Origin of the sequence: Pseudomonas frederiksbergensis (assembly GCF_003732705.1) — a bacterium.
Classification (GTDB): domain Bacteria; phylum Pseudomonadota; class Gammaproteobacteria; order Pseudomonadales; family Pseudomonadaceae; genus Aquipseudomonas; species Aquipseudomonas frederiksbergensis_F.
This window is the reverse complement of sequence record NZ_MOBR01000001.1, coordinates 57,222-114,892: the sequence shown is the minus strand read 5'-3', so window position 1 is coordinate 114,892 and position 57,671 is coordinate 57,222. Positions and strand designations below refer to the sequence as shown.

Genomic DNA, 57,671 nt, shown 5'->3' with positions numbered 1-57,671 from the left:
TCAATCAGCGGCATCACGCCAAGATCGACGACTACCCTGCCCTGCACCAATGGTCCATCGACCAGCGGGAAGCGTTCTGGCAAGCGATTGTCGATTTCTTCGATATCCGCTTCCACGACCAACCCGACGCGGTGCTGCGTGAAGGCCCGCAGATGCCCAGCGCCGAGTGGTTTCCCGGTGCGACCCTGAACTTCGCCGAACACCTGCTGCGGCGACGCGACGATGCCGTGGCGGTGGTCGCGGTGGCTGAAAACGGTCAGCGCGAGCAATTGACCTGGGCCGAACTGGCCAGCCACGTCGCCGGGTTTCAGAACAGTCTGAAAGCCGCTGGCGTCGGCCTCGGTGACCGGGTGGCGGCGTGCATGCCCAACACCTGGCAAACCCTGGTGGCGATGCTGGCCACCACCAGCCTGGGCGCGATCTGGTCCTGTTCTTCGCCGGACTTCGGCACCCAAGGGGTGATCGACCGTTTCGGCCAGATCGAGCCGAAAGTGCTGATCACGTGCGCCGGTTATCGCTATGCCGGCAAGGAGATCGACCAGCGCGCCAAGGTCAATGAAATCCTCGAACGGCTGCCCACCTTGCAGCAGTTGATCGTCGTGCCTTACGCACGGCCAAACACGCATATCGACGAGTTTCACACCCAGGCCAACGTCACGCTCTGGGACGACTTTTATGACATCGGTGGCGAGCCGGATTTCGTTGCTGTGCCGTTCGCCCATCCGCTGTACATCCTCTATTCCAGCGGCACCACGGGCGTGCCGAAATGCATCATCCACAGCACCGGCGGCGTGCTGCTGCAACACGTCAAGGAACACGGTTTGCATTGCGACTTGGGCCCCGGCAGTCGTTTGTTCTACTACACCACGTGCGGCTGGATGATGTGGAACTGGCTGGTGTCGGCTCTGGCGGTCGGCAGCGCCGTGGTGTTGTACGACGGCTCGCCGTTTCATCCCGGCCCGGAGCGCTTGATTGACCTGATCGATGACGAGCGCATCAACGTCTTCGGCACCAGCCCCAAGTTTCTCGCGACCCTTGAAAGCAGCGGCCTGAAACCTCGGCAAAGCCACGACCTGAGCAGCCTCAAAACCCTGCTGTGCACCGGTTCGGCGCTGTCACCGCAGAGTTACGATTTTGTCTACCGCGACTTCAAGACAGACGTATGTCTGGCCTCGATGTCCGGCGGCACCGACATCGTGTCGTGCTTCGTCAATGGCAATCCGCTGTCGCCGGTTCGGCGCAGCGAGATGATGGGCAAGAGCCTGGGCATGGCGGTCGAGGTGTGGAACGACGCCGGCCAGCCAGTAATCGGCGAGAAAGGTGAGCTGGTCTGCACTCGGCACTTTCCCGCGATCCCCATCGGTTTCTGGAACGATCCGGCCGGGGACAAACTCCGCGCGTCGTATTTCAGCCAGTTCCCCGGCGTCTGGGCCCAGGGCGACTACGCCGAACAACTGCCCCACGGCGGCATGCTGATCCACGGCCGTTCCGACGCCGTGCTCAACCCCGGCGGCGTGCGCATTGGCACGGCGGAGATTTACCGTCAGGTCGAGAAAGTGCCGCAAGTGCTGGACAGCGTGGCGATTGGTCAGCAGTGGCAGGATGATGTGCGGGTGGTGCTGTTTGTGCGTCTCAAGGATGGCGTCACGCTCGATGAACCACTGCAACAGCAGATTCGCCAGGTCATCCGCGCCAACACCACGCCGCGTCATGTGCCGGCGAAAATCCTCGCGGTCACCGACATACCGCGCACCATCAGCGGCAAGGTCGTCGAATTGGCGGTCAGGAATGTGGTGCATGGGCAACCGGTAAAAAATACCGATGCCCTGGCCAACCCCGAAGCCCTCGAACAATTCCGCAACCGCCCCGAACTCAAAGACTAAAACACAGACTCATTGTGGGAGCGAGCCTGCTCGCGAAAGCGTCAGCCCATTCAACATCAATGCAGGCTGACAAACCGCTTTCGCGAGCAGGCTCGCTCCCACATTTTGATGGCGCGTCAGTCCATGAGTCCCCATTCACCGGGCGATGGCTGGATGCTCGGTGAGGTTTCGGTGTGAAGCTTCAACCGCAACCGCAAATTATTCACCGAGTCCGCATGCTTCAACGCCTCATCCTCGCTGATCGCCCCTTCCACCACCAACCCGTAAAGCGCCCCATCAAACGTCTGCATCCCCAGTTCCACCGACTTTTCCATAATCCCCTTCAGCTCATCAAACTCGTTACGCCGGATCAGGTCGGCAATGGTCGGTGTGCCCAGCATCACTTCCACCGCCGCCCGGCGCTGGCCGTCGAGGGTGCGCACCAGACGCTGAGACACGAAGGCCTTGAGGTTGTTGGCCAAGTCGTGCAGCAGTTGCTCCCGGCGCTCCTGCGGGAAGAAGTTGATGATACGGTCCAGCGCCTGGTTGGCGTTGTGGGCATGCAGGGTGGAGATCACCAAGTGGCCGGTATCGGCAAACGTCAGCGCATGTTCCATGGTCTCGCGGTCGCGAATTTCGCCGATCAGCACCACATCCGGCGCCTGACGCAGGGTATTTTTCAACGCGGCATGAAAACTGCGGGTGTCGACGCCGACCTCCCGCTGGTTGATGATCGATTTTTTGTGCCGATGGATATACTCCACCGGGTCTTCGATGGTGATGATATGGCCGCTGCTGTGGCGGTTGCGGTAGTCGATCAGGGCCGCCAGGGACGTGGATTTGCCCGAATCGGTCGCGCCGACGAACAGCATCAGCCCTTGCTTGAGCATCACGGTTTCCAGCAGCACTGGCGGCAGATTGAGGTCTTCGAAGCGCGGGATGTCGAGCTTGATGTTGCGCGCCACGATCGATACGTCGTTGCGCTGCTTGAACAGGTTGATCCGAAAACGTCCGACCCCGGCCAGGGAGATGGCCAGGTTCATTTCCAGTTCGCGATCGAACTCCAGACGCTGTTCGGCGTCCATGATGGACTCGGCGATGGCCGCGATTTCCCCCGGTTTGAACCGCTGATCGGACAAGGGTTTGAGCACACCGTCGAACCGTGCGCTGGGTGGCGCACCCGTGGAGAGGTAAAGATCGGAGCCCTCCTGGCTGGCCAGTTGCCGCAACAATAAATCGATTTCCATGGCAAAAAGCACCCGCGAAGCATTCAATGAGCAAATATGACCCGACAGCAAGACGCCTCGGGTCATCCAGCGACTACCGCCCTGTGAGGATAGTAGACGTAGCCACACCGACTGACGTGCAGGACATCTTGATGAACGCATCACCGACCGGCAGCGATGCCCAGGCCCTGATCGCCCGACTGGACTGGAGCCGCAGCCCCTTGGGCGCCGCCAGCACCTGGCCGCAGAGCCTGCGTACCGCGGTGGACATCGTGATTCATTCGCCGATGCCCATGCTCTTGCTGTGGGGGCCGCAGCTCACGCAGATCTATAACGATGGCTTCGCCCTGCTGTGTGGCAGCAAGCATCCACACGCTTTCGGACAGCCTACGCACCAAATCTGGCCCGAATTAACAGACTTTACCGACCCGATCTACAGCGCCGTCCTACAAGGCCAGGTGCGCACCTACAGCGAACAGCGCTTTTCCTTACAACGCGACGGGCAAGATTCCGACTTCTGGCTGGATTTGACCTACAGCCCGATTCGCGATGAAAGCGCCGAGGTTGCCGGAATCCTGGTCACCGCCATCGAAACCAACGAACGACGGCGCATCGCCCTCGAGCTCGAACAGCGCTCCGCCGCCAGCCTCAAAGCCCAGCACGAAACCGAGCAGCGCCTGCAACTGGCCCTGGCCGCCACCGACGCGGTCGGCACCTGGGACTGGAACATTGGCGAAGACCGCTTTATCGCCGACGCCCACTTCGCGCAACTGCACGGCATTGATCCGGCGATGGCCAGCCAGTTGCCGATCAGCGAATACTTGCAAGGCGTGCACCCGGAAGACCGTGGCATGGTGGCGCGCAGCATCAAGCACTGCATCACCCACGGCACCGAGTACGCCGAGGAATATCGCCTGATGCAACCCGACGGCGAGCTGCGCTGGGTGTTTGCCAGGGGCCGTTGCTACAAGGACCACCATGGTCGGCCGGTGCGTTTCCTCGGCGCCGCCCTGGACCTGACAGAACGCAAACACACCGAACAGGCCCTGCGCCAGAGCCAGACCGAGTTGCAGCTGATCATCAACGCGATGCCGATCCTGATCAGCTATGTCGACCGCGAGGAACGTTTTCGCCTGAACAACGCCGCGTATCTGGACTGGTATGGCCTGACGCCCCAAGAGCTGTTCGGCCGGACCATCCATGAAGTGCTCGGCGACGAAGCCTACGCCCTGCGCGCCGAATACATCGCCGAGGCGCTGGCGGGCAAGCCCTGCTCGTTCAGCATCGATGCGGCGCACCGTGACGGCAGCATTCGCAGCGCCCTGATGAATTACCTGCCGCGCCATGGCTCGGATGGTGCGGTCAACGGTTTCTACATCTTTGTGATCGATGAAACCGAGCGTAAACAGACCGAAGAAGCCCTGCGCAACCTCAATGAAACCCTTGAGGAACGGGTGATCGCCCGTACCCAGCAATTGGCCGAAGCCAATCAGCGCCTGCAAAACGAGATGTTCGAGCGCGAGCGCGCTGAAGATGCGTTGCGCCATGCGCAAAAAATGGAAGCGGTCGGCCAGCTCACCGGCGGCATCGCCCATGACTTCAACAACATGCTGACCGGGATCATCGGCAGCCTCGACCTGATGCAGCGCTATATCGCCGACGGGCGCACCGCCGAGATCGGCCGGTTCACCGAAGCCGCGGTGTCCTCGGCCAACCGGGCGGCGGCCCTGACTCATCGGCTGCTGGCGTTCTCCCGGCGTCAGTCGCTGGACCGCAAGCCGCTGAACGCCAATGACCTGATTCATTCCCTGGAAGACCTGCTCAGCCGCACCAAGGGCGACCATATCAAACTGGTGCTGCAACTGGTCGATGAGGTGTGGCCGGTCAGCACCGACGTCAGCCAATTGGAAAACGCCCTGCTCAACCTGGTGATCAACGCCCGGGACGCGATGCCCGATGGCGGCCGGTTGCTGATCGAAACCGCCAACGTCTACCTCGACGGCAGCGACCTCACCGGCCTGGAGTCGGTGAAGGCCGGGGACTATCTGATGATCGCCGTCAGCGACAACGGCACCGGCATGTCCGCGTCGGTGCTGGCCAAGGCGTTCGATCCGTTCTTCACCACCAAACCGATCGGCCAGGGCACAGGCCTGGGATTATCGATGATTTACGGTTTTGCCCAACAGTCTGGCGGCCACGTCAGCCTCGACAGCGTGCCGGGCCAGGGCACTTGCGTACGCCTGTATTTACCGCGCCTGCACCTTGGCGCGCCGCAAGACACCCTGCTGCCCGTCACAGGCGAAGCGCCGTCGGCGATTGCCGGTGAAACCGTGGTGCTGGTGGAAGACGACCCGGCGGTGCGTATGCTGGTGCTGGATTTGCTGAATGAGCTGGGTTATCACGCCCACGAAGCTGAAGACGCCAGGGCCGCCCTGCCCTTGCTCGAATCCGACCTGCGAGTGGATTTGCTGGTGACCGATGTCGGGCTGCCGGGGATGAACGGCCGGCAACTGGCGGAAATCGCCCGCCAGCACCGCCCGGACCTCAAAGTGCTGTTCATGACCGGTTACGCGGAGAAAGCCGCCGAGCGCCAGGGCTTCCTGGAGGAAGGCATGGACATGGTGGCCAAACCGTTTTCCATCGACCTGCTGGCCAACAAGATTCGCACGATGATCGGCCAACCGGAGTGAGTTCAGGCATAATCCCGCGCCCCCGCTGGCCCCAGCATAGCCACCACCGTTACAAGGTCTGCCTCAATGAAAGCTCAAGCCCGCCATATTCTGGTGAAAACCTCGGAAGAAGCCGAGCAGCTCAAACAACGCATCGCCAAGGGCGAAGCCTTCGATGTGCTGGCCAAAAAGTACTCCACCTGCCCGTCCGGCAAACGCGGCGGCGATTTGGGTGAAGTGTGGCCGGGGCAGATGGTCGGGGTGATCGATGCGGTGATCTTCAAGAAACCGCTGCGGGTGGTGCATGGGCCGATCAAGAGCAAGTTTGGCTATCACTTGGTGCAGGTGTTTTATCGGGATTGAGCTGTTGGCTTGAGGGCCCCCTCGCCACAAAAGCTCCCTCGCCACAGAACTGCATTTCAAGTTTTGGGAATGAGTGCGCCCGGCACTTGGATGACTTTGCTCGCCAACCGATGCCCCGCCTCTGCCGCCTCTGCCGGGCTCCCGCCCTTGAGGCGACTGGCCAGATACGCCGCACTGAACGAATCCCCCGCCGCCGTGGTGTCCACCACCCGCTCGACTTTCTGCGCCGGCACTTCGAATGACTCTTCACCACAGCGAATCAAACACGCCTCAGCGCCACGCTTGAGCACCACTTCCGGCGTGCCGATCTGCGCGTACGCCTCAAACACTGCATCGCAATCGGAAAAATGGAACAACGCCTGTTCGTCATCGACGGTCAGCAACGCCAGGTCAACGTACGGCAACACACTGCGATACGCCGCCCGAGCTTCTTCCAGCGAGGCCCACAAACGTGGTCGGTAATTGTTGTCGAAGACAATCCGCGCATCCCGCTGCCGGGCTTCGATCAGGGTTTCCAGTAATTTTTCCCGACCTTGCTCGCCCAGCACTGCCAGGGTGATGCCGCTGAAATACAGCACATCGTAATCCGGCAATGCCGCCAGAATCGGCGCGGCCGCCGGGGTGGTGAAGCAACTGCGCACCGCCGCTTCGTTGCGCCAGTAGAGAAAACGTCGCTCGCCAGCGGCGTCGGTCTGGATGCAATACAAACCCGGCAAGCGACCGGGCAAGCGCTGGACCATGTCCAGGCCAATGCTCTCGGCGGCCCAGCTCTGGCACATGGCATCGCTGAAGCTGTCATCGCCCAAGGCCGTGACGTAATCCACCGTGCCACCAACTCCCAGTTCCCGGGACAGGTAGACCGCAGTGTTCAAGGTGTCGCCGCCGAAGCTTTGTTGCAGGCTGCCGTCGGGCCGCTGCTGGAGCTCGATCATGCACTCGCCGATCAGGGCGATGCGCGGGGTGTTGGGGCCGAGGGTGTTGATGGTGTTCATGGGGGGAATCTCGCGGTTCGGTGGTGTTGATCGTTCCCACGCTCTGCGTGGGAATGCAGCCCGTGACGCTCCGCGTCACATGCCGAAGCGGACGCAGAGCGTCCAGTGAGGCATTCCCACGCAGAGCGTGGGAACGATCACTTACCTCGGTTTCAGGGTTTAGAAACAGGTGTCCATGGTTTCAATCACCTGCAACTGCTCATCCACCAGACACCCCGTACGCCACTTATCAAACGTCAGGCACGGGTGCGATGTGCCGAACGAAATGATGTCCCCGACCCGCAATTCAACGCCGGGCGCCACAGTCATGAACGCGTGTTGGTCCATCACCGCCGTCACTTTGCACGCGCTCACATCGTCGCCAACCGCTGGAATCACACCCGCCTTGTAGCGCAACAATGGCACCGGCAAACCGGCGTCATACGCCACGTCGCGTTTACCGAGGGCGATCACCGCAAAGCCTGGTTCCGGCAACGATTGCACATGCGCCCAGACTTCCAGCGCCGGGCGCAGGCCTTCGTGCAAATCGCTGCGACGGTCGAGCACGCAGCATTGCGCTTCTTTATAGATACCGTGGTCATGGGCCACGTAACTGCCGGGACGCAGCACGCTGAGGAAGCGTCCGCCGGCGTTCTGGGCTTCGAAGGATTCGGCAATCAGGTCGTACCAGGCCGAACCGGACGCGGTGATGATCGGCTTGGGAATCGCGAACGCCCCGCTGTCCTGCAACTGCACCGCCAGGCGCACCAGAGAAGAGGCGAATTCACGGATGCCGCTGACCGCATGATCACCATGGATGACGCCTTCGTAACCTTCGATCCCGGTCAACGCCAGTGCCGGTTGCGCCGCGATGGCCTGGGCCAGGGCCACCACTTCGGCTTCAGTGCGGCAACCGCAACGGCCGCCGACCACGCCGTACTCGATCATCACGTTCAAACGCACGCCACGGGAAGCGAAGTACGCCCCCAGGTCGGCGACGTTGTCCGGGTGATCGACCATGCAATGAAAGTCGAACGTCGGGTCCGCCAGCAGATCGGCGATCAGCGCCATGTTCGGCGTGCCGACCAATTGGTTGGCCATCAACACGCGGCGTACGCCATGGGCATAGGCCGCGCGGGTCTGGGTGGCACTGGCCAGGGTGATGCCCCAGGCGCCGGCATCCAGTTGGCGGCGAAACAGCGCCGGGGTCATGCTGGTTTTGCCGTGGGGCGCCAGCTCTGCGCCGCTGTTGCTGACGAACGCCTGCATCCAGCGGATGTTGTGTTCCAGCGCTTCACGGTGCAACACCAGCGCCGGCAGGCTGACGTCACGCACCAAGTGCGCGCCGGTGTGCGCAAAGCCTTTATCTACGGCGGCAGTCGTTTCGGCAGAAGACATGTTCGAACTCCTTACATTCGCGGCCGCAGGCAGCCGCTGTTATTCGTTGATACGCCGGGCCAGGTTGTTGGCGCTGTCGATCAGCACCCGGCGATAGTCGTTGTAGTTGTTCTTGGCATCGGCCCGTGGAGCGACGATGCACAGGGTGGCAATGGCCACGCCGTTGGGGTCTTTGACCGGGGCGGCGAAGCAATGGGTGAAGGTATCGGCGACGCTATCGAACGAGAAGAAACCGTCGATACCGGCCTGGCGGATTTCCTGGAGAAACTGTTCCAGCGGCAGACGTTCGCCGTTGGGCAGGATGAAGTCGTCGTGGTCGATCAGGTCGATGATGGCCTGGTCGCTCAAATGCGACAGCAACAGACGCCCGGAGGCGGTCCAGGGGATGGGTGCGTTTTCGCCGATGTCCGAGGAAATGCGGAAATGCCGCTCGCCCTCTTTCATCAGCGCCACGGTGTACTTGCGCCCGTTGAGCAGGCACATCTGCGCGGTTTCATGGGTCTGGCTGACGATTTCCTGCAAGGCGTGATCGGCCTCGCGGGTCAGGTCGAAATGGCGCAAGTGCGCTTGCCCGAGGAAGTACAGCTGACGGCCGAGGTAGACATGACCGTCCTTGCCCACGGGTTCGAGGATGCGCCGTTCCAGCAGCGAGGCCACCAGTTCGTAGACCGTGGATTTCGGGCTGCCGATGCCGCTGGCGATTTCGTTCGGGCGCAGGGGCTGGCCGATTTCCTTGAGGAAATCGAGAATATCGAACGCCCGGTCCAGACCACGTGCCCGGCGCTTGATGGTGTCTTCGGTCATGTTTCAGGTTCCCATTCAAAGTGCCGGGAGTTTACCGCTAATGATCGTTCCCACGCTCTGCGTGGGAATGCATCCCGTGACGCTCTGCGTCACATCAAAGCGGAACGCGGAGCGTCCCAGGCGGCATTACCACGCGGAGCGTGGGAACGATCACATACCCTGTAGGAGCGAGGCTTGCCCGCGAAGCAGTCACCGCCAATCTCAAGCCTTTTTCTTGTACGCAATGCAGTCAATCTCAACCTTGCAATCGACCATCATGTTTGCCTGCACGCAGGCCCGGGCCGGGGCGTGTTCGCTTTTGAAGTACTCGGAAAAGACCTTGTTGAAGCTCCAGAAATCCCGCGGGTCTTCCAGCCACACGCCAGCACGCACCACGTCTTCGAGGCCGTAACCGGCTTCTTCGAGGATCGCGATCAGGTTCTTCATGGTCTGGTGAGTCTGCTCGACGATGCCGCCCACGATGATTTCACCATCCAGTGCCGGCACCTGGCCGGACACGTGCAGCCAGCCATCGGCTTCAACAGCGCGAGCGAAAGGACGAGGTTGACCGCCACCGGCAGTGGCGCCGGTGCCGTAACGAGTAATGCTCATGAGTGTGTCTCCTGCTTAAAAATTCTTCTGAAAAAATCAGAAACGAGTGTTCTTGAGAAATTCTGCCAAACGTGGCGATTTCGGGTGTTCAAACAGTTCTTTTGGCGGCCCCTGCTCTTCGATCCGGCCCTGATTCATAAACACGATCTTGTCCGAGACTTCGAAGGCGAAACGCATTTCGTGGGTCACCAGCAGCATGGTCATGCCTTCATCGGCCAGGCCTTTGATCACGTTCAGCACTTCGCCGACCAGTTCCGGGTCGAGGGCCGAGGTGACTTCGTCGAACAGCATCAGGCTCGGGTTCATCGCAATCGCTCGGGCAATCGCCACGCGCTGTTGCTGACCGCCGGACAACTGGCCCGGATAGTGATCGCGGCGTTCATACAGGCCCACGCGCTCCAGCCATTTTTCGGCCAGCGCCACGGCTTCGTCCTTGTGCAGCTTTTTCACCTTGAGCAAACCGAGGGTCACGTTTTGCAGTGCCGTCAGGTGCGGAAACAGGTTGAACTGCTGGAACGCCATGCCGGTCATCGCACGATGGCGGGCGATGACTTTTTCCGCGTGGCGCACGCGTTTGCCGTTGACCTCGTCATAGCCGATGGACTCGCCGTCGAGCAGGATCTGCCCGCCCTGGAATTCTTCGAGCATGTTCACACAACGCAACAGCGTGGTTTTGCCGGATCCGCTGGAGCCGATCAGCGTGACCACGTTGCCGCGTTGCATGGTCAGGTCGACGCCCTTGAGCACTTCGAGCTTGCCGTATTGTTTGTGCAGGCCGCGAATGTCCAGCAGGGCCTGGCCGTTTGGTGCAGTAGAAGTCTGAGTCATGGCAATGCCACCCGCTTTTCAATGTGCCGGCCGAGTAATTCGATGGCGTAGTTGATGACGAAAAAGAGGAAACCGGCGAACAGATAGAACTCGAGAGTCATGAAGGTCCGGGCGATGATCTGTTGCGTGCTGAGCAGTAACTCGGCGACGCCGATCACCGAGAGCAAGGTCGAGGCCTTGACGATTTCAGTGGACGAGTTGACCCAGGTCGGCAGGATTTGCCGCAGTGCCTGAGGCAACAACACGTAACCCAGGGACTGATAAAACGTCAGGCCAATCGCCTTGCTCGCTTCCATCTGCCCACGTGGCAGGGCTTGCAGCGCACCGCGCACAATCTCGGCGACGTGGGAGCCACAGAACAGCGTCAGCCCCAACGCACCGGCCTGAAACGCACTGATCTGCCAACCCAGCGCCGGTGCCATATAAAAGCAGGCCAACACCAGCACAAACACCGGCGTGCCACGGATCAGATCGACGTAGAAACGAAACGGTGCGCGCATCCAGACATTGCCGTAAGTCAGCACCAGGCCGGCGACGATGCCGATCAGCGTACCGAGCAAAATCGCCAGGGCCGAGCACTGCACCGTGACCAGAAAGCCTTGCCAGAGCACTTCCCGCGCCACCCACAATTCATGCAACCAACTAGGGGATTCGTACATGGGAGGCTCCTATCGGCGGATCGCCAGACGCTGCTCGAGGTAACGCAGGATCATGGCAATGAGGTAACAAGCCGCAACATAGAGCGCTGTGGTCACCATCCAGGTTTCAATCACCCGGTAGCTTTCGACATTGATCTTGCGCGCGTAATAGGTCAGCTCCGGCACCGCAATCGCGGCCGCCAGGGAGGTGTCCTTGAACAGCGAAATGAAGTTATTCGACAGCGCCGGCAGCACGTTGCGCAGCATTACCGGCACGGTGACATAGGCTTTCACCTGCCACTCGCCAAGACCGATGGCCAGCCCGGCTTCGCGTTGCCCTTTGGGAATGCTCAGCAGCCCGCCACGGAACACTTCGGTCAGGTACGCCCCGGCATACAGCGACAGAGTGACGATGAACGAGGGGATCTTGTCCAGACGAATACCCAGGCTCGGCAAGGCGAAGTAGATCAACAGAATCAACACCAGAATCGGCGTGTTACGGATCACCGTCACGTACACCGACGCCAGCACCCGCAACGCGCGGTGCTTTGAAAGCAAAGCAAACGCCATCAGCAGGCCGATCACGCAGCCGATGGCGATCGACACCAGCGCCAGCTCAAGACCCAGACCGAGCCCCGCCAGCAAGGTGTCGAAATCGCGCCACACGGCGGCAAAGTTCAACTGATAGTTCATGGTCAGCAGTACCTTGAACGGGGCGCGTTATCGCCGCCCCGCTCTCACGGGATCATTTGAATTCGACGGGAAAACCAATGGCAGGGGTCGGCAGATCAACACCGAACCATTGTTTGAACGACGCTGCGTAGGTCGGGAACTCGACGCCGGTCATGGCTTCATGCAACACCGTGTTGACGAAGTTCAGCCAATCCTGATCGCCACGTTTAACTGCACAGGCGTAGGTTTGCGGGCTCCAGGCGTAAGTCGGGCTGCGATAGCGGCCAGGGTTCTGCACCATCAGGTATTTGACCGAAGACTGATCGGTGGCGGCGGTATCGGCACGGCCCGAGTTCACGGCCTGGTACATCAAATCCACACTGTCGTACTGATCGACCTTGGCTTTGGGCAGCGCCTGATGCACCAGTTCTTCGGCGTACACGTTCTGCAGCACAGCCACAGTCACGCTATCGCCGGCGGCTTTCAGATCTTCGATTTCCTTGTACTTGCTGTTCGCCGGCAGCAACAGACCGACACCTTCGCGGTAGTACGGCAGGGTGAACGCAACCTGCTGCGCACGGCTGGCGGTGACGGTGATGAACTGGCAACTGATGTCGACCTTGTCCGTCAACAGGTTCGGAATCCGCGCATCGGACGACTGCACCACGTACTCGACCTTGCTCGGGTCGTTGAACAAACCCTTGGCGATCATGTGCCCGATATCAATATCAAACCCCTGCAACTTGCCGTCCGCTCCCTGGAAATGCCACGGCGCGTTAGTACTGCCCGTCCCCACGATCAACTTGCCACGGGCCAACACGCTATCGAGCTTACTGTCCGCCGCCTGGGCAACACCCATGGCAGCGGCCGAAGCCGCGAGGATAAAAACACACGCTTTGAACAAGGAAGGTCGGCGATGCATGGCAAGCACTCCAGAGTGTTGTGTATTCCGTTATACCGGATATTGGTGTGTAACAACGGAATAGACAGCAGAAAGTGTGCCATAGGATGTGGGGGTGATGTTGGGGAGATTGAAAGGTGTTTTGAATCAAAGGGATGCGGTTTTGCGCGGGAAAAGCGTTACCGAACGCATGGGCGGGAGAGCGCTACCGGGGGACACACGTGGGCGGGTACTTGCACCACATTCGGCGGGTGGCGATTCAAAATGTGGCACCGTGCCGTTTGCGGGCCCACCTGTAATTTCTGACAGTAGACCCGCCCGACACCCTCCTTTACCGTCAACAAGCCTTCGATGATTGTTGTGAAAAGGAGACTTCAATGACTTCGACTACCGCGCAAACGGCATTGGCCCCGACCTACCGCAAGGCCCTGAAAACCTGGCGTCCGGTGATTCTGTACTTCGGCAATCAGCACTGCCCTGCCTGTGAAGAGGCCGAGCCGGTTTTTCGGGGGATTGCCGAGGCGTATCGGCATCGGGCGGATGTTTATATGTTGAATACCAGTGAATCGCCCCGGCATCCGAACGTTACGGGGACGCCGACGGTGTTGTTTTACAAGGATGGGAAACTGGTTAAAAAGCTTAAGGGGATTGGTAGTCCACAATCGCTGGCGGAGGATTTTGTGGCGCATGTCGGGAAGGTGAAGCCCCGGCAGGTGGCTCGGAAACCGGGGCATGATTTGGTTTGGTTGCGGCGGACTTTTCGGGGCCTGTGCACGGTGGCTCGGGCACGTTACTTGGTCAGGGCTTGAGATTTTTGTCGTTGGGAAGATCGCTATCGCGAGCAAGCTCGCTCCCACATGAACGGTGTACACACATCCATTGTGGGAGCGAGCCTGCTCGCGAAGAGGCCCTAAGTCTCGACGCAAAATTACCCGCCGCTGCGGACCAACAACACCCGCACCACCCGCCGTTCTTCAACCGCCATTACCGTCATGGTCCAGCCTTCCCGTTCATGGCTGTCACCGATCATCGGCAACCGATCCAGCACACTCATCACCAACCCGGCCAGTGTCTGGTAATCCTCGGTCGGTTCAGCGCTAAAACCGGTCAACTGTCGCACCCGAGCCAGGTTCAACGCGCCGCTGACCATGAACCCGCCCTGCTCCTCAAGCACATCCGGGCCTTCGATTTCGCTGGCATCCGGCAGTTCGCCGGCAATCGACTCGAGAATATCGGTCATGGTCAGCACGCCAACGAAGTCGCCGAATTCATTGACCACGAAGGCAATGTGGGTCGAGGCTTTGCGCATCTGCTCCAGGGCATTGAGGATCGAGTAGCTGTCGAGCAGATTGATGGTCGTGCGCGCCAGGTCTTCAAGGTCCGGGTCATTGCCGCCCAGGTACTCTTTCAACAACTCCTTTTTGTGCACGAAGCCCAGGGGTTCATCCACCGCGCCATCGCGGATCAGCGGCAGGCGCGAGTAGGACGAGTGCATCAGGCGTGTACGAATAGTCTCGGCATCGTCGGCCAAATCGATGTGATCGACGTCAGCCCGCACCGTCATCAGGGTACGAATCGGCCGTTCGGCCAGTTGCAGCACACCACTGATCATCACCCGTTCACGGCGATCGAACAGCACCTCACTTGGGGCTTCACCGTTATCCAGCAGGTCGGCAATCTCCTCGCCGACCTCTTCCACCGCCAACCGGCGACCGCCAAGCAAGCGCATCACCGCATGGGCTGTACGCTCGCGCATCGGTCGCAAGCCTTGCATGGAGCGCTTGCGCCGGGCGCGGGCGATCTGGTTGAACACTTCGATCAGGATCGAGAAGCCAATGGCCGCGTACAGGTAACCCTTGGGAATGTGGAACCCCAGGCCCTCGGCCGTCAGGGCGAAACCGATCATCATCAAAAAGCCCAGGCACAGCATGATCACCGTCGGGTGTTCGTTGACAAAGCGAGTCAGCGGCTTGCTGGCGACGATCATCAGGCCGATGGAAATGATCACCGCGATCATCATCACCGCCAGTTCATCGACCATGCCCACGGCGGTAATTACCGCGTCGAGGGAAAACACCGCATCGAGCACCACGATCTGCGCCACGATCGGCCAGAACATCGCATACGCCGCATTGCCGGCACGCTGGCCAACATGGCCTTCGAGCCGCTCGTGCAACTCCATGGTGGCCTTGAACAACAGGAATACACCGCCGAACAGCATGATCAAGTCACGCCCGGAGAAGCTCTTGTCGAACACCTCGAACAATGGCTGCGTCAGGGTTACCAGCCAGGAAATACTCGCCAGCAGGCCCAGGCGCATCAGCAGCGCCAGGGACAAACCGATGATCCGCGCGCGGTCGCGCTGATGTGGCGGCAACTTGTCCGCCAGGATCGCGATAAACACCAGATTGTCGATGCCCAGCACCAGCTCCAGCACGATCAACGTCAACAAGCCCAGCCATGCGGTGGGGTCAGCTATCCATTCCATAAAAATGTCTCGATCTCTTCAGCGAATTCAGAATGCCGGGCACGGCGAAGTGCAGCCCGAGGGCCGTGAGGGCGTAGATGCAAAAAGAGAGAGAGGTCGGAAGACCGGGTGTTTGACGTGCGTCAGGGTTGCGCGGATGCGCGAGATGGAAGGCTGACTGGGAGGCTCCGAGAGGGTGTTCATGCAGGTCCTGAATGGAAAAAAGGACTTGGAGCGTACAGGTGAAGGTCACAATTCCCACAGTGGGAAATCATTACAAGATCTGTATCAGCGTCGTTTGGGCGGACGCCTTCGCGAGCAGGCTCGCTCCCACAGAGGATCTTCAGCGCTCACAAGTCCAGTGTGGGAGCGAGCCTGCTCGCGAAGCTTCTAGCGGTTTCGAACTTGCTCGATATACCGAGCCACCGCCGCCGACTTCTCAAACCGCCGATAAACCATCGACAACCACGAACGCGCCTCCCCGCCCTCGATCCCCCGATATACCACCCCCGGCAACCCGACATGCCCGACCACCGATTCCGGCACCACCGCCACGCCCTGCCCCAGCGACACCAAGGCAATCACCGCCACCAACCCACCCGGCTGCGGCCCCAGCTTCGGCGCGAACCCGCCCTGGGCCGCGACTTGCAAAGTGCCGTTGATTTGCTCGGGCAGGATGAAGGTTTCGTTTTGCAAATGCGCCGGGCTGATCTGCGGCAGGCGGCACAGCCAGGATTCGCTCGACACGGCCAAGACAAAGCCTTCCGCATCGAGCCGGATCGCCTCCAACCCGTCGGGCAAGGTCATGGGCGAGCGCACGTAACCGATATCGAACCGGCCCTCGATCACCAGGCCCGGCAACGCCGCCATCGGGCTTTCCCGCACATTCAGGCTGACGTCCGGGCACTTGCGGCTGAAGGCTTGCACCTGTTTTTGCAACAGCCCCGAGTACACCGCCGACGCCACGTAACCCAGCTCGATATGCCCGATATCACCGCGCCCGGCCCGTTGGGCACTGCGTTGGGCGAATTCGAATTGGCGCACCGTGGCTTCGGCCTCGATCACCAGCGCAGCGCCGGCCTCGGTCAGGCTGACTTCCCGTTGCTGACGCAGGAACAACCGGGTGCCCAGTTCGGTTTCCATGTCCTGGATCTGTCGACTCAAGGTCGGCGGGGCAATCCCCAGTTGTTCAGCGGCGCGGGTGAAGTTGCGCTGCCGGGCAACGGCCAGAAAGTAGCGGAAATGGCGTATGTCCATCGGTGGATTAGCTCAAAGGTAATGAAGTCCCGACTGTCAGCTAACAACGCTTGATATCGACCGGGATAAGCTTTCGGTGCATCCACAGTAGAGAGCCGAAGCCATGACCGTCAAACACCTTACTCAAAAGGCAATCACCTCATGAACCGGGTCAGCCCGCGCCTGACGCTGCTGACCGCCTCCGGGGTGTGTTCGCTGATTGTCCTCGACACCAACATTGTCGCCGTTACATTGCCAACCATCGCCCGGGAGCTGGGCGCCAATTTCGCCGATATCGAGTGGGTGGTCAGCGCCTACATGCTGGCCTTCGCTGCATTGTTGCTGCCAGCGGGCAGCATTGCCGATCGCTTTGGCCGACAGAAAACCCTGCTCTGGGGCCTGGGGATCTTCATCCTCGCGTCCCTCGGTTGCGGCGCCGCGCCGAATGCGGTGTTCCTCGATATTGCCCGGGCGATCAAGGGTGTCGGCGCAGCGTTGCTGTTGACCTCGGCGCTGGCCTCGATTGGCCATACCTTTCACGATGAGGTCGAGCGGGCCAAGGCCTGGGCGTTCTGGGGTGCGTGCATGGGCGTGGCGATGACTGCGGCGCCTACCCTGGGCGGGTTGATCACTGAGTACATCGGCTGGCGCTGGATTTTTTACCTCAATCTGCCGGTGGGTCTGCTGCTGATGGCGATGGTCTGGCGCAACGTGCCGGAATCCCGCGACACGCAATCCGCGCGCCTCGACCCGTGGGGCAGCCTGGCGTTCAGTGCGAGTCTGTTATGCCTGATCTGGGGCCTGATCGAAGCCAACCGCATCGGCTGGAGCAATCCACTGACCTACGCCCGACTGATCGGCGGCGCCTTGTTGTTGGGGCTGTTTGTGCTGATCGAACGGATGCAGCAGCGGCCCATGGTTGACCTGCAATTGTTCAAGCATCCGCGTTTTATCGGCGCGCTACTGGGGATGTTCGCCTACGCCGGTTGTGCCCAGGTGATGATGACGTTGCTGCCGTTTTATCTGCAGAACGGCTTGGGGTTCTCGGCCATTGCCTCCGGGTTGGGGATGTTGCCGTTTGCCCTGACGATGCTGATTTGCCCGCGCATTGGTGCGCGACTGGCAAATCGGTTTGCCCCCGCGACCTTGATGGCGGCCGGTCTTGCGTTGGTCGGCTGCGGCAACTTGCTCAGCGCCTGGGCGGTCAATAGCGGCGGCTATCTGCCCTTCGCCCTTGCGATTGCGGTGACCGGTGCCGGGGCTGGGTTGCTCAATGGTGACACCCAGAAAAACATCATGGTTTGTGTGCCACGGGATCGCGCCGGCATGGCCTCGGGCATGAGCACCACCATGCGCTTCAGCGCGATCATGCTGGCCATCGGCGTGTACGGCGCCTTGCTGGCCAGTCACACCGAATTGTTGCTGCGTAACAGCTTGTCGGGGCAATGGCTGGATCAGACCCAAGGCATCGCCTCGCGAGTGGTGGCCGGTGACATGACCGCAGCGCTGGGCCTGCTGCCGGACACCGCGCGTGGCGTTGTCGAACCCTTGGCCCGGCAAGCGTTCGTTGGCGGTTTCAGTTTGTTGCTGTTGGTCGCGGGGTTATTGGCGCTGCTGGGGGCGTTGGTGGTGGGTACGTTGATGCGTAATCCAATACCGAGTCCTTCAAACCACTTATCGGGAACCGTTGCTCGCCAGTGATGACATTGCGTTGACTATCAGGGCCTCTTCGCGGGCAAGCCTCGCTCCTACAGGGGGTCGGTGGTGAACACAGATTTGGGGGGCAACGATACACCCAGTAGGAGCGAAGCTTGCTCGCGAAGGCGGTTTCACATTCAACAGGGATGTTGGCTGGCCCACCGCGTTCGCGAGCAAGCTTTGCTCCTACAAGTGATCAGCGCGGCTGTTTGAACGAAGCCAGCACCCGCTCGGCATTGGCATCGCAGCCCATGCCTTCGGGCTTCGCCTGGATATCTTCGATCACCGCCAACAGCTTCGCCTTGCTCTGGGCCAGATGCTGCTGCATTTCTTCGATCTGCTCGACTTTGCGCGTCAGCCCCGCCAGCAGTTCGTCGTGCTTGAACTCACCGGTCGCGGTGTCCGGCATCAACTGCTTCAACTCTTCCAGGCTGAACCCGGCCTGTTGGGCGCACTGGATCAGGTACAGCGTCTGCAACACCTGCTCGGGGTAATGCCGATAACCGTTGGCCCGGCGCTCGACTTTCTGGATCAGCCCCTGGGCCTCGTAAAACCGAATGCGCGACGGGTTGAAGCCACTTAACTCTGCCAATTCACCAATCTTCATCCCAACCTCATTTGCCTGCTTGACATTAAAGTTAACTTTAAGCTTAGCCTCCACCCATCACTGATGAGGAGTCAAGCATGTCGCCCTTTCAAACGCTGAATTTGCCCAACGGCCAGACCATCGGCAATCGCATCGCCAAAGCCGCGATGGAAGAAAACCTCGCGGACAGGCAGCAGGCCCCTTCGGATGCGCTGTTGCGTTTGTATCAGGCCTGGGCCGAGGGTGAAGCCGGGTTGTTGCTGACCGGTAACGTGATGATCGACCGCCGCGCGATGACCGGCCCCGGCGGCGTGGTGTTGGAAGACGAGCGGCATCTTGAACGCTTCCGCCAGTGGGCAACGATTGGCCGGGCCGGTGGCGCGCAGTTCTGGGTGCAACTCAACCATCCGGGGCGTCAGACCATGGCCAATCTCGGCCAGCAAGCCTTGGCGCCGTCGGCGGTGGCGCTGGACATGGGCTCGTTCTCGAAGATGTTTGCTGAACCCAAGCCGATGTCGCAAAGCGATATCGATGAAGTGATCCAACGCTTCGCCACCAGCGCCGCGTTGGCGGAAAAGGCCGGATTCACCGGCGTGCAAATTCACGCGGCCCACGGTTATCTGCTCAGCCAGTTTTTGTCGCCGCTGACCAATCGCCGCACCGATCAATGGGGTGGTTCACTGGAGAACCGCGCACGCTTGCTCCTTGAAGTGGTGAGCGCGGTGCGCAAAGCGGTGTCGCCGCAATTCTGCGTGGCGGTAAAACTCAACTCTGCCGACTTCCAGCGCGGTGGCTTCGATGCCGACGATGCCAAGCAAGTGATCCAGTGGCTCAACGAGCAGCCACTCGACTTACTGGAATTGTCCGGCGGCAGTTACGAAGCCCCGGCCATGCAAGGCGAAGCCCGGGACGGCCGCACTTTGGCGCGCGAAGCGTACTTCCTGGAGATGGCCGGCGAACTGGCCAGCGTGGCGCGCATGCCGGTGATGGTCACCGGCGGCATCCGTCGCCTGGCCATCGTCGAACAAGTACTCGACAGCGGCATCGCCATGGCCGGGATCGGCACCGCGATGGCCGTTGAGCCGCACCTGGTCAAGCACTGGCGCGAAGGCAAGAACAGCCATCCGCAACTGCCGCCGATCCTCTGGAAGCGCAAACCCTTGGCGGCGCTGGCGACCATGGCGGTGGTCAAGTTCCAGTTGCATCGCCTGAGTCGCGGACACCAACCCCGGCCGCAGGTCTCGGCGCTGTGGGCGTTGATCCGCGATCAGCTATACATCGCCAAGCGCACCCGCCAGTACAAACAGGCCATGGCCAAGTAAACGAGTCTTCACAAATCCCCGGGAGTCATGCCAGCCGTTGAGTTGTCCCTTTTTCTATCCCAAGGGCCACTCATCGATCACTGGAGTACCTCATTCATGGCGAAAATCACCATTGCCCAGCAACTGGCAACCACCCTGGAACAGGCCGGCGTCAAACGCATCTGGGGCCTGACCGGCGACAGCCTCAATGGCCTGACCGAAGCCCTGCGCACCATGGACAGCATCGAGTGGATGCACGTGCGCCACGAAGAAGTCGCGGCATTTGCCGCCGGGGCTGAGGCGGCGGTTACCGGGGAGTTGGCGGTGTGCGCCGGCAGTTGCGGGCCGGGCAATCTGCACTTGATCAACGGGCTGTTCGATTGCCATAGAAACCATGTGCCGGTGCTGGCCATCGCGGCGCAGATCCCCTCCTCCGAAGTCGGCCTCAACTACTTTCAGGAAACCCATCCGCAGGAACTGTTCAAGGAGTGCAGCCACTTCGTCGAACTGGTCAGCAACCCGGCGCAGATGCCGCAGGTGCTGCATCGGGCGATGCGCAGTGCGATCCTCAATCGTGGCGTCGCGGTGGTGGTGATTCCCGGTGACGTGGCGTTGCAGGAAGTCGAAGACAACCTCAAGCCCTGGCCGACCCTTTCCCGGCCGCGCACCCTGCCCGCGCCGCAGGATCTGGATCGACTGGTGGAACTGCTGAGCCAAAGCAAAGCCGTGACTTTGATGTGCGGCGCCGGTTGCGCCGGGGCTCATGATCAAGTGGTGGCCCTGGCCGACGCCCTCGGCGCGCCGGTGGTGCATGCCTTGCGCGGCAAGGAACACGTGGAGTGGGACAACCCGTTCGACGTCGGCATGACCGGGCTGATCGGCTTCAGCTCCGGTTATCACGCGATGCTCAACTGCGACACTTTGGTGATGCTCGGCACCGACTTCCCGTATCGACAGTTCTACCCCACCGACGCCACCATTATTCAGATTGACCACAACCCCGAAGCCCTCGGCCGCCGGACCACCCTGGACCTGGGCATCGCCGCCGACGTTAGCGAAACCCTCGCGGCGTTGCTGCCGCGCCTGCCGTATCGCGGTGATCGAAGCTTCTTGGAATCATCCCTCGAACACTACAAGAAAGCGCGCCAGGGCCTCGACGACCTGGCCCAACCTTCCGCGCCAGGCCGGCCGATTCATCCGCAGTACCTCACCCGCCTGCTCAGTGAACTGGCGAATGACGACGCCATCTTCACCGCCGACGTCGGTACGCCAACGGTGTGGGCGGCGCGTTACCTGAAAATGAATGGCAAACGCCGGTTACTCGGGTCGTTCAACCACGGTTCTATGGCCAACGCCATGCCCCAGGCCATTGGCGCCCAGGCTGCGTTCCCTGATCGGCAGGTGATTTCCTTGTCGGGCGATGGTGGTTTCAGCATGTTGATGGGGGATTTCATCTCCCTGGCGCAGTTGAAGTTGCCGGTGAAAATCATCGTCTACGACAACGCATCCTTGGGCTTTGTCGCGATGGAAATGAAGTCCAGCGGATTGCTCGACACCGGCACCGACCTGCACAACCCGGACTTCGCGGCGATGGCGAATGCCATGGGGATTCTCGGGATTCGCGTTGAAGAGTCGGAAGACCTGGAGCCGGCGCTGCGCCGGGCGCTGGCCCATGACGGGCCGGTGTTGGTGGATGTGATTACCGCGACCCAGGAACTGGCGATGCCACCGGCGATCAAGCTGGAGCAGGCCAAAGGGTTCAGTTTGTACATGCTTAAAGCGGTGATGAGCGGGCGTGGGGATGAGGTGATTGAATTGGCGCGGACTAACTGGTTCCGTTAACCAGTAAGGTCTGCGGCGCCCCTTTCGCGAGCAGGCTCGCTCCCACAGGATTTGCGCAAAACCTGTGGGAGCGAGCCTGCTCGCGAAGGGGCCATTAAAAGCGCCGACTTACCGCCCGGAGAATCGCAGCCGCGACAGCTCCCGCAAATCCCCTTCCACATAGTAATCATTGGTCCAGCTGTCATCCGCCGCCAATGGCGACACCTCTTTCAACGCCAGTTTCTTCGCAAAATAACGAAACCGGTAATGCTCGTAAAACCGCAGCAACTCCAACCCATAGCGATCCGCCAAATCCGTATCGCCGCGAATGATCAGGTAATTCTCGTCATTGCCATTACTCGCCGCCGCGCTGAGGTTATGGCTGCCGCTGATGATGGTCGGTGTGTCGGTGGTGAAGTCGGTGACGATGGCTTTGGTGTGCACCAGCAGGTTGCCCTTCTGGCCTTTCATGTTTTCCTTGAGCCAGCCCTCCAGCCCGGTGTTGAGCAGCGCCGTGGCGGCGAATTCGGCGGTGCGGTCGGCGTGGAAACCGGTGATGCGGCTGACCGTGTTCTGCAGGCCGTAGCGCAGGATGTCGTCGTGGGGTTCGCCGAGCAAGGCGTTGAGGATGTCGTCAGGCAAGGCGAACGCGGTGACGAACAGCACGTCCTTTTTCGCGCCGTTGATGATCTGCACGAACTCCTTCAAATCGCCCTGCCCCGTGCGCGGTGAAAATCCGGCGAACAGCGCTTGCGTCGGGTCCATTGGGTTGTTTTTGGTCAGCCAGGTGCGCGTCGCCCCGACGTCCGCCGGGTTGGCCCAGACTTCTTCGAAGGTTTGCAGGTAACTGGCGCCGATCCGCGCGTCGTCGAGTACATGCACCACGTTGGCCTGGCGGTAGACACCGTTGGGCGTGAAGTTAGTGCTGCCGCAGAGCACGGCTTGCGGGCGATGCTCGCCGCCATCGAGTTTGCTCAGGACGATGAATTTGTCGTGGAAGATGTTGTGGGTGACCCGCCCACGCTTGTTGGCTGCCGGGATTTTTTCCAGGCTGGCCTCGTTCATCGTGGTGTCTTCGTCGTCCGGTTGCGCGTGATACAGCACTCGCACCTTGACCCCACGGGCAAACGCGGCGTTCACCTCGTCGACGATCGACTGCAATTGATATTCGTAGATGGCAATGTCCAGCGCCCATTGATCGTCCACGGCGCGCCGGATAAACCCCAGCAAGCGCCCGAGCAGACCGTTTTCCAACCATTGCTGCGCCGCGATTGGCCACGCTTCGATGGGCAGGCCTTTGTTGGCGCTGATCTGTGCGTCGAGGTCGGGGAATTTGCGCTGAAACGCCTGGCTCGCGGCCACCGCCCGGTTGAAAATCACGCTCTGGTTGCTCGGCAGGCCATCGTCGGAGGTGATCGTCAGTTCGACGAATTCACCCAGTTGCGGCGCATCGGGTGTGCCGTAGGCCAGGTGCACGCGGTAATGCATGGTCGTCCCTGGATTGACCGCGTAATCGGCCCAACGGAATTTTTGCAGCGGGGCGATATCGCTGGGGGTGGCGTGATATTGGGGGAAGGTGTGGACCTTGCCGGGGAAGGTCAGGCTGTTGAACAGGAACAGCCAGGGTTTGGTGCCTGACTGTTTCTCAATGGCAAAACCGAGCAAGCCTTTGCGGCGAGGTTCGGCCAGGTCCATGGCCAACAGCACGCCATTGGTACCGGCGTAGGCTTTGACGCGGAAATCGTCCTGAGGGTTTGCGGCTAGAACGCGCATGGTTCACTCCTGTGAATGGCTGGCTTGCTGAGCATAGGGCAGTGATGCGGATTTGCCTTGATGATCCGGAACCGCGTCGCTGCCAATCGCGAGCAAGCTCGCTCCCACAGAGGATCTTCAGCGTGACGGAGTACCAGTGTGGGAGCGAGCTTGCTCGCGATGAGGCCGGCCCATGCACCACACCTCTTAACCAGTAATCAGATCATCAATATGCCGATAGTCTGCCTTTAGTTCAGTAGCCAACACCCTGGCCCGCCCAAGCCGAATCGGCCCACGCTCAATATCAATCAGCAACCCCGGACACGCCAGCACCGGCAACCCCGGCCATTCCTTCAACCGCCCATCCGTCACCAGCAACAAACGCTGCTGCTCCGCCGGAAAACGCTTCTGCCGAGCGCTCAGCCACTGCCCCGCCTCATGCAGCGCCGCCAGCATCGGCGTGCCGCCGCCCGCCCCCAAACCATCCAGCCAGGTGCGCAAACCGCTGGACGCCTTCAAACCTTGCACCTGCCACTTCGGCGCGTGGCCGCTGGCGGTCAGCAAGGCCAGGCGCGCCCGTTGCCGATAAGCGTCGTCGAACAGCTGCGCAAGCAAGCCCTTGGCGTCGCTCAACGCCTGATGCCGCCGGGTCGACGCCGACGCATCAACGATCACCAGCCACAGTTCGTGGGCCGAACGGGTGCGCAGATGAAACAGCAAATCTTCGTGCTGACGCGGGCGCCCGTTGAGCAACGTGCCTGGCCAGTTGATCGTGCCCTTGGGGGCTGCACGGCGCTTGCCTTGCCGACCATTGTCCAGCCGTCCCGCGCGGGGTTTGGCATTCGCCCCCGCGTCAGATCGAGGGCGAATGCCTAGGGCTTTTTTGGCCAGCTCGGCACGTCACGTCGGGCGCCAACCGGCAGGGCCTGGGCGGGCATTTCGCCCCACTGGCCCTGGCCTTCGCTCGGGCTCGGCGTGTGGGCGGACGGTGACTGCGGCGCCGGTTGCGGCGGTGCGTGGGGATGTTCGCGGCGGCGATGACGCAAGGCAAATTCGGCGACCGCGTCGATATCTTCCTCGGCAATCGCGTGTGCCCCGCGCCAGGCCGCGTGAGCACGGGCGGCACGCAGCCAAACCAGATCGGCACGTAAACCATCGACGCCGGCGGCAAAACAACGCTCGGTGATGTGCGCCAGTGCCACGTCGTCCAGCGGGATGCTCGCCAAGGCAGTGCGTGCCTGCTGGCAGCGTTCGCGCAGCGCGTGTTGCTGGCCTTCCCATTCGGCGCAGAAACTTTGGGGATCGCTGTCGAAATCCAGCCGCCGACGGATGATCTGACCGCGCTCGGCGGGTGCGGTGTGGCCACTGAGGGCGACGTTCAGGCCGAAACGGTCGAGCAATTGCGGACGCAACTCACCTTCTTCCGGGTTCATGGTGCCGATCAGCACAAACCTCGCCGAATGCCGATGGGAAATGCCGTCGCGTTCGATCAGGTTGGTGCCGCTGGCGGCCACGTCGAGCAGCAGGTCAACGAGGTGATCAGGCAGCAGATTGACCTCATCGACATAGAGCACGCCGCCGTCAGCCTTGGCCAGGACGCCGGGGGAAAACTGCGCGCGGCCGTCGCTCAGGGCGGCGTCGAGGTCGAGGGTGCCGACCAGGCGTTCTTCGGTGGCGCCCAACGGCAAGGTGACGAATTGACCGCTGGCAAGCAGGTCCGCCAGGCCACGGGCCAGCGTCGATTTGGCCATGCCGCGCGGACCTTCGATCAACACCCCGCCGATTTTCGGGTCGATGGCGGTCAGGTACAGGGCGAGCTTCAAGTCATCAGCGCCGACCACGGCGGAGAGCGGGAAATGGGGGGTGTCGGTCATTGGGTTTGTCTCGGTTCGTGGTCTTGGTTTTTCGGTGTTATGGGTGTTGGTGGTGGGTCAGTGGGATCGCCCCCCTCACCCTAACCCTCTCCCCAGGGGGTAGAGGGGACTGACCGAGGTGTCTTACGAGCTACATCGACCTGAAAAATCGAGTCGAACTCAGGATTTTTACGAGCTACATCGACCTGAATAACCGAGTCGAACTCAGGATTTTTACGAGCTACATCGACCTGAATAATCGAGTCGAACTCAGGATCTGAACAGCATGGAGATCGGCTCCCTTTCCCCCTCTCCCCTTTGGGGAGAGGGTTGGGGTGAGGGGTGGCTCTTGAAGCGCTCACCCCTCTTCCTCTATATCCAACAACAAATTCTCCAGCGCCTCGCGGTACTCGCCCGGCTCTTTCCACATTCCCCGCTGCTGCGCTTCCAGCATCCGCTCAGTCATATCGCGCAAAGCATGGGGATTATGCTCACGGACGAAATCCCGGGTCGCCGGGTCGAGCAAATACGCATCCGCCAGCAACGCGTATTGGTGATCGTCAATCAGCTGCGTCGTGGCATCAAAGGCAAACAGATTATCCACCGTCGCCGCCAATTCAAACGCACCTTTATAGCCATGGCGCTTCACGCCGTCGATCCACTTCGGATTCGCCGCCCGGGAACGAATCACCCGATTCAACTCTTCCTTCAATGTGCGGATCTTCGGCAAGTCCGGCTGGCTGTGATCGCCGTGATAACTGGCCGCCGCTTCGCCGCTGAGGCTTTCCACCGCCGCGAGCATACCGCCCTGAAATTGGTAGTAGTCATTGGAATCAAGCAAGTCATGCTCGCGGTTGTCCTGATTCTGCAGCACCGCTTGCACCTGGCTCAGACGCTGGGCGAATTGTTCGCGGGCTGCGGTGCCTTCATCGGAACCGCCATAAGCGTAACCGCCCCAGTTCAGGTAAACCTCGGCCAGGTCCTCACGACTTTGCCACAAGCGACCGTCGATGGCGCCCTGCACACCCGCGCCATAGGCACCGGGCTTGGCTCCGAAAATGCGCCAACCGGCCTGACGTCGCGCGGTTTCTTCATCCAGACCGCTGGCCAGCAAGGCTTCACGCTCGGCGCGAACCTTGGCTGCCAGTGGGTTGAGATCGTCCGGTTCGTCCAGCGCGGCGACTGCTTGCACAGCGGCGTCAAACAGACGAATCAGGTTAGCGAAGGCATCGCGGAAAAACCCGGAGACACGCAAAGTCACGTCCACTCGCGGACGGTCGAGCAGACTGATCGGCAGGATTTCGAAATCATCGACCCGCTGACTGCCCGTGGCCCACACCGGACGCACACCCATCAGCGCCATGGCCTGGGCGATGTCATCGCCGCCGGTGCGCATGGTCGCCGTGCCCCAGACCGACAGGCCCAATTGGCGCAGGTGATCGCCGTGGTCCTGCAAGTGCCGCTCAAGAATCAGATTGGCCGACTGGAAACCGATGCGCCACGCGGTGGTGGTCGGCAGGTTGCGCACGTCCACCGAATAGAAATTGCGCCCGGTGGGGAGTACGTCGAGACGACCGCGACTCGGTGCGCCGCTGGGGCCGGCCGGGACGAAACGGCCGCTGAGGGCGTCGAGCAGGCCACGCATTTCTGCGGGGCCGCAGGCGTCCAGGCGTGGGGCGACCACTTCACACAAATTGTCGAAAATGGCATGCACGTCAGACCAACTCGCCCCCTGTGGGAGCGAGCCTGCTCGCGAAAGCGGTGGGTCAGTCACCATTGATGTTAAATGATCGATCGATTCGCGAGCAGGCTCGCTCCCACAGGATTCGGGGTTGCTTAAGGTCTGCGAAATCAGCTGGGCGGCGAACAATTCGAGACGTTCGCGGGTATCCCCCGCCGTACGCCACACTTCATCGCTGACCGCTAGCAACTCATCAGGACGCGCCCCAACCCACGGTTCAGCCAACTCACAATCCAGCGGATCAAACCCGAGCGCAAACGCCTTGGCCAACGCCCGCAACACACTCGATTGCGCGCCCCGCCCATCACCCCGAGGAATCCGCAGCAACGCCAGCAACGTATCAATGCGCAAGCGCCCGGTCGGCGATTCGCCAAAGATGTGCAGGCCATCGCGGATCTGCGATTCCTTCAAGTCACACAAATACGTGTCCAGGCGCGGCAACCAGATCGCCGCATCCGCATCGCTGTCGAGTTTCTCGTCCAGTTGCAGTTCGCGGTCGATGTGGGTGTCGCGCACCAGTTGCAGGATGTCCCGCTGCAACTCCCGGGCGCGGCGCGGATCGAGCAGTTGCGCTTCGTAATACTCGTCTGCCAGCAACTCCAGGTTACGCAACGGGCCGTAGGTTTCAGCGCGGGTCAGCGGTGGCATCAGGTGATCGATGATCACCGCTTGCGTGCGACGCTTGGCCTGGGCGCCCTCGCCCGGATCGTTGACGATAAACGGATAGATGTTGGGCAGCGGCCCGAGCAGCGCGTCCGGCCAGCAGTTTTCCGACAGCCCCACGCCCTTGCCCGGCAACCATTCAAGGTTGCCGTGCTTGCCGACGTGGATCACGCCGTGGGCGCCGTAGGTGTTGCGCAGCCAGAAGTAGAACGCCAGATAGCCGTGGGGCGGCACCAGGTCCGGGTCGTGATAAACCGCGCTTGGATCGACCTGATAACCCCGGGCCGGCTGAATGCCGACAAACGTCAGGCCGAAGCGCAGACCGGCAATCATCATCCGCCCGCCACGGAACATCGGATCGTTTTGCGGCGGGCCCCAGCGTTCCAGTACCGCTTGGCGATTGGTTTCGGGCAGCGCGTCGAACATCAGTAAATAGTCATCCAGCGCCAGACTTTGCATGCACGGGCGCTGGTCGAGGGTATCGAGGTCGTTGCTGACACCGCCGAGCAGTTGCTGGATCAACGCGGTGCCGCTGTCCGGCAGCTCGGCGGGCAGTGGGTAGCCTTCTTTATACAGTGCACGCAGGATATTCAGCGCCGCCGCCGGGGTGTCGAGGCCGACACCGTTACCGATGCGACCGTCGCGCGTCGGGTAGTTGGCGAGGATCAGCGCGATGCGTTTTTCGCCGTTGGGCACCCGCGCCAGATCAATCCAGCGCCGCGCCAGTTCGGCAACAAAGTCCATGCGTTCCGGTTGCGGCCGGTAGCAGACCACGTCGGACTGACTGCGCTCGCTGCGCCAGGCCAGGTCCTTGAAGCTGATCGGGCGGCTGATGATCCGCCCGTCGAGTTCCGGCAACGCGATGTGCATCGCCAGGTCCCGTGGGCCGAGGCCCTGTTCGCTGGCGCGCCAACCGGGTTCGTTGTCCTGGGCGCAAATCGCCTGGATCACCGGGATGTTGCGGCGAAACGGTCGCAAGTGCGGCGCTTCAGGGCTGGATTGAGCGAAACCGGTGGTGTTTAGAATCACCGCCGCTTCCACTTCATCGAGCCAATCCTCGACCACCGTCAGGCAGCCCGGCTCTTTCAAACTGGCCACCGCGATGGGCAACGGGTTCAATCCCGCCGCTTGCAAGCGCTGGCAGAAAATATCGATGAAACCGGTGTTCGCCGCCTGCAAATGCGAGCGGTAGAACAGCACCGCCGCCACCGGTTGATCGGCCTGCCAGTCGGCTTGCCAATCACTCAGTTCAGCGGGGCTTTTGTGCGGGTGGTAGATCGCAGTGCGCGGCAGGGTTTGCGGCTCGGCCCAGGCGTAGTCGCGACCCAGCCAGCGCGTGGCCAGACAACGGAAAAAGTCCAGGGCATTGCCCATGCCGCCCTGACGCAGAAACTGCCAGAGGCGGTCGCGGTCTTCAGCGACCACGGTGCTGAGGTCGCTGAGTTCCGGGTCCGGGCGGTCATCGCCGGGCACCAGGATCAGTTGCACGCCGCGTTCGGACAGCTCGACCAAGCGCTCGACGCCGTACCGCCAATAAGCGATGCCGCCGTGCAGCGAGATCAGGATCACTTTGGCGTGACGCAGCACTTCATCAACGTACAAATCCACCGAGGCGTGATTCTGCACCTGCATCGGGTTGGCGAGGCGCACGCTCGGGTAGTCGTCGGGCAACTGCTGCGCGGCTTCGGCGAGCAGCGCCAGGCTGGAATCGCCGCTGCACAGGATCACCAGTTCGGCGGGAGTTTGTCCAAGGTCGGCAATGTTGTCATCCGACACAAAACCGCCGGGCTGGGTCCTGAGCAGGTGCATGGCTTAAACGCTGAGCGCTGCGCGCAATTGCGCTTCGAGCAGTGCGGCGTCCAGCTCCTGGCCGATCAGCACCAGACGTGTGGTGCGCGCTTCATCGGCGCCCCACTGACGGTCGAAGTGCTTGTCGAAACGGGTGCCCACGCCCTGGATCAGCAGGCGCATCGGTTTGTTCGGGATCGCGGCGAAGCCTTTAACGCGCAGGATGCCGTGCTTGACCACCAATTGCGTCAGCGCGTCCATCAGCAGGCTTTCGTCGGCTTGCGGCAGCTCGATGGAGATGGAATCGAAGGCGTCGTGATCGTGGTCATCATCGCGGTCACCGTGGTGATGGTCGTGATGGCTGTGACGGCTGTCGATGTGCTCTTCGGAACCGGCACCGAGGCCGATCAGCACGTCCAAAGGCACGCGACCGCTGCTGGCTTCGATAACTTTTACGGCCGGCGGCAGTTCTTCGGCGACTTCCAGGCGCACGCGGGCCAGGTCTTCAGGGCTGATCAGGTCAGCCTTGTTGAGGATGACCAGATCGGCGCTGGCCAGTTGGTCGGCGAACAATTCGTGCAGGGGCGATTCGTGGTCCAGGTTCGGGTCGAGTTTGCGCTGGGCGTCTACTTGACCCGGGAACGCGGCGAAGGTGCCGGCTGCGACAGCCGGGCTGTCGACCACGGTGATGACCGCGTCAACCGTGCAGGCGCTGCGGATTTCCGGCCACTGGAAGGCTTGCACCAGGGGTTTTGGCAGGGCCAGGCCCGAGGTTTCGATCAAGATGTGGTCAAGGTCGCCGCGACGGGCCACCAGTTCACGCATCACCGGGAAGAACTCTTCCTGGACGGTGCAGCACAGGCAGCCGTTGGCCAGTTCGTAGACGCGGCCGTTGGCTTCTTCTTCGGTGCAACCGATGGAGCACTGCTTGAGGATTTCGCCGTCGATGCCCAGTTCGCCGAATTCGTTGACGATCACCGCGATACGGCGCCCCTGGGCGTTGTCGAGCATGTGCCGCAGCAAGGTGGTTTTGCCCGAGCCGAGGAAGCCGGTAACGATGGTGACGGGGAGTTTGGCCAGTGTTTTCATCGGATGCCCTTTGGCAAGGTGGCGGGCATACGGGACGACGACCGCAGCGATGAATGCGCGGAAGATTTCGCCACCGGATCACCCCGCCCGGTTGTAGTGAGAATTCGTTTCGAGGCAGGTCTCCTGGCTTTCAGTGCGCCAGCCTTGCGGGCCTGGCATTCGCTGCGCCTTCCCGCGAACCCGTTGCCAGGGTTTGCAGTGGCGTGGCAGCGAACATCACCGTTCACAGTTGCGGGGGCAGCCGCGGCATCGACCGCGTTCCCTTCTTAGCTTCGGCGCGCGCCGAAGAACCTCGAAAGCGCAAGGCTACGCATCGTGTGGGGGCGGGTCAATGTCTTGTGGCGGCCATCCGGACGCCATCGCGGGCAAGCCTTGCTCCTACAGGAGCGCCACCGCCTGTAGGAGCAAGGCTTGCCCGCGATGGCCACACCTCGGTTTCCAACTGAGAACCCCTGCCAATTGACTCCCCCGCCCCGCCCATGCTCTCCTGTACGCCTTGTTACGGGTGCCCTTCACAGGGTGAAACGGGAAACCGGTGAATCATGTGCTTTACTCAAAGCCATGTCAGTCCGGTGCTGCCCCCGCAACGGTAAGCGAGCGAAGAGTCAGATCCACTGTGCCGGCAGTTCGGCATGGGAAGGTGATTCTTGCAGGTCCGGCGCAAGCCTTGACCCCTCGCGAGCCCGGAGACCGGCCCGCAACACAAAGTGACCACTACGATCACTGAACAACAAACCCGCGGTGGGCGGGCGCTGTTTGAATCTCTGCGCGCACGCTCGCAGGGGTTTGCATGCGCTCAATTCACCCGCTGACAGACCAGAGGGACGCGCCATGTCGATCATCAGCAGCACCGACCACAGCAACACCGCCAGCACCACCACAACCCTGAGCCAACGCCTGACCGCCGCCGTGTGTGCGTCGATCCTTGGCGCGTGCCTGGTGTATTTCGCCGGTTTCTCGCACATCGAAGCGGTGCACAACGCCGCCCACGATACCCGTCACAGCTCCGCGTTCCCGTGCCACTGAGACCTGCCGACATGATCAAGCGTATCGCGCAAACCGCAGGTTTCACCGGGCTGCTGGCCGCCCTGCTGCTGACCCTGCTGCAAAGTTTCTGGGTCGCCCCGCTGATTCTGCAGGCGGAAACCTATGAAAAATCCGAGCCTGCGGCAGTGGTTGCTCACGAGCACACCGAAGGCGCCATGGCCGCTCACACCCACGACGCCGAAGCCTGGGAGCCAGAAAACGGCTGGCAGCGCGTGCTGTCCACCACGGGCGGCAACCTGGTCGTTGCGGTTGGTTTCGCGTTGATGCTCGCGGGTCTCTACACCCTGCGCGCGCCGACCAAAACCGCCCAAGGCCTGCTCTGGGGCCTGGCGGGTTACGCGACGTTCGTACTGGCGCCGACCCTCGGCCTGCCGCCGGAACTGCCGGGCACCGCTGCCGCCGATCTGGCGCAACGGCAGATCTGGTGGATTGGCACGGCGGCGTCGACTGCTGTGGGCATCGCACTGATCGTGTTCAGCCGTCACTGGCTGATGAAGATCCTCGGCGTGGCGATCCTCGCGGTTCCGCACGTCATCGGTGCGCCGCAACCGGAAGTTCACTCGATGCTGGCTCCGGAAGCCCTGGAATCCCAGTTCAAAATCGCTTCGCAGTTGACCAACGTGGTGTTCTGGCTGGCCCTGGGCCTGATCAGCGCCTGGTTGTTCCGCCGCAAAAGCGATGGCCAATACAACGCATGACTGACACCAGCACAGCGCCGACCTTAGTGGTCGGCCTGGGCTGCCAGCGAGGCTGCCCCGTCAGCACATTGCGGGCGCTACTCGATCAGGCACTACAGGCGCATCAAATCGAGCTTCATGAGATCAAGGCCCTGGCCAGTATCGACCTGAAACGCGATGAACCGGGCCTGATCGAGTTGGCCGCACAACTTGGGCTGGAGCTGATGTATTTCAGCAGCGCGCAATTGGCCGGGTATCAACCGCAACTTAGCCATCAATCGCAGATCGCGTTTGAACGCACCGGTTGCTACGGCGTCGCGGAAAGTGCCGCCCTGGCCTTGGCTGAGCACCTCGCTCAGGCACCGGCGAAACTACTGATTTCCCGACAAAAATACGCCCAGGCGACCCTCGCATTGGCCAGTGCTGCCTGAAATCCCCGATAATCCCCGCCTCGATCATGAGCAATCTTCATCTGAAGCGTTGCCCAAGCCCTTTTCTGACAGCTCTTTCTTTAGGAACAGACGATGACCGTCTACTTCATTGGCGCAGGTCCCGGCGACCCGGAACTGATTACCGTCAAAGGCCAGCGGCTGATTCGCAGCTGCCCGGTGATCATCTACGCGGGCTCACTGGTGCCTGCTGCGGTGCTGGAAGGCCATCAAGCTGAAACGGTGGTCAACAGCGCCGAGTTGCACCTGGAACAGATCATTGAATTGATCAAGACCGCTCACGCCAAAGGGCAGGATGTAGCGCGGGTACATTCTGGCGATCCGAGTTTGTATGGTGCGATTGGCGAGCAGATTCGTTACCTGCGTGAACTCGACATTGCGTTTGAAATCATTCCTGGCGTCACCGCCACGGCCGCCTGCGCGGCGCTGCTGGGGGCTGAGCTGACGTTACCGGATATCTCGCAAAGCGTGATTCTGACCCGTTACGCCGACAAGACGGCGATGCCGCCCGGTGAAGAACTGGGCAGCCTGGCGCAGCATGGGGCGACCATGGCGATTCACTTGGGGGTCAATCATCTGCAGAAGATCCTGGCTGAACTGCTGCCGCATTACGGCGCGGACTGCCCGATTGCGGTGGTTCACCGGGCGACGTGGCCGGATCAGGATTGGGTAGTGGGTACGATTGAGGATATTGCCGCGAAGGTTGAGGCCAAGGGGTTTCGGCGTACGGCGTTGATTCTGGTGGGTCGGGTGTTGGGGAGTGATGCGTTTAGTGAGTCGTCGTTGTACCGTGCCGGGCATGCGCATTTGTATCGTCCGTAAGGTGATCGTTCCCACGCTCTGCGTGGGAATGCCTCAACGGACGCTCCGCGTTCGGCTTTGGAGGGGACGCGGAGCGTCCCGGGCTGCATTCCCACGCGGAGCGTGGGAACGATCATACTCACCCATAAAAAAACGGCGCTCACGGGGCGCCGTTTTTTTATGTTTGCAGCGAACACCTTACTCAGTAGTAGGCGTTTTCTTTCTGCGTGTGGTCAGTCACGTCACGAACACCCTTGAGCTCGGGAATGCGCTCGAGCAAGGTGCGCTCGATGCCTTCGCGCAAGGTGACGTCTGCCTGGCCGCAGCCCTGGCAACCGCCGCCGAACTTCAGGACGGCGATGCCATCTTCGACCACATCGATCAGGCTGACCTGACCGCCGTGGCTCGCGAGCCCCGGGTTGATCTCGGTTTGCAGGTAGTAGTTGATGCGCTCGTTGACCGGGCTGTCGGCGTTGACCATCGGGACTTTGGCGTTTGGCGCCTTGATGGTCAGCTGGCCGCCCATACGGTCGGTGGCGTAGTCGACGACCGCGTCGTCCAGGAAAGCTTCGCTGAACGAATCGATGTACGCGGTGAAGCTTTTGAGCCCCAACGCGGTGTCTTCAGGTTTTTCTTCGCCCGGCTTGCAGTAGGCAATGCAGGTTTCGGCGTACTGGGTGCCAGGCTGGGTGATGAAGACGCGGATGCCGATGCCTGGGGTGTTCTGCTTGGAGAGCAGATCAGCCAGATAATCGTGGGCGGCGTCAGTGATGGTAATAGCGGTCATGGAAACTCCTCGCAGGCTTGGGCGCAGTTTACGCCAATCATCGCGCCGCACAAAGTCCTAGTATTTTTGTCGGGAAAGAGCCGGCGCCGGCTCAGTGAGCGTTTCGCCGTCGATCCAGGCTTTAAGCCACCGATAGCTGCGTTTTTCCACCCATTCGTAACTTGCCCAGGATCCCAGGCCGATGGTCGCCGCGCACACGACGAACATCACGTAGGGATTTACGCCATAACGCTGTGCGACAAATCCCCCGGCGGACAGCACCAGCACGTGCATCAGGTACACCGAGTAAGAACAATTGCCCAGCAATTCGAACACCCGGTTGTTCTCGAAATGCCGTTCCAGCGCGATGCACGCCATCACCAACACCGCACTCGGCAAGCCCCACGTCAGGAATCGAGGTTGCGGCGCCCAGTGATAAATCGCCAGCAACGCGCCGCCAATTCCCAGCAGCGGCAGCCACAGCCCCGGTTTGATCCAGCCACGACGGTAAAGCATGCCGATGGCGATCCCCAGCAAGAACTCATAAACGATGTCCGAGCGGTAGAACTCGCTGACCCAGCCATAGCCCGTCCAGGCCTGGCACACCGCGAACAGCAGCGCCGCAACGATCAATAACCTGAAGTGCAAGCGGAACAGCAGCGCCCATCCGAACAGCAGGTAAAACAGCATTTCGTAGTTGAGGGTCCAGCCGACGTTGAGGGTCGGATAAATCCCGTAGCCACCCGGATTCTCCGTAGGAATAAACAACAACGACAGCAGGAAATGCGACCAGTCCACGCTCTGATCCGGCAATACCGGCCGGGCAAACACCACCACCAGCGCCATCAGCACGGTGTACAGCCAGTACGCCGGGACGATTCGAAACAGCCGATACAGCAGGAATCGCGCGGGCGGCAGGGATTTGCCTTCGGTGGAAAGAAAAATCACCAGACCGCTGATGACGAAGAAAATGTCCACGCCCACCGCGCCCTTGTCGATGAACATCTGGCCCACCGGGCCGCGGGCGTGGAAGTCGAAGAAAATCTGCATGAAATGGTGACAGACCACCGCCCAGGCAGCGATGGCGCGCAGGGCTTGTACAGAAATCAACATGGATGGCCCTCCGAGCGCGATTCGCAAATCACCGCAAATCCCCTTGTGGGAGCGGGCTTGCTCGCGAAGGCGGTGTGTCAGGCGCTATCAATGTCGACTGAAACACCGCTTTCGCGAGCAAGCTTTGCTCCTACAGGGATTGGTGGTGCATTACAGGTGGGACACCGGGCGATGTTCAAAAGTCGATCAAAGATTCTCATACCGATTCATGTCCAGCACGCCCTCTTCCACCGGGTCCGTTTCGTGGACGTAGGTACTCAGGTCATGGAAGTAAAACCAGAACTGCGGATGACTGCGCCGAATCCCCCAGCGCTCGACAATCTTCTCGAAGCGATGGGCATCCTTGGCGTTCTCCATGGCGTCCACAAACGCCGGCACCTGCTCCGCCGGGATGTTGAACATGAAGTTCGGGTAGCTGCTGAGCACGCCCGGATAAATGGTCAGCGTGTCGAGCCCCGGCTGATAACGCAGGGACTCACCAAGCAAAAACGCCACGTTGCTGTGGGCGCGGTTGCGCAGCAGGCTGTAGATCTCGCGTTTGCCGCTCGCCGTTTCGATGCGCAACAGGGTCGCTTCCGGCAACTGATCGATCACCTTCAAACCCGCCGCCGGTCGCGACGTCAGGCGACTCAGGGCTTGTTCGGCGTTCTGCAACGCCGGATCAATGTTCGGCCGCGAGCAATAGGCGCCGTCGCAACGGTTGATCGGATCAGGCTTGGCATTCAGGTCGCCGTAACGGGCGAGCAACTGCAGGGCGAAATCCCGTTTCGGGTCTTTTTCGTCGAGTTTCAGCGCCGTCGGTTTGTCGTTGTCGATGGCTTCGTAATCCAGCCACATCTTGAACTTGCCGCTGCTCTGGTACCAATCGTCGAGGTAGTCGTTCCGGGAGTCGGCGGGCATCAGGCGCAGGAAATTCTGCTCGGCGCCATTTCGGATCAGGTCGAAATACAGGCGCGTCTGGGCCTGATGGGAGACGTTGCCGAACACATCGAAGTTGACCGCCAACTGGTAATAGGTGCGCTCCAGCAGCGGGTAATCGAACAGCCAGATGGTTTGCGGCACATCACCGATCAGGCCTTTATTCACCGAAGCGCTGTCGAAATGCCGGAAAATGCTCAACAACGCATTGTCATTACCGGCCCACAGGGTCGACCAGCTCGGCGCCGGCGCGTCGGCGTAGCTGTCCCGGCGCAGGGCTTCGTATTCGTTGCGCTTGTCGCGATAGTCGTGCCACAGGCTCAGCACGCTGCCGACATCGTCGTTCTGCCCCGGCATCGCCAGCAGCGGCGTGGCCTGGCCGCGATAGTTCGGGTCGGTGATATAGAGGTCGTGTTCCGGGGCCTGAAACAGCGCCCAGAAGTTATCGCGGATCACGTCGGTGGCGATCTGCCCGCGACACACCGGGCCGCGAATAAAGGTACGCACGAAATACTCGGCGTTATCCAGCATGAACTGATAGCGCGCCTGGGCCGGGATCGCTTCAAACGTGGTGAACGGATTGGCCCGACGTTTCGGGCCGTAACCCGGCAACGCGTTGACCTGCCAGTTACCGCTGAAAAACAGGCTTTTGACCCGCGCCAGCTTCGCCGCGCTCAGCGGATAGGTGATGTGGGTCTTCTGCACGATCACGCCCTGCACCGGCCACAGTCGGTAGTAAACCTGTGTGCCCGGATCGTCGTTCGGGCGGCGCGTATTGATCAGGTCGATCGGCTGACCGGTGGGCGTACGCGAACGCACCCACTGGAAGAAATGCCCTGGCTCCCCGTCCTTGAAGTAGATGTGCGCCAGGAACCAATGCTCAAACAGCCAGCGCCCGACCAGACTGCCGCGAGAGCCGTTAGCGTTGAGCAGGTTTTCCCATTGCACCACCTGCAAGGCTTCCTGCGCGGAAGGCACCAAACCTTGCTCATCAATCGGCGCCCCGGAGGCGAGCCAGCGTTGCAACGTCTGGTATTGCTGATCGGTCAGGCCAGTCACCGCCAGGGGCATGCCTTCTTTCGGGTGGGCGCCGGCATAACCGTCGAATTCCGCCGGCATGGCGCACATGTTTTCCCGATTCAGGCCCAGCACGATGTCTTCCGGCAACTTGGCGTTGGGCGTCAGCGGGGTTTTGTGGCCGAGTTCCAGCATCCGCGCCATCAACGCCGCCTGACTGCCCTGGGCGTCGAGGACCGAATAGAAGTCCTTGTGCTGCCAGGCCCGTTTGCCGAAGGCGTCATAAAACAGCCGGGTCGGCGCGGCGGTGACACTGCGCTCGCCGTCGTAAACCGGAATCTTGGTCGCGCCACGGGCCGCCCCTTCGCCACTGCCCAGGTTGAGCTGACAGGCGGAGTCGTAGCAGGCATGGCAGGCCACGCACTTTTCGGTGAAGATCGGTTGTATGTCGCGCGTATAGGAAATGACAGAGGAGCTTTCGGGACCTTGCGCAGCGGCGCCCCAGCTGGATAGCAGCAATAAAATGCTGACGACGACGCGATACGACATGTCCCTGGTCCCGATCATGGAAAAACGCCGCGATTCTACCGGTCTGCCGTCGCCACCAACATGAGCGATATTCATGCAAAACCTTGGCATGCTCTAAAAGCGCACAGGTTTGCTATTATCCCGGCCCTTCGTCATGGTCTTTCCGAGTAGTCCAAATGTCCGATCGCAGTGTTCGCCTTCAAGCTCTCAAGCACGCCCTCAAAGAGCGCATCCTGATTCTCGACGGCGGCATGGGCACGATGATCCAGAGCTACAAGCTCGAAGAGCAGGATTACCGTGGCAAACGCTTCGCCGACTGGCCGAGCGACGTCAAGGGCAACAACGACCTGCTGATACTGACCCGTCCGGACGTGATTGGCGGCATCGAGAAAGCCTACCTGGATGCCGGCGCCGACATTCTGGAAACCAACACCTTCAACGCCACCCGGATTTCCATGGCCGACTACGGCATGGAAGAACTGGCCTACGAACTGAACGTAGAAGGCGCTCGCCTGGCGCGCAAGGTGGCCGATGCGAAAACCCTCGAGAATCCGGACAAGCCGCGCTTCGTCGCTGGCGTGCTCGGCCCCACCAGCCGCACCTGCTCGCTGTCCCCGGACGTGAACAACCCCGGCTACCGCAACGTGACCTTCGATGAACTGGTGGAAAACTACACCGAGGCCACCAAAGGCCTGATCGAAGGCGGCGCCGACCTGATCCTGATCGAAACCATTTTCGACACGTTGAACGCCAAAGCCGCGATCTTCGCCGTGCAAGGGGTGTTCGAAGAGTTGGGCGTCGAACTGCCGATCATGATTTCCGGCACCATCACCGACGCCTCCGGCCGTACCCTGTCGGGCCAGACCACCGAAGCGTTCTGGAACTCCGTAGCCCACGCCAAGCCTATCTCGGTCGGCCTGAACTGCGCCCTCGGCGCCAGCGAATTGCGCCCGTACCTGGAAGAGCTGTCGAACAAGGCCGGCACCCACGTCTCGGCGCACCCGAACGCCGGCCTGCCGAACGAATTCGGCGAGTACGACGAACTGCCGTCGGAAACCGCCAAGGTCATCGAGGAATTCGCCCAAAGCGGCTTCCTCAACATCGTCGGCGGTTGCTGCGGCACCACGCCGGGGCACATCGAAGCCATCGCCAAAGCCGTGGCCGGTTATGCACCACGTGAAATTCCGGATATCCCGAAGGCTTGCCGCCTGTCGGGCCTGGAACCGTTCACCATCGACCGCAACTCGTTGTTCATCAACGTCGGCGAGCGCACCAATATCACCGGTTCCGCCAAATTTGCCCGCCTGATCCGTGAAGACAACTACACCGAAGCCCTGGAAGTCGCCCTGCAGCAGGTCGAAGCCGGCGCCCAGGTGATCGACATCAACATGGACGAAGGGATGCTCGATTCGAAGAAGGCCATGGTGACCTTCCTCAATCTGATTGCCGGTGAACCGGACATCTCCCGCGTGCCGATCATGATCGACTCCTCGAAGTGGGAAGTGATCGAGGCCGGCCTGAAATGCATCCAGGGCAAGGGCATCGTCAACTCGATCAGCATGAAAGAAGGCGTCGAGCAGTTCATTCATCACGCCAAACTGTGCAAGCGCTACGGCGCCGCAGTCGTGGTGATGGCCTTCGACGAAGCCGGCCAGGCCGACACCGAAAAGCGCAAGAAAGAAATCTGCAAACGCTCCTACGACATTCTGGTCAACGAAGTCGGCTTCCCGCCGGAAGACATCATCTTCGACCCGAACATCTTCGCCATCGCCACCGGCATCGAAGAACACAACAACTACGCTGTGGACTTCATCAATGCCTGTGCCTACATCCGCGACGAACTGCCGTATGCCCTGACCTCCGGCGGCGTGTCCAACGTGTCGTTCTCGTTCCGGGGCAACAACCCGGTGCGCGAGGCGATTCACTCGGTGTTCCTGCTGTATGCGATCCGCAACGGCCTGACCATGGGCATCGTCAACGCCGGTCAGCTGGAGATCTACGACCAGATCCCGGCCGAACTGCGTGACGCCGTGGAAGACGTGGTGCTCAACCGCACCCCGGAAGGCACCGACGCCCTCCTCGCCATCGCCGACAAGTACAAGGGCGATGGCAGCGTCAAGGAAGCCGAAACCGAAGAATGGCGCGGCTGGCCGGTCAACAAGCGCCTGGAGCATGCGCTGGTCAAGGGCATCACCACGCACATTGTTGAGGACACTGAAGAATCCCGTCAGTCGTTCAACCGTCCGATCGAAGTGATCGAAGGCCCGCTGATGTCCGGCATGAACATCGTCGGCGACCTGTTCGGCGCCGGCAAAATGTTCCTGCCGCAGGTGGTGAAATCCGCCCGCGTCATGAAGCAGGCCGTGGCCCACTTGATCCCGTTCATCGAGCTGGAAAAAGGCGACAAGCCGGAAGCCAAGGGCAAGATCCTGATGGCCACGGTCAAGGGCGACGTGCACGACATCGGCAAGAACATCGTCGGCGTGGTGCTGGGCTGTAACGGCTACGACATCGTCGACCTCGGCGTGATGGTCCCGGCGGAGAAAATCCTGCAAGTGGCCAAAGAGCAGAAGTGCGACATCATCGGCCTGTCCGGCCTGATCACGCCGTCGCTGGATGAAATGGTTCACGTCGCTCGCGAGATGCAGCGCCAGGATTTCCACCTGCCACTGATGATCGGTGGCGCGACCACCTCCAAAGCGCACACCGCAGTGAAGATCGAACCGAAATACAGCAACGACGCAGTGATCTACGTCACCGACGCCTCCCGCGCCGTGGGCGTGGCCACGCAGTTGCTGTCCAAGGAATTGAAGCCGGCCTTCATCGAGAAGACGCGCCTGGAATACATCGAAGTCCGCGAGCGCACCGCCAACCGCAGCGCCCGCACCGAGCGCCTGAGCTACCCGGCGTCCATCGCCAAGAAGCCGCAGTTTGACTGGAGCACTTACGAGCCGGTCAAACCGACCTTTACTGGTTCCCGCGTGCTGGACAATATCGACCTGAAAGTCCTGGCCGAATACATCGACTGGACACCGTTCTTTATCTCCTGGGACCTGGCCGGCAAGTTCCCGCGCATCCTTGAAGACGAAGTGGTCGGTGAAGCCGCGACCTCGCTGTACGCCGATGCCAAGGAAATGCTCGCCAAACTGATCGACGAGAAGCTGATCAGCGCCCGTGCGGTGTTCGGTTTCTGGCCGGCCAATCAGGTGCGTGAGGATGACATCGAAGTCTATGGCGACGACGGCAAGCCGATTGCCAAGTTGCATCACTTGCGCCAGCAGATCATCAAGACCGACGGCAAGCCGAACTTCTCCCTCGCCGACTTTGTTGCGCCGAAGGACAGCGAAATCACCGACTACGTGGGCGGCTTCATCACCACCGCCGGGATCGGCGCCGAAGAAGTGGCCAAGGCGTATCAGGACGCGGGCGACGATTACAACTCGATCATGGTCAAGGCCCTGGCCGACCGCTTGGCCGAAGCCTGCGCCGAGTGGCTGCACCAACAAGTGCGTAAAGAGCACTGGGGTTATGCCAAGGACGAAACCCTGGACAACGAGGCACTGATCAAAGAGCAATACACCGGCATTCGCCCGGCACCCGGCTACCCGGCCTGCCCGGATCACACCGAGAAAGGCACCTTGTTCGCCCTGCTCGACCCTGAAGCCAGCGAAATGCACGCGGGCCGTAGCGGCGTGTTCCTCACCGAGCACTACGCGATGTTCCCGGCAGCGGCGGTCAGCGGCTGGTACTTCGCCCACCCGCAGGCGCAATACTTCGCCGTCGGCAAGATCGACAAGGACCAGGTGCAGAGCTACACCTCGCGCAAGGGCCAGGAACTGAGCGTCACCGAACGCTGGTTGGCGCCGAACCTCGGTTACGACAACTAAGCCCCTGTGGGAGCGGGCCTGCTCGCGAAGAGGGTGTGTCAGTCGACATTAATGTGGCTGATCCACCGCATTCGCGAGCAGGCTCGCTCCCACACTGATTTAGGGCGCTCGATTCACCTTGGCCATAACCCATAATCCCCCCCGCCTCTGCCGTGGTTGGGTAAACTGTCGCCCTTTTACGCGGACAGGAAGACGGGCTTTTGAGCACACGGCAGACGGCTGGACTTTTGTTACTCACGGCATTACTGGCCGGCTGCAGCACCTCGCCGCCCCGCGCCCCCAACGATCTGTGTGAGATTTTTCGGGAAAAAAGCGACTGGTACGACGCCGCCCAAGTCACGCAAAAACGCTGGGGCGTGCCGATCCAGGTGCCCTTCGCGATCATGTATCAAGAATCCGGCTATCGCCACGACGCCAAGACCCCGCGCAAATACCTGCTTTGGATAATCCCTTGGGGCCGGGTCTCAACGGCATCGGGCTACGCCCAGGCCAAGGATGAAGTGTGGTCCGACTATCAGAAAAGCACCGGTAGAAGCGGCGCCGACCGCGAGGATTTCGATGACGCCATCGACTTCGTGGGTTGGTACATGGACAAGACCGCCAGCATCAACGGCGTGTACAAATACGACGCTTTTGGGCAGTACCTGAACTACCACGAAGGCTGGGGCGGGTATCGTCAGAAAACCTATGCCAGTAAAGCCTGGCTGGTGGCCACGGCGGGCAAGGTCCAGGGCCGATCCGATATGTATGCTCAGCAATATGCCGGGTGCAAGAACGATCTGAATCGCGGGTTCTGGAGCCGGTTCTGGCATTGGCTTTGAGGCACCGCGCGCGAAGGTTCTTACGTGCGGCAGCTGGCTTTAGTCTGAAAATGACCGTTAGTTCTTCGGTACGGCCCTGACCCTGGGCCACCCTGAACCTGACGATTTGCCGATCAACCCCCGCATTTACTGGCTAAAACCCGGCCCTTAAGGGTTTTCCCTATAGATGAGGTGGCCCTCACCTACGGCATTTGCGCCTTGAACGCGCCCGGTTAATCCTGCACCATCCGCTCCAGCTTATTCAAAGGACGGAATTCAAGGCATGCTGGACGCGAACGCAACCCATATCACCCTCACGCTGGAAGGTGTTTCCGCCGACCTTCAAGTGCTCAGTTTCGTCGGTCGCGAAGCCCTCAACCAGCCGTTCAGTTTCGACATCGAACTGGTCAGCGCCCGCCCCGACCTGAAACTCGAAGAGCTGCTGCACAAGCCTGGCTGCCTGACCTTCGGCGCCACCGGCAAAGGCATCATCCACGGCCAGGTCTATCGCATCGAGCAAGGCGACTCCGGCAAAAAGCTGACCCGCTACAGCCTCAGCCTGGTGCCGCAACTCGCCTACCTGCGGCACAACCATGACCAGCAGATCTTCCAGCATCTGACGGTGCCGAAGATCATCGGCCAGGTACTCGAAGCGCGGGGCATTCTGGCCGACGCCTACAGCTTCCAGCTCGGCGCGATCTACCCCGAACGCGATTACTGCGTGCAGTACGACGAATCCGACCTGCATTTCATCCAGCGCCTGTGCGAAGAAGAAGGCATTCACTTCCACTTCCAGCACTCCGCCAGCGGCCACAAACTGGTGTTCGGCGACGACCAGACCGTGTTCCGCAAACTTGCGCCGGTGGCCTACCAGCAAGACTCCGGCATGGCCGCCGAAAAAACCGTGATCAAGCGCTTCAACCTGCGCCTGGAAACCCGCACCACCCGCGTCAGCCGCCGGGACTACGACTTCGAAAAACCGCGCCTGCTGCCAGAAGGTGCTGCGAAAACCGAGTTCGCTCCAGACCTGGAAGACTACGATTACCCCGGTCGCTTCACCGACCGCGAACGCGGCAAGCAACTGGCAACCCGCGCCCTTGAGCGCCACCGTAGCGACTACAAACTCGCCGAAGGCAAAAGCGACGAACCGATCCTGGTCAGCGGCCACTTCCTGGCCCTGAGCGAACACCCGCGCGCCGAGTGGAACGACCTCTGGCTGCTGCTGGAAGTCGTCCACGAAGGCAAACAACCGCAAGTGCTCGGCGAAAACGTCACCAGCGACGTCACCGACAACAAGGACGACTTCCACCAGGGCTACCGCAACCGCTTCCTCGCCACCCCGTGGGACGCGCACTTCCGCCCCGCCCTCGAACACCCGAAACCCAAAGTCCTCGGCAGCCAGACCGCCATCGTCACCGGCCCCAAGGGCGAAGAGATCCACACCGACCAATACGGCCGCGTCAAAGTCCGGTTCCACTGGGACCGTGACGGCCAAGGCGACGACAACACCACCTGCTGGCTACGCGTCGCCACCGGCTGGGCCGGCAACGCCTACGGCGGCATCGCCATCCCGCGCATCGGCATGGAAGTGCTGGTGTCGTTCATGGAAGGCGACCCCGACCAACCGCTGGTCACCGGCTGCCTGTACCACAAGGAAAACGTCGTCCCCTACGACCTGCCGGCCAACAAAACCCGCAGCACCTTCAAAACCCTGAGCTCACCGGGTGGCAAGGGCTACAACGAATTCCGCATCGAAGACAAAAAAGGCGCAGAACAGATTTATCTGCATGCCCAGCGCGACTGGGATGAAAACATCGAGCACGACCAAAAAATCCGCATCGGCAATGAACGGCACGACACCGTTGAAGCGAACACCTACAGCGAATTCAAGGTTGAAGAACATCGCATCACCCATCTGGATCGCAAAAGCGAAGCGCGGGCGGATGATCACCTGACCGTTGCGGTTACCCAAAATGTGAAGATCGGGACGGCGCAGTTTGTCGAGGCAGGGACGGAGATTCACTACAACGCTGGGGAAAAGGTTGTGGTTGAGGGAGGGATGGAGCTTACGGCCAAGGCTGGCGGGAGCTTTGTGAAGATTGATGCCGGGGGCGTGACGATCAGTGGCGCTAACGTGAAGGTTAACTCCGGGGGTGGGCCGGGAGCGGGCACGCCGGCTGCGCCGTTGTTACCGGGGCCGATGAAAGTGGCGGATGCGGATGTAGCAGGCAAGGCCCCTCTTCCTAGCCGTCTCAACGAGTCGGGCATCACGCCGTTGTGCGGCAAACAAAGCAACGGCGCTTGCAGCCGTAAGGATTGCACATGCATGTAAAAGCGTTGAACGCCCTCCTCGCCGAACCTCGTTATTCGTTCGAACAACTGCCGAGAGAAGCATCGAGCCAGACGCTGTGCTTCATCATCGACCGCACCCGACAGCCTGAGGCCATGAGCCGCCTCTACCGCGTCGGCGAGCCGATGGTCTCCCAAGGCTTGTTCATCGGCACCGACTTCTCTGAGATCGCCGCTGACGGTCCCCTGTGGCTCACCGCGCCTTGGGGCAGCCGCCTCGCAGCCGAAGCCGCGAAGCTGTGTGAAGAAAACTATTCCGGCATCGCCCTGACCACTGACGATCCAGCCAAAGCGCTGGCCCATGCCCGCTGGTTGTTGCGCGCCAATGACGGTTCCGGCGGCCAAAGCTTGCTGAGCTATCACAAACCTAGCCTGTGGGTGGCATTGGCCTACACCGCAAGCGAGACCTCGCATCAGCTCTTCGGCCCTTGGCAAAACGTCTACTCCCCTGCCCCGGCCCACTTCGGCGCTAGCAACGGAAAATGGCTGAGCTGGCGCCCAGTCTCGGAACTCGAATGGTTGGGTGACGTCTCAGCGTTCAGCATCCCGGACGACGCACCAAAGGTCCAAGGGCGATTGGGTTGGGTTTACTGGGTCGACGAGCAATACACCGCCTTCGGCGAGCCTACCGACGAAGAACTGCCTAACATCGCAGAAAACCTCGATGCGCTGGTCAACCACAACATCTATGAAGGCCGCCACCTGCTCAAACTGGCCCACATCGCCAACGGCCCGCTGCTCGAAACACAGGCCCAAGCCATGGCCATCCTGCAATCCAGGGAAGAGTCGTTCATCAAGGTTGAACAGCTGAAGCAACTCGCCACCAGCGCCGCCTGATGAACCCGTCCGCGTAACGAATGAATGGAAGCATTTATGGAATCCAGTAACAGCGCAGCACCCAAGGCTGAAACGCCCATTACCCAGCCAGAAGCCGAAAAAGTTTGTCGGGATATCGGCGACCAGCCCGAGGCACCGGAGGACACTCCTGGGTCCCATGACAAAGTAAAAACGCCGTGCTCGACGACCTACGGCAGCGCGATTTATGACACAGAGAACGAATCATTCTGGCTGCTGCCGGAACGCACAAGCTCTGCACTTAAAGAATCAGCCAACGATCTGGATCAAAAAGTAAGTACCAGTAAATCTGCCGAGGAACGCAAAAAAGGCCTCTACGACTCAGGCTTGCTGGAGTACTTCCTCGAACCCAAGCTAGGCAACTTTCTCGAGGGCGAGCAGCAGACCCGCATGCTCGAGATCGAAACTCAGTACCCGACTATCAGCAATCTCGACGCTACGCTGCTGGCAGCTCAAGAACAGAGAAAAGCCGCAACCCAACCCGTTTCAGCCCCTGCAACGCCTCTGACGCGCCTCCAACAGGACGAAATCAAAAAGTCCGAATGGATGGCGGCGCAAGAAGATGCAAAGCGAGTTCACGGGGTTTATGGGGAATGGCAAAAACTGAAGAGCGCTGCAGTCACCATCGCCAAGAAAAAGGGTTATGCCTATGAAAGTGGCAGCCTGTATTCCCCCAAGGCCCTTGCTGCGCGAGAAGGTGTTCATAAATACCTGAAAGCGCGAGAGGAACTGCTTAAAGAAAAAGACCTGGCAACATTGGGCTCGGCTGAACTGGCACCGTTGCTGGCTGAAGACAAAAAGCGATTAGACGAGATCGCGACCTGTGGCCTGAATAACAAACTTCCCCTTTGTACTTACATGCGCGATCAGGAAACACAGCGCTTAAAAAGAAAGGCCACATACGTCGCGTACCTTGACTCCATTAAGGATGTGGCTCAGTACGGCATCGCCTTACCCGAATTCGCTCTGATTCCCGCGGCAGGTGCTTCGGTCGAGGGCGGCGTAGATCTGTTCAAGCAATACTTGGCGCTTGAAAAAAAGCAGACAGAAGTCAACGAACGTCTCAGCAAAAAATACAAAGGCTGGATCGAAGCAAGCGGTCGGCAAGCCAAGGCTCCGGCGAATTTAGTTTCCGCGGAGCGGACCGAATGGGATCGCTTGCAGGTCGACAAAGACAAGTTGCGGCTGCAGGCCGAGAAGAATATGGAAACCGCGACCGTTCGCCGATACCTGTTGTGGGAGCCCGAACAGTTCCAGCCCAAGCCTGAAGATCGCCTGGTCAAGAATGGCTTTCCGCTCCACGAAATGAGCATGCTGGACGATCCCAAGAAGCCGTTGACTTACCTCAGCATGCTCACGCTTCCAAGATTGAAAAAAACCTTGGGTGAGGACTGGAAAAAAGTCGGTGCCAAGGTCAAGGACCTGACCAAGCGCCCTGGCAATAGTGATGGCAAAGCAGCGAAAGACAGTGAACTGAACCTGTTTGGCCAATGGCTTGTGAACGAAGGTGCGCTGCGGATCAAAGACCAGGAAAGTGACTGGTTTACTGCTGAAGGATGGTTCGACATCGAGCTGTTTCACGGCTTCCTGCAAAAAAAGAACTACAAAGTCACCTCTCTGGACAGTGCCGGCAGCCGCAAAGAATGGGGAACCCGCCTGCAACAAGTGCTGTTCAAAGACAACGTGCGCAAGACCTTCCGCATATTCGATGTCAGCCCGCAAGCACAATTGGTTCGCTGCTTGACCGCGTCTTCTTCGAATATCCTTCACGGCTCAGTGAAGGTTGAAGGCCCTGCTTTCACCGTAGCGGAAGGCTTCAAGGCCTCGGCCAACGCGTCCTTTGCGGTGGACCTTGCCCAAGGTGAAGTCGAACTGTTCAAAGTCGACCTGCCGGAACGCAGCAAAGCCAAGGAAATCAAATTCACTTATCTGGACGGACGTAACGTCCAGCAGACGATGAATCTCGGCCGATTTTCGTTGTACCTCGGCGCCAAAGCCTGGGGCTATGCCGGCGCCTCACTGCTGCTTTCCACGGAAATTGCGCTCGACGTCGGCAACGCCGGATTCCACCTGGCGCCGCCCGAACCTGTCGTTCGTACCGGCGACAAGCGCGACTTCGTCCACACCGAAACCAGCGGTCAAACGAAAGCAGTCCCTGCAAAGCTGCAAGTGCAGAACGGCGGCAAAGCCGCGTTCAATCTATTCGCCGGTCTGCAATCCGGCATCATGATCACCGGCGCCCTGAACTGGGCCCCTCCCTCAGAAGTCGCCATGTTGCAACGGGCACCTACAGCGGGGCCCAAAGACTCAATGAAGGTCAACGAATGGTTCAGCCTCGCTCGCCTTTCAGCAGAGTTCAGCGTGGCGGCGGGATTCGGCGCTAAAGGTGAAGCCAGTATTTCGCTGTATGACGGACGTTTGATCCTGGTACTGAAAGCTTCGTTGATAGCCGGACCTGGCGTGGGTGGGGCTTTCAAATTTGAAGTGGGTTACGACGCGGTGACGGAGTTGATTAACTTGTTCCGTCGAGAGCTCTATAAGAACAAACAGAATCCGTTTATCACGGTTGATGACAAGGCATTTACCTTGATGTCGAACCTCAACACCTTGGCTGTTTGTGGGTTTGATGTTGGGATGGTGTATTTGTTGGGGATTGATACTGTGATGTCGATCTATGAATCGTTGACCGCTGCGGGCAAAGGTGGGCCGATTGCGGATACCATTATCAATTATGAAAATCAGGCGGAGCTTGAGGAATGGTGTGTGAATGCTATTCCGGGAGCACTGGGACCTTTATTGTTTACATTGATAAGTCCCCCTGAAGAGTTCACCGTCACGATTACAACTAGTACAGCGGACACTTCAAGCAAAGAGGCAACACGCAAATACAACGAAGATCAATCACACCTACTTCAGCAAAAAGCGATCGAGCGCATACTCGGCTGGATTATAAATCGAGCTAACAAGCAAAACTCGATTGATAAAGCCCGAAGTCAATTCGAAGATATTTGCGCATGCATGAATCGCTTTGGCGTAAAACCAGCAGAAGCTGGGCAGCAATATTGCGAAAGTCGTTTAGCGCTGGACAACTTCATGGCAGAGGCTGTTCTTCGTCTAACTGAACGTGATGGGGATGATATGCGAGCGGACTACAAATCTCACGTAAAAACACTTGGCGCAAATAGAGACGCCCTTTGCCAGCGTAGTCAATATTTTGGTCGCACTTACATTCCATCAGGCAAGACAACCTATATTGGTCCTGCTAATTAAGCCTAGAGAAGGGAAAAGCATGTCACCGAGAGTATTTTTAGCCGCTTTCATCTTACTACTGGGCGCTAGCAATGCATGGGCTCAGCTGACTTCAGAGCAAAAGCTGGCAAAAGATCGTGGTATAGTGCTTTTCAATCAGCTTAAAGCTGTATCCGCTACCCCATTCCTGACTGTCGCTGCAGAAGCGGGCGATCCTGAGGCGCAATATTTTCTAGCAGAGTCGCTAAGAGCTAAAAATCATTATATGAACTCCGAAGCCAGACACTGGTATGAGGCCGCCGCAGCTCAAAATGATTTGTACGCAATGATTCAACTCGGGCGCAGCAAAAACGATATTTGCGATTTAAAGAATGATTGCCCAGCGAATGAAAAAAAGGCTGCTGAGTGGTTGAACCAAGCCCGAGATCTCGCAAAACCAAAAGCAGACCTAGGGGATGCTGAAGCGATGTTCATCATGTACGAGCTCACACTAGATGATAGCTGGCTCGAAAAATCAGCTTCAGCCGGGCATGCGATTGCGCAGTACTGGCTGGCTGTAGGCTATAAACAAGGCGATGGAGTGTTTCTACCATGGAAACGCTCAGAAGCAGTTGCGAAATGGTTTAAAGCTTCTGCTGAAGGCGGTTATCCAAAATCAATGATGGAGTACGCGGCGATCTTGTATGAAAAGGGGGATCTGGATGGATTTCGCCATTGGAATGAACAAGCTGCTTTAGCAGGTTACGCATCTACAGTTTATGGTTATGGATCCGACCTGGCTCATGAACCAGATACATATGGCTTTCCACTCGACATCATTAAAGGTTACGCACTCGTATACTCACTTAAAGAGCTCGATGGCGGCGGTGGATTACAGGCACGGGTCGAAAGCAAGCTTCCAAAAATTGCTGCAAAGATGACACCAGAACAAATAGTGGAGGCCCAACTGTTCGCTCAAAAGTGGAAGCTTACTCATCCACCACTATCTTTTTTTCCTGACAGACTAAGTCACTAAACTCAGTGCACTATCTTTTGGCACGTGCGCTCTTAATCACAACCATCTCGACTAGTGTGCATGCAGACTTATCTGCCAGTCCGCAAGTAGCAAAACAGGCGGGGCTGGTTTTCTATAATCAACTGAAAGCCACCTCCGCAGTTCCCCTTCTCACTATTTCTGCTACGACGGGGGATGATGAAGCACAATATTTTCTTGGCGAATCATTACGAAAGAAAAATCACTATATGAATGCTGAGGCTCGTAAGTGGTACGAAGCCTCAGCGAACCAAGGCAATCTTTACGCGATGATCCAGTTAGGACGAAGCGAAAAAAATCTCTGTCAGTTTTCGAACGATTGCGATCCAACGCTAAAACGACCAATCGACTGGTTAAATCTCGCCCAAAATTTGGCGAAGCCTAAAGCTGAGCAAGGCGACGCAGAAGCCATGTTCATCATGTATCAACTCACGATAGATCAAGACTGGCTAGAGAAGTCGGCAAATGCCGGTCACGCTATCGCACAGTACTGGATGGCAGTCGGTGAACAAGAAGGGAATGGCAAATTCCTGCTGCCTTGGAAACGGTCCGAATCCATTGCCATGTGGTTAAAAGCTTCTTCTGAAAGGGGCTACCCTAAAGCGATGATGGCTTACGTAGCAGTCTTGTATAAAGAAGGCGACATGGAGGGTGTTCGTCATTGGCTGGAGGAAGCAGCAAAAACAGGTGAGCAGAATGCTGTAAGTACCTACGGCGCCTATCTGACTCATACGCCCGATAAGGTCGGTTACCCCTTGGATTTGGTAAAAGGCTATGCACTCGTTTCGCTTCTGAAGGAGCTTGATGGTGGCGGCAGTGTTCGGGATTACCTTGAAGTTAAGCTACCGGAGATAGAGGCAAAAATGACGCCTGAGCAAATTTCACAAGCGAACGAGTTTGCGAAAAAATGGAAACTCACACATCCACCTTTGTCGTTTTTTCCGGAAAAATTGAGCCATTGATTTCAATTAAAAGAATAATGATATGCGCATTGCTGCTCACGGCAATTACAAATAATGCGTACGCTGAACTTAATACAGAACAAAAATTAGCAAAGACCAAAGGAATAACTCTCTACAATCAATATAAAGCCATTTCTGCAATTCCATACCTAAAGCTTGCAGCTGAAGGAGGAGATGGTGAAGCCATGTATTACTTGGGTGAGGCCATAAGAAAAAACAATCGCTATATGAATGTTGAAGCGCAAAAGGCGTATGAGGACTCTGCAGCGCTAGGCAATATTTATTCAATGATAAGGCTTGGACGATCGACAGATGACCCATGTACCGAAATGAATAATTGTCCAAAAGGAAAAAAATCGGCACAAGAGTGGATGGATATAGCCAAAAAATCTGCTGATCTAGACGCAGAGCGCGGAAACTCCGAGTCAATGTATTTATTGTATGAAATATCCGGCGATGATAAATGGTTAGAAAAATCTGCAGCCAGTGGCTTTTCTCTCGCGCAATTTCGTTTAGCTACAAAATATCAAGAAGGAGGCGGGTTTTCCCTACTCCCCTCAAATCGATTAGATGCCATAGAGCGCTGGATGAAAGCTTCTGCAGAAGGTGGCTATCCTCCTGGCATGATGGGGTTCGCTGCAGTCTCAATAGAAAAAAAGGATCTTGAAAGCTTCCGAAACTGGAACGAAAAAGCAGCTGCTTCAGGGTATGTAGAGGGAGTATTTGGTTATGGCTCTTACTTAGGAGAAAACCCTTCCAACTACGGATTCAAACCTGACCTTGTTAAATCTTATGCTCTACTTTCTCTCCTTTTCGAACTTGACGGGGGTGGTAATGTACGACGAGATGTAGAGGATGTGCTACCGGATATTGCAAAAAAAATGTCACCTGAGCAAATAAACGAAGCCAAACGCTTTTCAGAGGGTTGGAAATCTAGCCACCCGCCACTTTCTTTCTTCCCTGATAAGCTATGAAAAACTGACACTATGAGAGTGTATTATTTATGCGTCCTTCTTATGATTGCCCCTCTTTCATGTTTTGGCGCTGAGCTTACTGCTGAGCAACAAACCGCAAAAACGCAAGGCATCGTACTTTACAATCAATTCAAAGCGATTTCCGCAACACCGTTACTTAAAATCTCTGCAGATGCTGGCGATCACGAAGCCCAATATTATCTCGGCGAAGCAATACGCAAAAACAATAGATATATGACGTCTGAAGCTTTGAGCGCCTATGAAGCATCGGCACTTCAGGGCGATACCTACTCAATGATAAGGCTTGCGGGGGATACGAATGACCTTTGCGTCACTATGGGCAATTGTCCTCAAGGCCGAAAAGAACCGAGCGAGTGGAGAAAGTTGGCTTTGGACAGTGCTGGCGCGGAAGCAGTCAAAGGCAATGCAGAGGCGATGTACTTGATGTTCCGCCTTACTGGCGATGACATGTGGCTGGAAAAATCAGCAGAAAAAGGATACGCATTCGCCCAATATTATCTAGGAATGGGATACCGCGACGGAAAAGGCTTTTTTGCTCTTCCCTCAAGTAGAGCAGATACAGTAGAACGCCTGATGAAAGCGTCCGCCGAAGGTGGTTACCCTCCAGGCATGATGACGTATGTAGAAGTACTTGCGACAAAAAAAGACTATGTAACACTCAGAGTCTGGTATGAAAAGGCTGCCGAGTCTGGATACGCGAGTGCTGTATTTGGTTATGGCTCATATCTCTCTAAAAACCCCTCAGAGCTCGGATTCCCTTATGAGCCAGTAAAAGCTTACGCGTTAATTTCAACTTTACTTGAACTTGATGGTGGGGGCGGCCTACAAAAATACGCCAAGGAGATGCTTCCTGAAATCGCAGAAAAATTGACTCCTGAACAAATCGAACAAGCAAAGCAAATATCCAAAGAATGGAAATCGACACACCCACCACTGTCGTATTTCCCCGATAAATTGTGAGTCCAATAGCATCTCGAATATTTATTCTTCCGAACAGGCCAAGCTCTTAGGAGCCCGGCCTGCTCGAAGTGTCAAATCATCAGACCGGCGCCTTCCACCCCAACATCTGCTGCTGCGCGACTTGCAGCAAATCAAACCCATCCTGCGTCAATAAATACAGCGCATGGGTGATATGTGGAATGTCCTGGACATCACCATCTCTAAAACACTGGCAATGCAACGTTTCCAGCAAATTACTGGAGGCACGAATTCGCTGCATGGCGGCTTCGAGAATGTCTTGGGGATTGGCCTCGGTGTCGATGACCATGGGGTTCGTGTCGGTGACGTTGCTTTTGATTGAGCGATAGCGATCAGGGAAAGGATTTATCGTAGGCATAGTAATTACTCGAGTATTCATTAGTAATCGCCTGCACCGTGACCAAACGATGGAGGCGGCTGTGCACAGGCTTGGTCAACCGCTAACACTCAAAACGGCTCGCTCGAAAGCGTCCTGCACACAGCCACCATTGCAACGCACTACGAGACGTAGAAGTCCACAGCGCGAATGATGGCACATATATGTGCAGTGTTAACCAGGTGACCAAACCTGCTCGCTGATTTTGCAGCGAAGCCAAACAGTAATCGCTCCACCCCCAATACCGAAAGCAGACAAGGCATCCGCGCTTGTAGGAACACGCCTAACCTCCCGCAGTTTTTTTCCTCACATGAAATCTCTGTCAGAAATGCCTTCACGACCGGTGGCATTCATCCGGGTTAACCATCGCTTAACCCCGCGGTCCAAAACTTTACGGGACCGCACGCCTTCAGGCTTTCCTGATGCCCAGTGCGGCAGGTTCGACGCTTTTGACGTCGAGCTGACTTCAAGCCTGCACCGGAGAACCTCCATGAACATGCGCACTCTGCTGATCACCACCGCCCTCGCCTGCACCGCGTTCACTGGTCTGGCCCAGGCCGCCAGCTCTTCAACTTCCCAGGCTAAACCGTACGAGTACGGTATGCCGCTGCATGTGGGGAAGGTGGTTGCCTTGACCGAGCCTTCGACTACGGACTGCAAAGTGGTCACAGCGGACATGAAGTACATCGATAGCGTCTCGGGCAAGCCTTCGGAAATCACCTATCGGAAATTGTCTGACGCGTGCAGTTATCAGAACTGACAGAAGGTTCTGATTTGGCGTTTTGCGGTTTGCCTGTGAGGGTTCTGGCGCTATGCTCGGTGCCTCCCTCACTGCCGCAAAGGATTGGCCATGCAGTTATCGTTTCGTACGTTGTCGACGTTCACCGCCGCACTGTGTTTTCTGCTGGCGCTGGTGTGGGGTTTGCTGCCGGATCGATTGCTGGCCATCTGGGACATTGAATATTCGTCAGTGGCGGGGTTGGTCGCGCGGCGTAGCGCAGTATTGTTCGCGGCGCTGGGGGTGATGTTTTATCTGGTTCGCAACGAAGCGCCCTCCGCCACCCGAAGTGCGTTGAGCAATGGTTTTATTGTCGGCTGTTGGGGGCTGGCGGCACTGGGCTTCGGCGAATGGCTGAATGGCCATGCCGGGCCAGGGATTTTGCTGGCTGTCGGGGTCGAACTGGCGCTGGGCCTGGGGTTTTTCCAGGCCCGGCGCGTGTCGGTAGAACTTGAAACAGCGGGTTAAAGCGCTTTTCGGTCCAGATGCAACGGCTGGACTTGCGCCCTGTGCTGCATGTCCGAGCGAAGTTCGGCGATCAGGTCGTTGATTTCTCGACAACCATTCAAACGTTTAGCATTGATGCCGGTCACCAATAGATCGAGCTGATCGGTATGTGTGTCGGCGTAGACTTTTACGGTCATCGACAGGTCCGGCGATAGCGTGCATTGACAGCGCTTCGGCAAGAAGCTGCTTTCAATGATATTGCGTAGTTCCAAGGCAGATAGAAACATGGCGACCCTCTCCTTAATGTGAGACTGCCAATCAACATAAATATCGGTCGGTGATGGAGTAACCCGTTAATCGTCCGTGCGGGTCTGAACACTCCATGACGTGACCGTTCTCTCGTAGCAACGCTGGCTCATTAGAATCGTCGGCCAGCTTAAGACCAGCTACAGCATAAAACATGCCCAGGATTTCGCTCTGCACCTCGTCGGCAAATCAACGGCTTAGTGAAGGCGCTATCAAATTGCTCTCATGCAATTTGCAAGAAAGGCCTGTTACAGCCCTGCAATTTGCGGGTGTCAGGCGTGGGGTTGCATTAGTCGGGCATGGAAGTAAAAAATGCTACCCCATATTTCAGTATCCGCTGACCCCATTCACACGCAAGGAGGCATCATGGGTTCTTTGACCTTAATCACTACCGCCGGGCTGATAGTTGCCGGATTGTCGTGCTCGGCACAGGCGGCAAAACTGGAAGAGATTGCGCCGTTTCCCAAAGCCGAGAGCGGTTTCACGCGCCAGGTCATTCACCTGACGCCGCAAACTCAGGAAGACAGTTATCAAGTCGAGGTTCTGGCGGGCAAAACCTTGAGCGTGGACTGCAACCGTCAGCGCTTGGGCGGGATACTTGAAGAGAAGAATCTGGAGGGTTGGGGTTATCCGTTCTATCGCCTTGAAAAGGTGATTGGCCCGATGAGCACGATGATGGCTTGCCCTGATACCAAGACTAAAAAGGACTTTGTGCCGGTGGTCGGTGACGGGTTTATGTTGCGCTATAACAGTAAGCTGCCGATCGTGCTGTATGTGCCCAAGGATGTTGAGGTTCGTTATCGGATCTGGTCGGCGTCGAGCAAGGTTGAGAAGGCTGTTCAGGAATAGCCTGCCACAAATCCCCTTGTGGGAGCGGGCTTGCTCGCGAAGAGGCCTTCACATTCAACATTGATGGTGACTGGCATGCCGCCTTCGCGAGCAAGCCCGCTCCCACAGGGAATTGCGTTTACACCTAACCCTAGGAACCGACCTTTGATCACCTGCCACGTCAAATACGTCATCGACCCTTATCAGCTCAGCGAATTCGAAGCCTACGCCCAGGCCTGGCTCGGGATCGTCGAGCGTTTGGGCGGTACGCACCACGGGTATTTCCTGCCCTCCGAAGGTGCGAGCAATATCGCGTATTGCCTGTTCAGTTTTCCTTCGCTGGCGGACTACGAAAGCTACCGGCATATCGCAATGACCGACCCGGAAAGTACCGCGCTGGTGGCCTCGCTGGTGGAGAAGAAGTTCATCGTCAGCTACGAGCGCACGTTCCTGCGCCCGATGTTGCGCTGACATTCGCTAACACTGGGGCGCTGCAAACAGCGGCGCGCTCGGCAACATGACGCAAACTGTCGAAATTGATATTGGCGCCCGAATCGATGGCTACAAACGTCCGTCCCAGGACGCCTTTTTGGGCCACGTACTTCTTGATCCCGGCCACGGCCAATGCGCCGGAAGGTTCGGTGATCGAGCGAGTGTCGTCGTAGATGTTCTTGATCGCGGCACAGAGTTCGTCGTTGCTGACGGTGATCACGTCGTCGACACAAAACCGGCAGACTTCGAAACCATAAGCGCCGATTTGCGCGACTGCTACGCCATCGGCGAAGTTGCCTACATTGGGCAGGGTCACCCGCTCACCCGCCTGCATTGCCGCTTGCAGGCACGCGGAATGCTCCGACTCGACGCCGATGATGCGCACTTCAGGGCGCAGGTATTTGACGTACGCGGCAATGCCGGCGATCAGACCTCCGCCGCCCACCGGGACGAAGATGGAGTCTAGCGGGCCTTGGTGCTGGCGCAGAATTTCCATGGCGACGGTGCCCTGCCCGGCGATCACGTCCGGATCGTCGAACGGCGAGACAAAGGTGCGACCGGTTTGCTCTGCCAGCCTAAGTGCATATTCCAGGGCAAACGGAAAACTCTCGCCATGCAGCACCGCCTCGGCGCCCCGACTTCGCACGCCCAACACCTTCAACTCCGGCGTCGTGCAGGGCATGACGATGGTCGCGGCGATCCCCAACTGACGGGCCGCGTGCGCCACGCCCTGGGCGTGATTCCCGGCTGAAGCAGTGATCACGCCACGAGCCTTTTGCTCAGCGCTGAGCTGTACCAGTTTGTTGTAGGCGCCGCGGATCTTGAAGGAAAAGGTCGGTTGCAGGTCTTCTCGTTTGAGCAAGATCTGATTGCCCAGCGCCTCGGACAACCCAGGCGCTAGCTGCAGCGGTGTACGCACCGCCAGCTCATACACCGGCGCGGCGAGGATCTTTTTCACGTAGTGCTCAAGCAAACTTTGTTGGGCGGCAGTGCTGTTCATGCACATCTCCTGTTGTACACGTCCGGCAGCGTCTACGCCGGATGTGTTTCGATTCAAGACCCAGGAGACAGAAAGTAAAAACCCGCCTCTAGGGCGGGTTGG

Annotated in this window: 47 protein-coding genes, 1 pseudogene and 2 riboswitches (1 of these 50 only partly in view); of the genes and pseudogenes, 24 read left to right on the top strand and 24 right to left on the bottom strand. The window is 59.1% G+C overall.

The window, feature by feature from the left end; all coding sequences use genetic code 11:
• Window positions 1–1,883, top strand: the 3' portion of a protein-coding gene (locus tag BK667_RS00540) for an acetoacetate--CoA ligase (RefSeq protein ID WP_123596500.1). 73 nt of this gene lie to the left of the window's left edge; the window shows 1,883 of its 1,956 coding nt (coding positions 74–1,956); the start codon falls outside the window, past its left edge; its stop codon occupies window positions 1,881–1,883.
• 116 nt (window positions 1,884–1,999) lie between these two features.
• Here BK667_RS00540 and BK667_RS00535 read toward each other — a convergent pair whose 3' ends face one another.
• Complete coding sequence (locus BK667_RS00535; RefSeq protein WP_123509512.1) at window positions 2,000–3,109, bottom strand: PilT/PilU family type 4a pilus ATPase; 1,110 nt, start codon at window positions 3,107–3,109, stop codon at window positions 2,000–2,002.
• A 131-nt stretch (window positions 3,110–3,240) separates the two neighbouring features.
• On the opposite strand from BK667_RS00535, the gene BK667_RS00530 reads away from it, so the two are divergent.
• Both BK667_RS00530 and BK667_RS00525 read left to right on the top strand, forming a co-directional pair.
• Window positions 3,241–5,778 (top strand): PAS domain-containing hybrid sensor histidine kinase/response regulator, encoded by a 2,538-nt coding sequence (locus BK667_RS00530; protein WP_123596499.1) that lies wholly within the window; start codon window positions 3,241–3,243, stop codon window positions 5,776–5,778.
• A gap of 36 nt (window positions 5,779–5,814) precedes the next feature.
• The gene (locus tag BK667_RS00525; RefSeq protein ID WP_259697816.1) at window positions 5,815–6,120 is read left to right on the top strand and encodes a peptidylprolyl isomerase; all 306 of its coding nucleotides are present in this window, start codon (window positions 5,815–5,817) and stop codon (window positions 6,118–6,120) included.
• Between the two features lie 56 nt (window positions 6,121–6,176).
• On the opposite strand, the gene BK667_RS00520 is transcribed toward BK667_RS00525, so the two are convergent.
• From BK667_RS00520 to BK667_RS00485, 8 genes are all read right to left on the bottom strand, one after another.
• Window positions 6,177–7,112: a sugar kinase gene (locus BK667_RS00520; RefSeq protein WP_123596497.1), complete on the bottom strand. Its 936-nt coding sequence runs from the start codon at window positions 7,110–7,112 to the stop codon at window positions 6,177–6,179.
• Window positions 7,113–7,271: 159 nt separating this feature from the next.
• Window positions 7,272–8,489, bottom strand: a complete 1,218-nt coding sequence (locus BK667_RS00515) for an amino acid deaminase (RefSeq protein WP_123596496.1) — start codon at window positions 8,487–8,489, stop codon at window positions 7,272–7,274.
• A gap of 39 nt (window positions 8,490–8,528) precedes the next feature.
• Window positions 8,529–9,293, bottom strand: a complete 765-nt coding sequence (locus BK667_RS00510; RefSeq protein WP_123509516.1) for an IclR family transcriptional regulator — start codon at window positions 9,291–9,293, stop codon at window positions 8,529–8,531.
• Between the two features lie 201 nt (window positions 9,294–9,494).
• Window positions 9,495–9,884 (bottom strand): RidA family protein, encoded by a 390-nt coding sequence (locus BK667_RS00505; protein ID WP_123509517.1) that lies wholly within the window; start codon window positions 9,882–9,884, stop codon window positions 9,495–9,497.
• A gap of 36 nt (window positions 9,885–9,920) precedes the next feature.
• Window positions 9,921–10,712 (bottom strand): amino acid ABC transporter ATP-binding protein, encoded by a 792-nt coding sequence (locus BK667_RS00500; protein ID WP_054615006.1) that lies wholly within the window; start codon window positions 10,710–10,712, stop codon window positions 9,921–9,923.
• The gene (locus BK667_RS00495) at window positions 10,709–11,371 is read right to left on the bottom strand and encodes an amino acid ABC transporter permease (RefSeq protein WP_123596495.1); all 663 of its coding nucleotides are present in this window, start codon (window positions 11,369–11,371) and stop codon (window positions 10,709–10,711) included. The genes BK667_RS00500 and BK667_RS00495 overlap by 4 nt, the downstream gene beginning before the upstream one ends.
• A gap of 9 nt (window positions 11,372–11,380) precedes the next feature.
• Window positions 11,381–12,043, bottom strand: a complete 663-nt coding sequence (locus BK667_RS00490; protein ID WP_123509519.1) for an amino acid ABC transporter permease — start codon at window positions 12,041–12,043, stop codon at window positions 11,381–11,383.
• 52 nt (window positions 12,044–12,095) lie between these two features.
• Entirely contained in the window at window positions 12,096–12,944 is an 849-nt protein-coding gene (locus BK667_RS00485) for a transporter substrate-binding protein (protein WP_123509520.1), read from the bottom strand.
• A 356-nt stretch (window positions 12,945–13,300) separates the two neighbouring features.
• Here BK667_RS00485 and BK667_RS00480 point away from each other — a divergent pair, with 356 nt between their 5' ends.
• Window positions 13,301–13,732 carry a thioredoxin family protein gene (locus tag BK667_RS00480; protein ID WP_123596494.1) on the top strand — a complete coding sequence of 144 codons (432 nt, stop codon included), beginning with the start codon at window positions 13,301–13,303 and terminating at the stop codon, window positions 13,730–13,732.
• Window positions 13,733–13,851: 119 nt separating this feature from the next.
• Here the strand turns inward: BK667_RS00480 and BK667_RS00475 are convergent, their stop codons facing one another.
• Window positions 13,852–15,411 carry a TerC family protein gene (locus BK667_RS00475; protein WP_123596493.1) on the bottom strand — a complete coding sequence of 520 codons (1,560 nt, stop codon included), beginning with the start codon at window positions 15,409–15,411 and terminating at the stop codon, window positions 13,852–13,854.
• 369 nt (window positions 15,412–15,780) lie between these two features.
• Window positions 15,781–16,647 (bottom strand): LysR family transcriptional regulator, encoded by an 867-nt coding sequence (locus tag BK667_RS00470; protein WP_123596492.1) that lies wholly within the window; start codon window positions 16,645–16,647, stop codon window positions 15,781–15,783.
• Window positions 16,648–16,788: 141 nt separating this feature from the next.
• Between BK667_RS00470 and BK667_RS00465 the strand changes: the two genes are divergently transcribed.
• Window positions 16,789–18,327 (top strand): MFS transporter, encoded by a 1,539-nt coding sequence (locus BK667_RS00465; RefSeq protein ID WP_123596491.1) that lies wholly within the window; start codon window positions 16,789–16,791, stop codon window positions 18,325–18,327.
• A 193-nt stretch (window positions 18,328–18,520) separates the two neighbouring features.
• Here the strand turns inward: BK667_RS00465 and BK667_RS00455 are convergent, their stop codons facing one another.
• Window positions 18,521–18,931, bottom strand: coding sequence for a MerR family transcriptional regulator (locus tag BK667_RS00455; RefSeq protein WP_123509525.1), 411 nt, complete (start codon window positions 18,929–18,931; stop codon window positions 18,521–18,523).
• 77 nt (window positions 18,932–19,008) lie between these two features.
• Here BK667_RS00455 and BK667_RS00450 point away from each other — a divergent pair, with 77 nt between their 5' ends.
• Together BK667_RS00450 and poxB are read left to right on the top strand one after the other, a co-directional pair.
• Window positions 19,009–20,232, top strand: coding sequence for an NADH:flavin oxidoreductase/NADH oxidase family protein (locus tag BK667_RS00450; RefSeq protein WP_123509526.1), 1,224 nt, complete (start codon window positions 19,009–19,011; stop codon window positions 20,230–20,232).
• A gap of 96 nt (window positions 20,233–20,328) precedes the next feature.
• Complete coding sequence (gene poxB, locus BK667_RS00445; protein WP_123596489.1) at window positions 20,329–22,053, top strand: ubiquinone-dependent pyruvate dehydrogenase; 1,725 nt, start codon at window positions 20,329–20,331, stop codon at window positions 22,051–22,053.
• 108 nt (window positions 22,054–22,161) lie between these two features.
• Here the strand turns inward: poxB and BK667_RS00440 are convergent, their stop codons facing one another.
• From BK667_RS00440 to cobW, 6 genes are all read right to left on the bottom strand, one after another.
• Window positions 22,162–23,805 (bottom strand): phospholipase D-like domain-containing protein, encoded by a 1,644-nt coding sequence (locus BK667_RS00440; RefSeq protein ID WP_123596488.1) that lies wholly within the window; start codon window positions 23,803–23,805, stop codon window positions 22,162–22,164.
• 186 nt (window positions 23,806–23,991) lie between these two features.
• Entirely contained in the window at window positions 23,992–24,603 is a 612-nt protein-coding gene (locus BK667_RS00435; protein WP_259741105.1) for a vWA domain-containing protein, read from the bottom strand.
• Between the two features lie 53 nt (window positions 24,604–24,656).
• Entirely contained in the window at window positions 24,657–25,658 is a 1,002-nt protein-coding gene (locus BK667_RS00430; RefSeq protein ID WP_123596487.1) for a magnesium chelatase ATPase subunit I, read from the bottom strand.
• Between the two features lie 80 nt (window positions 25,659–25,738).
• Window positions 25,739–25,999, bottom strand: coding sequence for a DUF3945 domain-containing protein (locus BK667_RS34165; RefSeq protein ID WP_511261939.1), 261 nt, complete (start codon window positions 25,997–25,999; stop codon window positions 25,739–25,741).
• Window positions 25,996–29,850: a cobaltochelatase subunit CobN gene (gene cobN, locus BK667_RS00425; protein WP_123596486.1), complete on the bottom strand. Its 3,855-nt coding sequence runs from the start codon at window positions 29,848–29,850 to the stop codon at window positions 25,996–25,998. The genes BK667_RS34165 and cobN overlap by 4 nt, the downstream gene beginning before the upstream one ends.
• A 3-nt stretch (window positions 29,851–29,853) precedes the next feature.
• The gene (gene cobW, locus BK667_RS00420; protein WP_123596485.1) at window positions 29,854–30,918 is read right to left on the bottom strand and encodes a cobalamin biosynthesis protein CobW; all 1,065 of its coding nucleotides are present in this window, start codon (window positions 30,916–30,918) and stop codon (window positions 29,854–29,856) included.
• 96 nt (window positions 30,919–31,014) lie between these two features.
• A riboswitch (cobalamin riboswitch) is annotated at window positions 31,015–31,228 on the bottom strand.
• Window positions 31,229–31,404: 176 nt separating this feature from the next.
• A riboswitch (cobalamin riboswitch) is annotated at window positions 31,405–31,631 on the top strand.
• 118 nt (window positions 31,632–31,749) lie between these two features.
• Here cobW and BK667_RS00415 point away from each other — a divergent pair.
• The 4 genes from BK667_RS00415 to cobM all read left to right on the top strand — a co-directional run bounded on the left by BK667_RS00415 (window position 31,750) and on the right by cobM (window position 33,913).
• Window positions 31,750–31,944, top strand: coding sequence for a CbtB domain-containing protein (locus BK667_RS00415; protein ID WP_123596484.1), 195 nt, complete (start codon window positions 31,750–31,752; stop codon window positions 31,942–31,944).
• Window positions 31,945–31,955: 11 nt separating this feature from the next.
• On the top strand, window positions 31,956–32,663 hold the full coding sequence (locus tag BK667_RS00410; protein WP_123596483.1) for a CbtA family protein: 708 nt from the start codon (window positions 31,956–31,958) through the stop codon (window positions 32,661–32,663).
• Window positions 32,660–33,073 carry a cobalamin biosynthesis protein gene (locus tag BK667_RS00405; protein ID WP_123509535.1) on the top strand — a complete coding sequence of 138 codons (414 nt, stop codon included), beginning with the start codon at window positions 32,660–32,662 and terminating at the stop codon, window positions 33,071–33,073. Before BK667_RS00410 ends, BK667_RS00405 begins: the two co-directional genes overlap by 4 nt.
• A gap of 93 nt (window positions 33,074–33,166) precedes the next feature.
• Complete coding sequence (cobM, locus tag BK667_RS00400) at window positions 33,167–33,913, top strand: precorrin-4 C(11)-methyltransferase (protein WP_123596482.1); 747 nt, start codon at window positions 33,167–33,169, stop codon at window positions 33,911–33,913.
• Window positions 33,914–34,094: 181 nt separating this feature from the next.
• On the opposite strand, the gene nfuA is transcribed toward cobM, so the two are convergent.
• The 3 genes from nfuA to BK667_RS00380 all read right to left on the bottom strand — a co-directional run bounded on the left by nfuA (window position 34,095) and on the right by BK667_RS00380 (window position 38,255).
• Window positions 34,095–34,679 (bottom strand): Fe-S biogenesis protein NfuA, encoded by a 585-nt coding sequence (gene nfuA / locus BK667_RS00395; RefSeq protein ID WP_007898222.1) that lies wholly within the window; start codon window positions 34,677–34,679, stop codon window positions 34,095–34,097.
• Between the two features lie 57 nt (window positions 34,680–34,736).
• The gene (locus tag BK667_RS00390; protein ID WP_123509537.1) at window positions 34,737–35,771 is read right to left on the bottom strand and encodes an acyltransferase family protein; all 1,035 of its coding nucleotides are present in this window, start codon (window positions 35,769–35,771) and stop codon (window positions 34,737–34,739) included.
• Between the two features lie 186 nt (window positions 35,772–35,957).
• Complete coding sequence (locus tag BK667_RS00380) at window positions 35,958–38,255, bottom strand: fatty acid cis/trans isomerase (RefSeq protein WP_123596481.1); 2,298 nt, start codon at window positions 38,253–38,255, stop codon at window positions 35,958–35,960.
• Window positions 38,256–38,410: 155 nt separating this feature from the next.
• Here BK667_RS00380 and metH point away from each other — a divergent pair, with 155 nt between their 5' ends.
• The 9 genes from metH (at window position 38,411) to BK667_RS00335 (ending at window position 53,324) form a co-directional block, all read left to right on the top strand.
• Window positions 38,411–42,121 (top strand): methionine synthase, encoded by a 3,711-nt coding sequence (gene metH, locus BK667_RS00375; protein WP_123596480.1) that lies wholly within the window; start codon window positions 38,411–38,413, stop codon window positions 42,119–42,121.
• A gap of 200 nt (window positions 42,122–42,321) precedes the next feature.
• On the top strand, window positions 42,322–42,942 hold the full coding sequence (locus BK667_RS00370) for a transglycosylase SLT domain-containing protein (RefSeq protein ID WP_123596479.1): 621 nt from the start codon (window positions 42,322–42,324) through the stop codon (window positions 42,940–42,942).
• Window positions 42,943–43,204: 262 nt separating this feature from the next.
• Window positions 43,205–45,253: a type VI secretion system Vgr family protein gene (locus BK667_RS00365; protein ID WP_123596478.1), complete on the top strand. Its 2,049-nt coding sequence runs from the start codon at window positions 43,205–43,207 to the stop codon at window positions 45,251–45,253.
• Entirely contained in the window at window positions 45,244–46,107 is an 864-nt protein-coding gene (locus BK667_RS00360) for a DUF4123 domain-containing protein (protein ID WP_123596477.1), read from the top strand. Before BK667_RS00365 ends, BK667_RS00360 begins: the two co-directional genes overlap by 10 nt.
• Window positions 46,108–46,143: 36 nt before the next feature.
• Window positions 46,144–49,395, top strand: coding sequence for a hypothetical protein (locus BK667_RS00355; RefSeq protein WP_123596476.1), 3,252 nt, complete (start codon window positions 46,144–46,146; stop codon window positions 49,393–49,395).
• Between the two features lie 19 nt (window positions 49,396–49,414).
• The gene (locus BK667_RS00350) at window positions 49,415–50,389 is read left to right on the top strand and encodes a tetratricopeptide repeat protein (protein WP_123509545.1); all 975 of its coding nucleotides are present in this window, start codon (window positions 49,415–49,417) and stop codon (window positions 50,387–50,389) included.
• 5 nt (window positions 50,390–50,394) lie between these two features.
• Window positions 50,395–51,369 (top strand): tetratricopeptide repeat protein, encoded by a 975-nt coding sequence (locus BK667_RS00345; protein WP_123509546.1) that lies wholly within the window; start codon window positions 50,395–50,397, stop codon window positions 51,367–51,369.
• Entirely contained in the window at window positions 51,315–52,343 is a 1,029-nt protein-coding gene (locus BK667_RS00340; protein ID WP_259697813.1) for a tetratricopeptide repeat protein, read from the top strand. Before BK667_RS00345 ends, BK667_RS00340 begins: the two co-directional genes overlap by 55 nt.
• A gap of 42 nt (window positions 52,344–52,385) precedes the next feature.
• Window positions 52,386–53,324 carry a tetratricopeptide repeat protein gene (locus tag BK667_RS00335; protein ID WP_259697812.1) on the top strand — a complete coding sequence of 313 codons (939 nt, stop codon included), beginning with the start codon at window positions 52,386–52,388 and terminating at the stop codon, window positions 53,322–53,324.
• A gap of 79 nt (window positions 53,325–53,403) precedes the next feature.
• Here BK667_RS00335 and BK667_RS00330 read toward each other — a convergent pair whose 3' ends face one another.
• Window positions 53,404–53,700 carry a hypothetical protein gene (locus tag BK667_RS00330; RefSeq protein ID WP_123509549.1) on the bottom strand — a complete coding sequence of 99 codons (297 nt, stop codon included), beginning with the start codon at window positions 53,698–53,700 and terminating at the stop codon, window positions 53,404–53,406.
• A gap of 508 nt (window positions 53,701–54,208) precedes the next feature.
• On the opposite strand from BK667_RS00330, the gene BK667_RS00320 reads away from it, so the two are divergent.
• Window positions 54,209–54,478: a DUF2790 domain-containing protein gene (locus BK667_RS00320; RefSeq protein ID WP_123509550.1), complete on the top strand. Its 270-nt coding sequence runs from the start codon at window positions 54,209–54,211 to the stop codon at window positions 54,476–54,478.
• Window positions 54,479–54,568: 90 nt separating this feature from the next.
• The gene (locus BK667_RS00315) at window positions 54,569–54,964 is read left to right on the top strand and encodes a hypothetical protein (RefSeq protein WP_123509551.1); all 396 of its coding nucleotides are present in this window, start codon (window positions 54,569–54,571) and stop codon (window positions 54,962–54,964) included.
• Here BK667_RS00315 and BK667_RS00310 read toward each other — a convergent pair.
• Window positions 54,961–55,230, bottom strand: coding sequence for a DUF1652 domain-containing protein (locus BK667_RS00310; RefSeq protein WP_123509552.1), 270 nt, complete (start codon window positions 55,228–55,230; stop codon window positions 54,961–54,963). The genes BK667_RS00315 and BK667_RS00310 overlap by 4 nt on opposite strands.
• A gap of 385 nt (window positions 55,231–55,615) precedes the next feature.
• Here BK667_RS00310 and eco point away from each other — a divergent pair, with 385 nt between their 5' ends.
• Window positions 55,616–56,098: a serine protease inhibitor ecotin gene (gene eco, locus BK667_RS00305; RefSeq protein ID WP_123596473.1), complete on the top strand. Its 483-nt coding sequence runs from the start codon at window positions 55,616–55,618 to the stop codon at window positions 56,096–56,098.
• 144 nt (window positions 56,099–56,242) lie between these two features.
• Entirely contained in the window at window positions 56,243–56,548 is a 306-nt protein-coding gene (locus BK667_RS00295) for an NIPSNAP family protein (RefSeq protein ID WP_123509553.1), read from the top strand.
• 31 nt (window positions 56,549–56,579) lie between these two features.
• Here BK667_RS00295 and ilvA read toward each other — a convergent pair.
• A pseudogene (gene ilvA / locus BK667_RS00290) lies at window positions 56,580–57,575 on the bottom strand (threonine ammonia-lyase, biosynthetic); the annotation flags it as partial.
• Between the last annotated feature and the right edge of the window lie 96 nt (window positions 57,576–57,671).

What these genes read in the sequence shown, in the direction of transcription:
- BK667_RS00310 (WP_123509552.1), bottom strand. Translation starts at nt 55,230, where the DNA reads ATGTTTCTATCTGCCTTGGAACTACGCAATATCATTGAAAGCAGCTTC.
- BK667_RS00410 (WP_123596483.1), top strand. Translation starts at nt 31,956, where the DNA reads ATGATCAAGCGTATCGCGCAAACCGCAGGTTTCACCGGGCTGCTGGCC.
- BK667_RS00500 (WP_054615006.1), bottom strand. Translation starts at nt 10,712, where the DNA reads ATGACTCAGACTTCTACTGCACCAAACGGCCAGGCCCTGCTGGACATT.
- BK667_RS00490 (WP_123509519.1), bottom strand. Translation starts at nt 12,043, where the DNA reads ATGAACTATCAGTTGAACTTTGCCGCCGTGTGGCGCGATTTCGACACC.
- BK667_RS00515 (WP_123596496.1), bottom strand. Translation starts at nt 8,489, where the DNA reads ATGTCTTCTGCCGAAACGACTGCCGCCGTAGATAAAGGCTTTGCGCAC.
- BK667_RS00520 (WP_123596497.1), bottom strand. Translation starts at nt 7,112, where the DNA reads ATGAACACCATCAACACCCTCGGCCCCAACACCCCGCGCATCGCCCTG.
- cobN (WP_123596486.1), bottom strand. Translation starts at nt 29,850, where the DNA reads ATGCACCTGCTCAGGACCCAGCCCGGCGGTTTTGTGTCGGATGACAAC.
- BK667_RS00470 (WP_123596492.1), bottom strand. Translation starts at nt 16,647, where the DNA reads ATGGACATACGCCATTTCCGCTACTTTCTGGCCGTTGCCCGGCAGCGC.
- cobW (WP_123596485.1), bottom strand. Translation starts at nt 30,918, where the DNA reads ATGAAAACACTGGCCAAACTCCCCGTCACCATCGTTACCGGCTTCCTC.
- BK667_RS00465 (WP_123596491.1), top strand. Translation starts at nt 16,789, where the DNA reads ATGAACCGGGTCAGCCCGCGCCTGACGCTGCTGACCGCCTCCGGGGTG.
- BK667_RS00535 (WP_123509512.1), bottom strand. Translation starts at nt 3,109, where the DNA reads ATGGAAATCGATTTATTGTTGCGGCAACTGGCCAGCCAGGAGGGCTCC.
- BK667_RS00495 (WP_123596495.1), bottom strand. Translation starts at nt 11,371, where the DNA reads ATGTACGAATCCCCTAGTTGGTTGCATGAATTGTGGGTGGCGCGGGAA.
- BK667_RS00530 (WP_123596499.1), top strand. Translation starts at nt 3,241, where the DNA reads ATGAACGCATCACCGACCGGCAGCGATGCCCAGGCCCTGATCGCCCGA.
- BK667_RS00380 (WP_123596481.1), bottom strand. Translation starts at nt 38,255, where the DNA reads ATGTCGTATCGCGTCGTCGTCAGCATTTTATTGCTGCTATCCAGCTGG.
- BK667_RS00390 (WP_123509537.1), bottom strand. Translation starts at nt 35,771, where the DNA reads ATGTTGATTTCTGTACAAGCCCTGCGCGCCATCGCTGCCTGGGCGGTG.
- BK667_RS00505 (WP_123509517.1), bottom strand. Translation starts at nt 9,884, where the DNA reads ATGAGCATTACTCGTTACGGCACCGGCGCCACTGCCGGTGGCGGTCAA.
- BK667_RS00340 (WP_259697813.1), top strand. Translation starts at nt 51,315, where the DNA reads ATGGAAACTCACACATCCACCTTTGTCGTTTTTTCCGGAAAAATTGAG.
- BK667_RS00430 (WP_123596487.1), bottom strand. Translation starts at nt 25,658, where the DNA reads ATGACCGACACCCCCCATTTCCCGCTCTCCGCCGTGGTCGGCGCTGAT.
- BK667_RS00335 (WP_259697812.1), top strand. Translation starts at nt 52,386, where the DNA reads ATGATTGCCCCTCTTTCATGTTTTGGCGCTGAGCTTACTGCTGAGCAA.
- BK667_RS00450 (WP_123509526.1), top strand. Translation starts at nt 19,009, where the DNA reads ATGTCGCCCTTTCAAACGCTGAATTTGCCCAACGGCCAGACCATCGGC.
- BK667_RS00510 (WP_123509516.1), bottom strand. Translation starts at nt 9,293, where the DNA reads ATGACCGAAGACACCATCAAGCGCCGGGCACGTGGTCTGGACCGGGCG.
- nfuA (WP_007898222.1), bottom strand. Translation starts at nt 34,679, where the DNA reads ATGACCGCTATTACCATCACTGACGCCGCCCACGATTATCTGGCTGAT.
- BK667_RS00440 (WP_123596488.1), bottom strand. Translation starts at nt 23,805, where the DNA reads ATGCGCGTTCTAGCCGCAAACCCTCAGGACGATTTCCGCGTCAAAGCC.
- BK667_RS00315 (WP_123509551.1), top strand. Translation starts at nt 54,569, where the DNA reads ATGCAGTTATCGTTTCGTACGTTGTCGACGTTCACCGCCGCACTGTGT.
- BK667_RS00485 (WP_123509520.1), bottom strand. Translation starts at nt 12,944, where the DNA reads ATGCATCGCCGACCTTCCTTGTTCAAAGCGTGTGTTTTTATCCTCGCG.
- poxB (WP_123596489.1), top strand. Translation starts at nt 20,329, where the DNA reads ATGGCGAAAATCACCATTGCCCAGCAACTGGCAACCACCCTGGAACAG.
- BK667_RS00480 (WP_123596494.1), top strand. Translation starts at nt 13,301, where the DNA reads ATGACTTCGACTACCGCGCAAACGGCATTGGCCCCGACCTACCGCAAG.
- BK667_RS00330 (WP_123509549.1), bottom strand. Translation starts at nt 53,700, where the DNA reads ATGCCTACGATAAATCCTTTCCCTGATCGCTATCGCTCAATCAAAAGC.
- BK667_RS00320 (WP_123509550.1), top strand. Translation starts at nt 54,209, where the DNA reads ATGAACATGCGCACTCTGCTGATCACCACCGCCCTCGCCTGCACCGCG.
- BK667_RS00365 (WP_123596478.1), top strand. Translation starts at nt 43,205, where the DNA reads ATGCTGGACGCGAACGCAACCCATATCACCCTCACGCTGGAAGGTGTT.
- BK667_RS00405 (WP_123509535.1), top strand. Translation starts at nt 32,660, where the DNA reads ATGACTGACACCAGCACAGCGCCGACCTTAGTGGTCGGCCTGGGCTGC.
- BK667_RS00360 (WP_123596477.1), top strand. Translation starts at nt 45,244, where the DNA reads ATGCATGTAAAAGCGTTGAACGCCCTCCTCGCCGAACCTCGTTATTCG.
- BK667_RS00350 (WP_123509545.1), top strand. Translation starts at nt 49,415, where the DNA reads ATGTCACCGAGAGTATTTTTAGCCGCTTTCATCTTACTACTGGGCGCT.
- BK667_RS00415 (WP_123596484.1), top strand. Translation starts at nt 31,750, where the DNA reads ATGTCGATCATCAGCAGCACCGACCACAGCAACACCGCCAGCACCACC.
- BK667_RS00475 (WP_123596493.1), bottom strand. Translation starts at nt 15,411, where the DNA reads ATGGAATGGATAGCTGACCCCACCGCATGGCTGGGCTTGTTGACGTTG.
- BK667_RS00355 (WP_123596476.1), top strand. Translation starts at nt 46,144, where the DNA reads ATGGAATCCAGTAACAGCGCAGCACCCAAGGCTGAAACGCCCATTACC.
- metH (WP_123596480.1), top strand. Translation starts at nt 38,411, where the DNA reads ATGTCCGATCGCAGTGTTCGCCTTCAAGCTCTCAAGCACGCCCTCAAA.
- BK667_RS00455 (WP_123509525.1), bottom strand. Translation starts at nt 18,931, where the DNA reads ATGAAGATTGGTGAATTGGCAGAGTTAAGTGGCTTCAACCCGTCGCGC.
- cobM (WP_123596482.1), top strand. Translation starts at nt 33,167, where the DNA reads ATGACCGTCTACTTCATTGGCGCAGGTCCCGGCGACCCGGAACTGATT.
- eco (WP_123596473.1), top strand. Translation starts at nt 55,616, where the DNA reads ATGGGTTCTTTGACCTTAATCACTACCGCCGGGCTGATAGTTGCCGGA.